This is a genomic window from Brevibacillus sp., assembly GCF_003521185.1.
GTDB lineage: Bacteria > Bacillota > Bacilli > Brevibacillales > Brevibacillaceae > Brevibacillus > Brevibacillus parabrevis.
In genome coordinates this window covers 1-42,156 of sequence record NZ_DOTK01000071.1, presented here as the reverse complement: position 1 = coordinate 42,156, position 42,156 = coordinate 1, and the positions used below count along the sequence as shown (strand labels likewise).

The window sequence follows — 42,156 nt, the reverse complement described above, 5'->3', positions numbered from 1 at the left end:
GTATTCAGTTTTGAAGGAACAAGCAAAAAAGCTGTATTCCCGATTACTTTTGCGAGTAATGGAGAATGCAGCTTTTTTGTATGAGAAAACCGTGTAGGTAATCTACACGGTTTTTTTGTTGTTTCTTTTTTTGTCCCAGTTCCCTCCTTTACGCTTGTAGCAGGATTGAGAGGAGGGAGAAAATGTCTGTGCATCCACTGCGGTTATTGGCTCTGTTGCTATTGGCATCATGCATGGGGATCGGTGCCTACACGATTTTGAAACCGCATGAAATAACCTTTATACAGTTGCGATCAACTGTAGAAAAAGAGAGTGGACAACTGCTGGAAGCAAAAGATGTGGAGCCGCTCACCTTGACATTGGGCGGACTTTTTCAAAAAACTTCTGATCCCATACCAGGGTTGATTCCATGGACAGAGGGCCAGCGGTTGATCGGGTTACCCTTTTCGCGCTCGGTAAAGGGCGGCCGTCCTTTGCTGCTGGGTGATTTGGAGTTGGTTGATCAGGCAGGAAAGGAGACTTCGCCGAAAGATGTAAGAACAGGGATGAGCATTCCTGTTGATAATGTGGCAGGTGTCTCGCCACACATTTCGACAGGAGAAAGAGTGCATGTCTATGCTTCTTTCGAAGACGAAGCAGGGGCGCACTCGGGTATTCTCCTGCAAAATATGCCGATTTTGGCTGTTCAGCGTGAAATGGAGGGAGATCAACCGAAGCTGCAAGCGGTCACCCTGTCTCTTGGAAGAGAGGAAGCCATTTTATTAACACACGCATTGCATTACGGCAAGATCAGGTTGGGACTGGCTGGAATCATGGACGATCAGCAGTCAGGAATAGGAGATGCAGGATTTGCAGCTGAGCTCATGCGAACAAAAAAACGATGGGCGTTGGAAAAGGGGGAACGTGAGTGAAAAGACGATTGCTGATTGTAGACGATGATCGCGAAGCAACTCGCTCTTTAATCAGTCAGCTTGCGTGCAGTCATCTGATCGAAGTATGCGGCGAAGCGTCCAGCGTAGAGGAAGCATGGGCAAAACTTCACGCGACCCGGCCAGAGCTTGTTCTACTGGGCGGAATTAAAGATACGGAAAGAGGCATATTGAGTCAGCAGTTTCGTCTCGCTTTCCCGCATTTGTCTTTTATCGCGGCGTGCACAGCAAGTGAGCTGATGTGGGAACCGTTTTTTCGCAATCTCGGTATTTGGGTGATTGCAAAACCGATACAACTGGGACAAGTAGAAGCTCTAGCGATGATGGCTCAGGGCCAGATCGCAGCAACTGCCGATTCCAGGCAACCACAACTGCAACACAATATTTTACCAGAGCATCACGATAACGTACGCGATCTGCCTGACTCCGAGTATTGGAAAGAATTGGGAGTATCCGAGCAAAATCCTCGCGTAAAGCCGAAGCATCTTATTACCGTGTACGGCCCAAAAGGTGGAGTGGGAAAAACGTTTATTTCCCGCGAATTGGCTATCTTCTTTTCCACACAAAAAAGGGAAGGCCAGCCTTTGAAAGTGTTGGCAGTTGATTTCAATCTCGATCTAGGGACATTTGCGACTACACTAAACCTCCCACGAACACCGAACTTGTATACGTGGGTACAAGACCTTGACCGCCAGCTTCATGCATACGCAGAGAGCAAAGGGCTCGACACATATTCCATCAAACCAGAGGAATGGCAAGAACTTGCCTCATCATTGCCGCTATTACCACAACAGATTGAACGGTATACCGTCGTTCATTCGGAGTCTGGCCTTGATGTGCTCACTTCCCCCAGAGATATACGCCAGAGCTTTGAAATCCGCGACTATCATTTGTATCTCATTTTGGAGACGCTCAAGCGCAGCAACTACGATGTCATCTTGATTGATACCGCTCCTGATACGACTGATGCTACCATTCAGGCGCTGTTTTTTGCCGAGCATGTCGTGATGGTGGGAAATCCGGTGGTAGACTCTATTGAAAATATTCAGCGCTTGTTAAAACTTCTCAGAGAAGCAGAGTATCCCGAAGAGCGCATTCAAGTGTGCATGAATCGTCTCCAGCGAAAAGAAATGTTTACGTTGGAGGAAATCAGAGCTTACTTTCAGCTTCACCCAAGCAAAAAAATCTTTTCGATCCCTGACGACAGCGAAGTCAAAAAGTCCATTAACACAGGAGTGCCAGTCATGCTGCAAACAGGGCGAAGTGCAGCCAGAGATGCGATTGAAACGTTGGGGAAAGCATTGTTTCCAGTTGATGAAGTAGCCAAAACACCTGCTGCAAAAGAGAAAAAGAATGAAAAAGCGTCACTTTTTCGCTGGCTGTGGGGATAGGAGGGCGAAATGTTCGATAAACGACAGTTGCTTGGCATATCCAATCACGTACAAAAAAGCCAAGAGTCGCGGCCGATGGGGCGTGATCATTCCAGTTCATCCGCTGCCTTTTTTGAAAAGCAATTAGAAAGTCCAGCTTCCCTAGAACGTTCACAAGAGCGTTGGATTGGCAGCGAGGCAGAGACATTTATTCGTACTCAAATCGTGGAGAAACACGGCAGGCGTCTATGGGAGGACAAACATTCGGCTACCTTCAAAGAAGAGCTGACAGCTGACATCAGAATGCTGTTGGAATCGCAAATGCCGCTGTCGTCCATTCAGTTGGAGACGGAGGTCAAACGCTTGCTGCATTCCTTGACGGGGTGGGGAGCACTTGATGAACTATTAGAGGACCAAGATATTACGGAGATTATGTTCCATCGCCATAATTACCTGGTAGTTGAGCGGAAAAGTACGGGACGACTGGAAAAAAACGATGCAATCCTGTTTCGAAGCGAAGAAGAAATGCTGCACTTGCTGGAGCAAATGGCTGCGACAATGGGGCGCGAGTTCAATGAAACAAAAGCAGAGCTGCATACACAGCTTCCTGACGGCTCGCGGGTGGCTGCCACGCACCGATCGATTACGCCGGATGGACACACGCTGACCATTCGCAAGCATCGAGAGCTGCTGAGCGAAAGCGACTATTTGCGGTACGGATCGATTTGTGAGCCGATGCTGTTGTTTTTGCAAAGAGCTGTCGGCCTGTCCAGAGCATCCGGGATTGTCAGCGGCGGAACCGGCTCAGGCAAAACGCATATGTTGAACCTTATTTCTCAATACGTTCCTGCTCATTTGAGCATCATTACGATCGAGGATGTTTTGGAGATGAGACTCCAGCATCCGTTTGTGAGAAGGTTGCTGGCAAAGCCGGCTAACTACGAAGGAAAAGGAGGATTCTCTATCAAGGATTGTGTTCGCTTGTCATTGCGCAAACGGCCGGATGTCATTATGGTAGGCGAGACGCGTGGCGGAGAAATTGTCGACATGCTATGGGCGATGAACACCGATCACCCGGGAAGCTGGAGCACAGCTCATGCAAATTCACCACGTGCCTTGGTTGATTCTACATTGCCGATTTTGTTTGGCAAGGCTGATGAAGTGTACAGTGCCCAAGAACGCAATCTGATGATTGGCTCGGCACTGGACTTGATCGTTCAGGTAAAGCGGTTTGACGAAGATGGGAGTCGCAAAGTGGTTGCGATAACAGAAGTTGTCGGAACAGGCCAATCCCATGAAGAGTGGATCAAAAAGGCCTGCAACGTAAAACAGGTTTTGCCGGACAGAGTGTATTTGCAAGATATTTTTGTATTCGAGCCGATGGGTGTACATGACGGAAAAGTCAAAGGACACTTCAAATGGACAGGTTATCGGCCGGAACGGATGATCAAGCGGTGGCTGGAAAAGGGGATGTCACGCGAAGAGATCGAGCAGGTATTTTTTACAACGCCAATATCCGTCTAGGAGGGACTGACGTTGGGAGACATCAGCCTGCCTGTCGCTACGGGAATCGGTGTAGCGATATTGTTGCTCGTGATTCCGCCGAAGCTTTACACGCGGGGAAGATCGGGCAAGCATGCGATTGTGGGCGTACTTCAGCAAGACAGAAAAACGGTATGGAATCGCTTAGAGGAGCGCCTGGCGAAATCACACTCGGGTTTGGGAGTGAACCAGTATGTGACCCTGTGCTTTTTCTTCGGGGCCGTGTCTTTTGTTTTTAGCAGCCAAATCTTGCAATCATGGTGGCTGGCCGCGCCTGCGTTGTTTGCTGGTATTTTGTTTACAGAGCGAGTGGTTAGTGTTTGGGGAGCAAAGCGTCGAGACAAATTTGAGGCTGGGAATATAAAAGCCATTCGCTTGATGGCAAGCTCATTGCGGACGTCGCCATCGTATTTGCACGCTTTTGAGCAGGTGGTTGCAAGTCCTTTTTTGGAAGGGAGCATTACAACAGAGTACAAGAGAATTGTGGAGCTGCTTCGCGCACAGGTGCCGCTTGAGCATGTCATGAATGACTTTTCCCAGCGAACAGGCTCGGCTGATGTCAACTATTTGGCTACTATCGTACAAATTCAGCGAGAAATGGGTGGAGACATGGCGAAGACACTTGATTTGGCGGCTTCGGCCATCTTGCGCCGCAGACAGTCATTTCGTCGGCAAAAAGCAGCCATGGCGCAAATTGTAGCGCAAGTGAACCTTTTGAGTGTAATGCCCTTTGTCTTTATCGTGGCACTTTTCGCAAACAATCCGCATCATTTTGATTCGCTGACAGCGACACTTGGCGGCCGTTTGCTCATGTGGGTGTGCCTGGCGAGTATTTTGTTGGGGGGAGAAGCCATTCGCTACATCGCGCACAAAAGCATACACAGAGGGGGATGAAGAAGTGTGCTTCTGATTGGGCTATTGCTTGGATTGGCAGTGTTCCTCTACGGACTCCCTGCTTGCGTAAGCAAGGGAGACTCCTTTTTTTCCACCTTGTTCAGTCGAATTGAAATTGAGCAACAGGCGGAGCTTGATCAAGCTTTTGAACGGCGACAAGCTCGCTGGGCTTTGGTACGCATGCTAGAGCGAAACGTCCCGCTTTTGCATCGATTATGCAGCTGGACAGGCATACAGCCTGTAAAAACGGAAGAAATCTTATTGAGGCTCCACATGCAAATGAGTTTGGCGGAGTTGGTAATCATGAGGCTGATCGGCGTATGCCTGGTCGCCTCTTCGCTTTTCAGCCTGCTATTGAAGCTGGCAGGAGGAGAGATGCTCGGAGTAAAAACGGGGTATCCATTGATCCTTAGCTTGGGGCTTTATTTGCTGCCTACATTGGCTCTTGATTGGGCAGACAAACGGGCCAAAGCCGAAATACGCGAGCAAGTGCCGATCTTTTTTGGCATTGTCCAATCGTTGGTTGAGGCAGGCATGCCATTGCAAATCGCGGTAAAACAGACAGCACGTCGTTTCAATGCCAGGCTTGGCAAGGAGCTTTCCTGGCTTGAGGTCGCAGAAAAGCGGCACGGATCGTGGAGAAAGGCGTTGGAAGAGCTGGCGTTTCGCTGGGAGGTCGATTCCTTGAGTACGATCGCTTTGGAGATGAACGAAGCAATAAGCAAAGGAGTCAGCATCTCGCACATGTTGTCTGTGCAAATTGAAGAACAGGTAAGGCAGCAGGAAGATGAAGCTGCCGCTCACATGAATCGTTTGAATATTCGCCTTCTCCCGCTTGTGATTGTGTTCATGGGCGTTCCTTTGCTATTTCTGGTAATCGGCCCAGCGCTTATGGGCATCGGAGAGCGTTTGTAAATATTTTTGCACCCCTGCACTGTCTTTTGGCAAAGTGAAGATACGATCTGAAAAAGGAGGGAAAGAGATGTCATTTGTCTCTGACTATTTGCGGCGCTTTTGGCGCGAGGAAGACGGTGTAACGATTGTGGAAATGGTCATCATCGTGGCGGTAATTCTCATCTTGATCATTCCGACGCTGGCTTCATTGGGGGAAGCGGAGGACGCCAAGCTGAAGGAACTGCAAGAAAAGATCAGCAAATGATCCATGTGATTTTAACAGGTTTGCTGGTTACGTCGGCTTGGTATGACTGGAAGTATCGAAGGATTCCTAATGCAGTCACGTTATCGGCAGTTGTGCTGGGGCTATGCTACCAGTGGCACATCGGCTCGCTATGGACAGCAACGATGGGCGTACTGGGAGCATTCGTGTTGACGGTTTTCCCTGTTGCTGCAAAAGGCATGGGGATGGGCGATCAAAAGCTGTTGATGGCTTTGGGTGCATGGACAAGCTGGATGGATGTGTACACGCTTTTTCTGCAATCGATGGGTATATGTCTGTTGAGTGTTTTATTTTTCCCGTGCAGTTGGTCCCGTCTTGCAAGGAACCTCCATGTGATGGCAGCGGGATGGAAGGCGCATCGGCAGCTCTGGCTTCCTGAAGTGGGGAGTTCAGGATTTTCGTTCCCGTATGCAGTGTTTTTGTTGTGCGCATTTTTGCTTCGCCAAGCCATGCGTATGCTGGGAGAAAGCTGATGAGAAACAAGTGCAAACAATGGTTGTGCGACGAACAAGGCAGTCAGTTGATTGAGTTTGTCTTGATCTTCCCTTTGGTTTGGTTATTGATCGTTTTTTCTTTCGATCAATTCACGATTTTGTACAATCGGCAAAAGGCTTTGGCAGCCGCGTACGAAGCAGGAAGAATCGCTGCTGTGCAACCGAATTTCGGCTTGGCCAAATACCACGCCAGAGAACGGGGAGCAGCCGAGCTTGATCAAGGGATGGAGGTTGCGGACAAAGAGGTTGTGCTTGAACTGGATGAAGGCGGCTGGAAAAAAGGGAACCATTTCAAATCAGAGGCGAAAATTACTTTTCGTCTGCTTGCTACCGGAGCTTTGTATGAGTTGTCCGAAAGCTATCACATGATGATAGAAAACGCGGAGGACAAAAAATGAACGGCTTGTGGCGGCGCATTGTGACAATCACAAGAGAAGAGAACGGAGCGACAATGATCACGATGCTCTTTTTTCTTTTTTGCTTGGGCGGTTTGTTGGCTCTGCTGTTGCTCTCGGAGCAGGCTGACTATTTGGAAATGAAAGTTCAACATACTGCTGATCTGATAACAAAAGGAGCACGAGCAGCAGGGATGTGGGAGTACGCCAATTCTGACGGCGCACCAGAAAAAAGATTATATGCAACCACAGAGGAAGCCGAACAGGAAAATGCCGAGGTAATAAGGGGCGCGCGTGAAGAGGCAGCTATTTTATGGAGAATGAACCAATCAGCATTGGCAAGCAGAGCAGAAGAGATTTCAGTTGTTCATCAAAAGGGAGAGCGCTCCCACTTGTACCGCCAAGGCATTTACCATCTGAAAATGGAGGTAGACCAGAGGATTCCTGCGTTTTGGGAGCAGCTCGATGTAAAAATAGAACGAGTGTCGCAGTCGGGAGTATATGACTAAAGGCGCGTTTTATGGCGACATCCCTGTTATTTTTGTCCCAATCACCCGTGGTAATTTAGGAGTATATTCCAAAAATGGGGATTGGAGTGAGGGGACAGTGCCGTCAAAAATCGTCGATCGGTACAAACGCATTCTTAACGGAGAGCAGAAACGTTTTTCCCCGTATGAATTTGAAGATGCGCAGTACCGCAAGCAGAAGGTCCAGTTAATCGTCCGTTACGCCATAGAAAATGTGAAGAAATGGACGCCAGAACAAGCTAGACGTGAGTTGAGCCTGGAAGATATCAAACAATTGAAGCTGCATTTGATACGAGAGTATATTGAGCCGCCGATCGAAGCCAAAGCGGAGGATGTGTATTATTTTGTCGAATTTGCCTATCCTTACTTGCCGCGGCTAACCGAAAAGCAACGTGCGCTTTGGGTCTATCAGGAGGTGCTATCAGGTATCCGGCGTCATTTTCCCCCGGCGTATTTTCAAAGTGTGAAAGGCGAGGAGCGGGCCAAAATATGCGTCGATTACATGTGCCAACATCTGTTGCAGCTTTCAGATTTGCGTGAACTCCCCAGGTTGTTTAGCAAGACAGAGCGGGCTTATTCGCTCTTGAAGCAATACAAATTGAAAATTCTCGTCGATACCTTGTACTTTTCTCCGTTTGATATGGTGACAGAGATGTATCCCGAGCTAAGTCATCCCTCCTACTGGGAAGAAGAGTAAAAATATTTGCAAACGCCCTCTGTCTTTTTTTACCGTAGAGATAGTTTCATTGGCTTATAAGCACATGAAACGGCCGTACTCTACAGGTGAGAGAAGGAGGCGTTGCGCATGGCAACAGTAGAGGCTCACCACAAGTGCTCTGCATCCGTAGAGCAGCTTCTGGGGCGACAGGTACGCTATCAGAAGCACAAGCCCGGCAGGCATCTTTCACTGGAAAGACTCTCGCTGGGAAGTTTCCGAATCGAGACGGTACATCGATTTGGGGACAGAGTTGTACTCAATGACGGGCTGATTGTGATGGAGAATGCTCCGGCCGTCATGGAGCGAGGAGGTAGAATCGCACTTCTTTTCGCTACAGGTGAAGAGCTTTATCTGAACGCAGAATAGTGCGGGATATCGCCTTGCACGGTTGCGTGCAGGGCGATCCAAATATTCACAATACTGTTACAAAATGTGACAAAAAAGATTTGACGAGTGACGAGAGATATTACAAAATGTCTATTATTATAATAATTTGTAAAAAAATAGGGGGGTATTTTAACGTGATGGCAAAGAGTGCAATCGAATTGGTCAACCGCTGCTATCAGGAGACAAACGGACTGAGTTTGGTGTCATTGGAAGAACTGAAAGAAGCTTTTATTAAGTATGTCTTTGGGGATTATCAGGAAGAGTTTACGGTTCACTACGATCTCGAAGAGTTTTATGAGCATTTGAATCAACTGCAATTGACCAACTGCCGCAGAGACTTTGATAAGGCGGTAGAGGAATGGTATATCGTCGAATACGGTAGCGGTTATAGCAACGCTAACTATCACGACATTTTGTTCACCTTGGTAAAAGAAGCGGTGGTTCAGTATCAATCACAAAATCGGACAGCACTCATTCGGGACGTAACCAAGCTTTTGACCATGCCAAGCGGATTTGTCGTCAGATGGAGGAGCGGGTTGCTGAAGGAGCGCTCATTGTCTCACTACTTTAAATACTTGATGAAGCTTGGGGTTCGAACTCAAGAAGACATCGAGACATTGGTAGATATGTGGCTGCTAGAATACCCGAATGCCTTTGACAAAAAACAGCAGGAGTTGTTTGCCAATCCTCCACGCAGAGGCAGGCCCAATAACGTAGAATTGGCACTGCTTATCGAGCTGGCTGCCAAAGTTAAGCCGGAAATGACTCAGCAAGAACGTGAGCGTTTGCGAAAAATTTACTACTACCATCGCAAGTCACTCACTGTCAGGGAAATGGTAGAGAAATTCGAGAAATACATCAGGGGAAAAAATAAATCAAACGATTCCCAGGTGGGATAGTCATGTTTCACCAAGTGAGCCGTTTCGTCTCCAGGTTCCGTGATTTGGAACAGCAGGATTTTACGAATACGACTGAGGAAGAACGGCAATGGAGGCTGCTCAAAGAAAAACTGACTTTACCCGATGTACCAGAACCATTAGAGACGGTCACTCGGAAATGTATTGCGGTAACAAGTTTATATCCGCAGGCAGGCGCCAGTTTTATCGCTGGCAACGTCGCTTACGCCTGGGCCGCAAAAGGAATACCCGTTACACTCTGCGAACTGCCCAACCATACTTCTTACTTTTACTTCGCTCTTGATTACGAACGCAGGGTTCGATCATTCAAGAATTTATCTCCGACATCATTGATCCTTATGCAAAATAATCAACTTCGCATCCAGATCGAAACTCCTTCTCATGTTCATCCAGAATCTTCTCAAATCGATATAGCCAGTTGGATACTCCGACTGAACAAAGAAAGCTCGATTGTATTCATAGATGTATCTTCTAATTGGAATAAAAACGAGGCAAAACAGATTTTTGAGCTGGCCGATGAAATTTGGGTTGTTTTAGACGCGGATATTGCTCGTCTCACTCGGTTATTTTTGATCGAATCAGTTCCAGGCTGGTGGCTATCTGGAAAAAACAAAGTGAAAATCATCGCCAACAAATGGAACGCGCAACTCGCCCGGACCACTGTGTTGAAAAAAGTAGAGGGTACTCTGTCCCTCTGGGGTACAAGTTCTTCGCAAGTAGACTATCAAGTTCCGCTCATTGATCAGGAAAAGGCTGCTGCGGCACATGTAAAAGCCAATTTTTTACTAGAGCTTTTCCCGGAGGAGGAAAGTGAGTTTCAATCCCTGATGCATGTTCATAAAGGAAGGATGCTATGAAAAAGCAAACCATGATTGTGATATGCCTGATTTCATTACTCCTGGCAGGCTCGTCATTTTATGCAGCGACACAGTATATTGACGCGCTGGCGACAGAAAAACTGTTTGCGCCAGTTGTTAAAGTAGCTGCGGGAAAAGAAATTGCCCCTTTTGAGCCGATTACGGAGAATGACGTGGTGCTCGTACAAGAAGAAGTCGATGAAATTTTACCTGAATCTGCGCGTGCGTTGAGTGATGTGATTGGAAAAAAGAGCACGCAAACCATTTATCAAGGTGAACAATTGCTAACGAACAAATTGACTGATTCACAGCTTTTGCCCGGGAAAGGTGAAGCCCGTTATGAGTTTCCGCTGCTTTCTATCCAACCTCTTACAGAACTGCGTAAGGGGGACCGTGTGAAAATCTGGGTCAAATACAAGAATTTCGCCGAATTACAGGATTACCCTGAACCGGCCCAATTCAAAAAGACCAATGATACTGCAGACCTCCTTTTCGAAAGCCAATTAGCCAGCGTGAGGGATAGCAATGGTTCCGAAATCTATACTTTGAAGCCGAACTTGCTTCCCTCTCCGGATCAGATGGACGCCGTATTTCATGGAGCGGGGAAAAAGACTCAGCCTGCCAATGAAAAAAGATACTACGACTATCGCGTACAGCCTACATCACTGCCTGCTTTTCTAGGATTTAATTTGACGGATCAAGAGTACGTGATCCTGAATGAAGCAATGACATACGGCATGCTTCAGGTTGGACATATTATGGTTTCAAAGGAGCAAGCATCATGAAAATATTAGTTTGTTATCCAATGAAGTCGTTAGCCAAAACGTACATGCCAACATCAAGCGAGTTATTGGTGGCTGAATCAGCAGAGGAATTTCCTCGCCTTGTTCGTCTTTATCAGCCAGATGCAACAGTGGTTTTTTCCGAAATGTTTACGAGTCCATCCTGGGAATGGCTTCCATCCGTGAGAACCATGCTTCCTGACGATTCCCTGCTAATCATCGTTCCGTTGTACCGGGATGAAGCAATCATTGCCAAAGTCTCGGAGGAGCTTGGACTTGAAAGGGTGTATCTCCTTTCTGCTCAGCTTTCACAGGAAGAGATTCGGGATAATATCAGCATGATTTTAGGTTTTATGAATGAAAGGCAGAAAAATGAGGATCAGGCAAGGTCAGGGCAAGTATTCGCTTTAATGAGTTTTGGGGCTTCTGGGATCACTACGTTTTGCATCAATTATCCGATTTTGCTAGCCAGACAAAACCCGACGAAAAGCATTGCTGTTCTGGACATGAATACCGAGAAGCCGGACTTAACCCGCTTTTTCAAGCTTCAACAGCATCAGCTGTCCTTGTTTCGACCAGACTTAATGGATCTGCAGACAGCGAAAAGGCGTAACTGGCGCACGGCTTGCAAGCAAAGCGTTCATTTGCCCAACTTGTACTACGCTCATGCCGCCAGCAGATGGAGGAGTGCTGAGGTAAGCAACATGATTGCGGCGTTTCGTGTGCAATTCGACTACATTTACGTTGATTGGGGCTATTGCTTTCCAGAGTCGGAAGCCATGCAGCGGCTGCTTTATACGGCTGATCGGAATCTGTTATTTGTACGCGCAGACCCTTTCAGTATTGAGAACGCCAAAGAGTGGCTGAAACAATGGCGAGAAAAAGAAGTGCATTGCGAGGTTTTGTTAAGTCATCAAGAGCCTGGTCAGCCATTTCGAATCGGGGAGGATATCCCGGTCTACGGCGTAGTTCCTCACATATCTTCAAGCAGGCTGATGCAATCCCAGCGGAGCCGCAGCGTGCTCATTGAAGAGCTGTTTCCTCCGAAATCGTACGTAAGCAGCCTCAAAGAACTGGCAAAGGCTGACCACATTGAAAAAAGTGCGGTGTACAACTGATGAGCGCGATCGAATTAAACAGGGGGACGCAGAGTCTGCACAGCATAGAGGATATTAAGCAAGCAGCCCGGGATTACTTAAATCATTTTGGCAAAACTCGTGAAGAGAAGCTGGAAATGCAGCATATTCTTTCTCTGGCCGAACAAGGAGATCGTGATAGCCATAACCATATTATTTTACGATTGCAGCATTATTTTGAAGAAGTAGTCAAACGGCCGATTGTTGAAGAAATTTTGCCGCATGTCAATGGATACGAAGGTCTTGTATTTGCAACTTACGGCTGGGGAATCTTGGATGCCGTTCTGCATCTGTCTCCGTGGGTCGAAGAGGTGCGAATATCTGCCAATCGAAAAGTCGCATATCTGGAGCAGGGGATCAAAAAATTTCTTTCCTACACGCCTACCTGGAAAGAAGTTGAGATGCTCCAACAAAAATTGACGAATGCCGCGGGGCTGTCATTTAACGAGAAAAAACCTCGTTTAAGCGGGTATCTCCAAGCTTTGCAAGCACGCCTGACCATGTTTACTTTTCCTTACTCCAGAGTGCCTACCATTCTTGTAAGACGCTTTACAACTCCTTCCTTCTCACTTGAGCAGCTACGCTTGCAGTCTCAACCCACCTTTGATGAACCTGTGCAATGGCTGCTCGAACAGCAAGTACGGGGGAGGGCAAACGTTCTCGTTATTGGTCCGATGGCTGCTGGAAAAACGACCTTGATGATGTGCATGTTGAAGCTGAAAGATCCGTCTACAGAGTACATCACTATTTTCGAAAGTGAGCATGAGATGCGGTTCGCTGATATATGGCCAGGAGAAGTAATTGAACTGCAAAACGTCGAGGAGATCGGCATTGATTTGGGTAGCTGCTTTAAAGACATGTATCGGTCCACAGCCAACACGATTTTAATTGGAGAAATACGAGAGCCGATAGAAGCCTACCACTTTGTTAATGCGGGAATTAGGGGCACAGATGCGACGATTGCAGCGATGCATGAACGTTTTCCTCATAAAGCTTTGCATGACTTGACTGACCTGGTGTATCAATACGGTGGTCGCAGTATCGAGTTGACGCAAGAGCGGATTAGCAGAGCCGTTAATTTTGTAAATTCACTGACCTACCGAAATAACGGCCATCGCTTCATTGATGCTATTCACGCCACTGATTGGAACGACACTTTCAATCGTGTAGAATCAATCCCTTTGGTCAGCCGCAATGTACATACGGGTGTCTACGAATGGACAGGAAGACAACTGAACCCTCATTTGGTCGAGTACATGTGCTGCGTAGGAAAAGCGGATTTGGGAGTATTGAAGGAACTACGTCTGACAGATATGGGCAGGATGCTATGACATATTTGCTGCTTGTGCCGATGGTCGTCTGCCTGTTTGTTGGATTTATGTTTATGGGCAACTATTTTTATCACACTTGGACTACTCCCCGGGTTTTATTCCCGCGTACGGTTGCAGTCTGGAGAGAAAAATTTATGCAACACGCAACCAGGCGGTTGTTGTATGAGCGGTATGACCGCTGGTGTCAAATCGGTGGGGGAACGCCAGAGGCTCATCTTGTACTTTCCTTGATTGGCAGTGTTGCAGGCTTTATGTCGGGTATTTTGTTGGGCAATCTGATTGTCTCTTTATCTTTGTTTCTCTTGTTTCTGTTGATGCCTACGCTGTTGCTGTACGCTCGCTATACAGTGCGAATCAATAAGAAAATAAAATCCTTTTGCCGATTTGTCGAGCTTTTTGCCCGCTATTACAACAGCCGTAAAAATATTGTTCTGACATTCCGGGAGATGATCGAAGAATGCCCCAAAGAACTGTTGCCGGAGTTACTCCTGCTGAATAACAATCTCGCAGATGGGGGCGATCCCATCTTGGCGATAGAACGTTTTGCACAAAGACTGAGTCATCCGTGGGCATTTGATTTTGCTATGTATATATCCAGTGGATTAGAAGGAGAGACAGAGGATATACAAATTCCGCTCAATCGATTGACGAATGAAATGTTCGTTCAACAGGACGAGAAGCACGAGCGGGACAGTGAAATTTACTCCATATGGATTAGTTTGATCATCGTTATTGCCATTTGTATCTGCCTGATTCCATACAACCAAAGCTTGCTGAAAGATTCGTACAGGCTCTATTTTTACACGCTTGATGGACAATCTATTTTAGCGCTTGCGGTAACAGTTTGGTCGTTCTCGATCCTGCTAGCATTCATATGGGGGAGGCGATACCGATAATGCAGTTGCTTGTCATGTAAACATGGTTGGGGTCAGGCTCCATTTTTATGTTCCTTGCAGCGTTTTTCGTTGGAAAGTATTTGGTGCAAGGCACAAAACCAGCGCTATTCATCTCTGCAAAGTGGTGGCGAAGGTGGGAGAGTACGGTAGCGTCCAAGGAAGACGATGACTGGGAGCAACTGTTGAATCGCGCGGGCAGGCCATTTGGCTGGGGAAAAGCAGAGTGGTTGTTTGCACAATTAGTATGCGGGAGCGCTGTCTGCATGATGGTGCTTGTATGGGTCATTGTCTGCCGCGTAGAGTCATTCCCCTTTTTATCGATTTGTATTGCTTCAGGTTGTGGCTACTTGTTCCCATATCTGGCGTTGAAAATGTGGGCGGGGAATCGCGAGGATATGCTGAGTACCGATATTGCACGATTCATCAACCGTTATGTGACGTTGCTGGAGAATCAGGTGCCTATCTACAATGCCATGGTGAAAGCCGCAAGACCTACCCGGAAGTTGAAAGAGTATATACCGACATTGTCCGAGTGGAATAAAGACCCTGATGAAGCGCTGGAAAACTTCAAACGCCGATTAGGGGTCGACGATGGAATTATACTCGTCTCAAGCATGCGCACTATTGAGCAACTAAGCGCCGGACAAGTCAGTGTGACGATGCAGCGAATGGAGTGGGCTGTTGATCAGCGCAGAATGTTTCGCCATCGCAAAAAAATCAAATCGCTCGGTATCGGCTACAGTGTTATCGTCTATCCGGCTTTTTACATGGGGCTGTTAGTCGCGATGTTTCCCTGGTACAAGCTGCTTACGGAAATTTTAAGCAAGTATTTGCTCTAGAGGGAGGCTAAATGTTTGACCAAGCTGCTGTCCATTATCATGTGCATCGTATTCACTTTGGGAATCATTGTGTCGAGCCTCTCGCAGATTAATTCAGCGGTCGTTCAAGACGGCGGATTGCGCGATCGAGCTGTCCAGTGGATCGATAAAGCGATACCTTGATCATTTCATTTCTAGAAGAGAAAAGGAGAGTGCAATTATGTCAAAAATGTTTTTTATCTTTCTTGCATGCGTGATGGTTTTGGGGATTGGCGTCAGCTCTTACGGAAACGAATTGTCGCCCGCTGCCAATGATTCTGCCGAAAGCATCAACCGTTCCATTACCTCGCTTAATTACGACACGCGAAATGAAAACATCAACTTCAAGATGCAAAACGGCACGGCATATACGTCCAACTGATGCTGCACCATCATGTCTTTCTCGTCATTATTGTCATGGTAGGGAGTCTGTGCGCGTTCATCTGGAATCTGCATCCAGAAGAGCAGCTACATGAGACACAACAGGAAAGGGTGTATCGAGCTACGACGTTTATCTTTCATTAAAAGAAAACGGTCGCCTCGGAAGAGATGGTTAAAACTAAAGTATTTCTCGTATGTATGATAACGCTGCTTTTCGTGATTTCCGGCGTGGGAGCGTATCATTTGTACGCAATGGAGAGAGCCATTGCGCGCAGTATTTATGCAGATGTGCTTGACGATATGCAGGATATCGGCTACCTCAATCAAGCGTTGGCCGACTATTATACCAATAAAATGGCTGGACTTGGCTGGGACGTTTCTATCGATGTGTTTGCGGGCAGTTGGCCGCGAGGGGAAGGAGAGCGGGCACGCAAAGAGAGAAAAGAGTCTGTCACACTCGCTATGAAAGTTACTCCGTCAAACGTGGCAAAGTGGTTGAATGCACTTGTAGAAGGAGATACAGCTTTTTCGTTTACAGGAAGCCGTCCCTCCGAATATTTTGACCCGGGGTGGTAGTCGCGTGAACAAAATGATCAGTATGTTGGTGTTGCTTGTTCTCGTCTTGCCTTTGACGATTGGAGTGCTTTTTACAGGGCCAGGCAATATCATGTCTGCTTGCCAACAGTTTTTCGGTGACTTGCTTGTGCAAGTGACGAGATTTGGTGCGACCTGATGGGACAGTTTGTTGCGGTTATTCTCAATATCATGCTGCTGTTGCTGGTGACGATTGGGTTGTTGCAGACTCATGTTGTCGTGCAGACGGAAAATGAATTGATGGAAGTCAGCGCTGTGGCGGTGAAGTACATTAGCAATCATGGAGGAAGCAATGAAGGAGCGCTTCAGGAAGAAGTGCGATCGATTATATCACGGGAGCTTGTGGAAAAGCGGTTCTCCTTGTCGGAACAGGAGATGTCTGTTCGTGTCACGCGCACTCATTCGGCCGATCCTGTCTTATGGAGCCATGCAGACGAGTTTTCTCTGGTCTTGACCATTCCATATCCTGGTTTTACGTCATGGATTCCCGGGCCTGCCGATACTTTACAGGTCACGCGTCAAGGGACGATTAACGTCATGGACTACGATTTGTAACGGGCTAGGGCACGTAGTCCAAGTGATAATCATCCACACAAAAAAAGCTAAAGAAGTTAATGAAAAAAGAAAATAACAACGTAGGAGGATAATTGTACGGGCATCAATCTTTTATCTATATCAGCAATCCTGCTTTTTTTGCTGATGGGTACATATGTTGTCGATGCGGATTTGGCCATGCAGAAAAAAACAGAGGTCAAAATGCTTTTGGAGTTGGCGAATCACCACGCAACGTTTGCTGTTGACCCGGTACTCAAGACAGAGGGCGTAATTGATCTTGTAGAAGAAGAGGCAATGCAGCGGTTTGATCGCAGGATGAGCGAAAATGGCGGTTATGCGCGGCAGCAAAAAACATATGTTCCAGGGGAGCAAGGCGTGACGAACGCTCCGATTCATTTTGTGCGTCATTACGTTGATTTTCGTAACTGGCGGCAGGACTTGCATCTGTTGCTGCAATACAACGGAGAAAGCCTCGTGCCAGTGAGTGCAACTCCCGGGGCTGTCCGGCAGAGCGGCGGGCAACTGCTGATCACGGTCCTGACCGAACGCGGAGATCGTTTGCAAATGGCTCCGAAAACGATGATTGGACCGTCGCATATCATGGTGGCTTATGTGGATGAAAAGCCATTCTTGCCAATGCTTCCAGGGCATGCTTTTCCCGTCGTTTCTGTCGAAGAAGTGAAGTTTTAGCAAAATTAAAGTTTTATTAAACCTGAAAAATAACCTCCGATTTTCAGTCTGCGTGCATTATACGAACATATTCACCAAACAAACGAAAGATTAGTCAGACTTATTTACAAATTGCGAATTTGTCTGGTACTATGTAAGAAAGTGCTTAGCCAGCTTGCGATTGTAAGGAGGTAGCACTCCAAACGTCCCGCATGGCCGGCCCGTTAAGCATAGTAAAAGCGGGGTTTTCCACTTGTTTGATAAGGATACCATTTATATCGTAGGTGACGCGCAATCTTCGTCCAACAATCCGATTACGCAGCAGTTCAGCGCCTTCTTTATTGGGCTTGTCGTTGACACTACCAACGACAAAATCGTAGATGCGGCTTGTTCGTCTACGGTGCAGCTGACGTCTGATTTTGCCCGATCCATTTTTATCGGTCATTCCATCTTTGCGTCGGAGGCGATTGGGGAAGAAATTCGCTATCGATATTTTGGATCTTCGCAAAAGACATTGATTGCTGCCTTCAAGGATGCACAGAAGAAGTACAAACAAGCTGTTTCCACGAGAAGTAAAGCAGAAGTCACCAAGTGAATTGAATACACACAAGCTGCTTTATTTATTCGTATGCACGGCATACACGTAAGTAAAACCCAGCAAATGCCATGATAATCGCGCATTTGCTGGGTTTTTTGCTTATACGGAAAGGAAAGACATTTTCCAACCGGGATGCGAACGACAGCTTTTTGCCCATCAACCTTTTTGCCGGATTTTGATTAAAGGAGGAGATTCCTTGCTATCTTTTGTCTTCCGCAGATTCATCTCCATGATCGTTACGTTGTGGCTCATTATTACCGTTACTTTTTTTCTGATGCATGCTGTGCCCGGATCTCCTTTTGAAAAAGAGGGAAAAGCGCTGAACGAGACCGTGGCGCAAAATCTCAACGCTTACTACAACCTGGATAAGCCGCTCTTTGTCCAATACGGTCTGTATTTGCAAAAGCTGGTGCAATTTGATTTGGGGCCATCTACTGCGAACAGTGCGGATACCGTCAACAAAATGATTGCTCGCGGTTTTCCGGTTTCGTTTCAACTCGGACTGATTGCTGTTCTCTTTGCGATTATTTCAGGAGTAGGGCTGGGCGTGATTGCCGCATTGCGCCACAACCGTTTGATCGATTACGCAGCGATGATCATTGCGGTTCTCGGGATATCCATACCGAGCTTCGTAGTTGCGCCTTTGCTGATCAAGTATTTGGCGGTGGAGTGGAAGCTTCTCCCGACAGCGACTTGGGGCAGCTGGCAGCACGTAGTTATGCCGGCACTGGCGCTGGCGTTTGGCCCGATTGCGATTATTGCCCGCCTGACGCGTACGAACATGCTGGAGGTATTGACGCAGGAGTATATCGAGACGGCCAAAGCAAAAGGATTAAAGCCTGCGACAATCGTGATCAAGCATGCATTGCGCAACGCCATTTTGCCTGTCGTCACCTTGCTGGGGGCGCTGATCGCCAATGTTTTGACGGGGAGCTTTGTCATTGAAAAAATCTTTGCCATTCCCGGCATGGGCAAGTATTTCGTGGCGGGCATCATCAACCGCGACTATTCCGTGATCATGGGAACTACTGTGTTCTACAGCGCCCTCTTGATTTTCTTGATGTTCGTCGTCGATGTTTTGTACGGCATTATTGATCCGCGAATCAAGCTGCATCGAAAGGAGAGCGAAGGATGATCGTTTCTGACGACTTGTTTATTCCAATGCGCAAAGACAACCTCAATTCGGAAGCGATTGTGCGACCTCAACTGACATTTTGGCAGGGAGCCTGGCAGAGACTGAAAGGGAACAAGCTTGCGTTGATGGGACTCGTCATCATTATTGTTCTCGGGGTTATGGCAACGATCGGTCCGATGATTTCAGGACATGAATACTCCAAGCAATCAATAATCATGAAAAATAAAGCGCCGTCTGGGACGTACTGGTTTGGTACGGACGATTTCGGGCGCGATGTGTTCACCCGCGTATGGTACGGGGCGCGCATTTCCTTGTTCGTTGGTTTCATGGCAGCACTGATCGACTTTTTTATCGGTGTCTTGTATGGCGGTATCGCTGGGTATATGGGAGGCCGGGTCGATAACATCATGATGCGCTTCGTCGATATCCTGTATGGATTGCCCTATTTGTTGGTCGTTATTTTGCTGATGGTCGTTATGGGACCTGGGCTTGGCACGATTATCATCGCTTTGAGCGCGACTGGCTGGATTGGGATGGCCCGTACCGTGCGCGGTCAGGTGCTTCAGATGAAAAACTCGGAGTACGTGCTGGCGGCAAAAACGATGGGAGCGAAGCCTTTTTACATCATTCGCAAACACCTTTTGCCGAATACAATAGGCATCATTATTGTCTATGTCACTTTGTCTGTTCCATCCGCGATCTTTGGGGAAGCGTTCCTCAGCTTTCTCGGCTTGGGCGTGCAGGCTCCGATGGCGAGTTGGGGCGTGATGGCCAATGACGGACTCTCGACGATTTTGTCAGGGCATTGGTGGAGGCTCTTTTTCCCGGCTTTCTTCATTTCATTGACGATGCTTGCGTTCAACGTGCTCGGTGATGGATTGCGCGATGCGTTCGATCCTAAGGCAAGGAGGTAGACGGCATGGACAAAACGGAAAAATTGCTGGAGGTAAGCGGTCTGCGTGTCACGTTCAAGACGCACGGCGGGGAAGTGAATGCGGTTCGTGATGTGAGCTTTTCCATGAACAAAGGGGAGACGCTTGCCATCGTCGGAGAGTCTGGCTGTGGCAAAAGCGTTACGGCCAAGAGCATCATGCGGCTGATTCCGGAGCATATCGGAAAAATTGCTGGTGGCAGCGTCATGTTCAAAGGCAAAGATTTGGCAAAGCTGCCGGAAAAAGAAATGCGCGAGATACGCGGAAAAGAAATCTCCATGATCTTTCAGGATGCGATGACCTCGCTCAATCCGACCATTTCCATCGGCGAGCAGATCATGGAAGGAATCATTCGCCATCAAAAAGTCGGCAAGAGCGAAGCGCGGCGGCAAGCTGTCGAGATTTTGACGCTGGTGGGGATCGCCAACCCGGAAAGCCGTCTGAAGCAGTACCTGCATCAATTCAGCGGCGGGATGCGCCAGCGGATCATGATTGCCATAGCGCTTGTCTGTAGACCTTCTATTCTCATTGCGGATGAGCCTACGACCGCGCTCGACGTGACCATCCAGGCGCAAATCATTGACCTGTTCAAAAGCATTCAGCAAAAAACAGGTGTATCTATCATCATCATTACGCATGATCTGGGCGTAGTCGCCAAAATCGCGGATCGAGTCAACGTCATGTACGCGGGAAAAGTGGTCGAGTCTGGACCTGTGCAAGATATTTTCTACAATCCACAGCATCCGTACACAAAAGGACTGCTTGCTTCCATGCCGCGGCTGGACGCGGATCGCTCCATACCGCTCAGCCCAATTCCAGGAACGCCGCCCGATTTGTTTGCGCCGCCGCTCGGTTGTGCGTTTGCTGCTCGTTGCGACTATGCGCTGGAAGTTTGCCGGAATTATCAGCCAGCCGAGTCGAATGTCCACGGCAAGCACTCGGTATCCTGTTGGCTGCAAGATCCGCGAGCGAAAAAAATGCTGGCCGCCATGCAGGCTCCTACAGGAACCTAACGAGCACAGCTACAGGCATGGGCGCATGGGCAAAAGAGTTGGTTATCTGGTGTAAAAGAGGGTGTCGTCTATCGGCGCTATCCTTTTACGACATATAAAAAAATCATAAGGGGGAAGAAACAGTGAAAAAACTATCGACTATTTTGCTTTCCGCTTCGCTTGCTGTTTCCATGTTCGTAACCGGGTGTAGTTCGGGTCAAGCGCCAGCGAACAATGAATCGGCACCACTGGCGACCAACAACCAGCAGACTCCTGCACCGGGAGATCAGGCAGCCAAGCTTTTGCTTTTGAACAACATCAAGGAGCCTACCTCGCTCGACCCGCCAGTCGGCTTTGACGAGCCATCCTACAACATTTTGAACAACTTGATGGAAGGTTTGACGCGACTGGATGAGAACCAGAAGCCTCAGCCTGCGGCAGCTTCCGAGTGGAAAGTTTCCGAGGATGGCAAGACATATACGTTCACCTTGCGCGATAACAAATGGAGCAACGGCGAGCCGGTAAAGGCGCAAGACTTTGAATACGCCTGGAAACGCATGCTCGACCCGGCGCTGGCATCTCCAGCTGCCTTCCTCGCTTTCATTATCGAAGGGGCCGAAGCGTACAACAGCGGAAAAGGTCCTGTAGACGGTGTGAAAGTAAAAGCGTTGGATGATAAGACACTGGAAGTTGTTTTGGCACAGCCAGCTTCCTGGACATTGCTTCTCGCTTCTAATCCGGCGTTCTTCCCGGTTCACAAGGCGACGGTGGAAAAAGATCCAAAATGGGCTGCCGAAGCGAGCACTTTTGTGGGCAACGGGCCGTTCAAGCTGACCGAGTGGAAGCATGACAGCGAATTGAAAATGATGAAAAGCGAGAACTACTGGGATGCGGCAAACGTAACGTTGCCGGGCGCTGTCTGGAAAATGATCGATGATGAAAATACCGAGTACCAAATGTTCACGAATGAAGAGCTGCACAGAACCACAACCGTTCCGGCGGATATGGCTGACCAGTTGTTCAAAGATGGCAAAGTATACGTAAAAGATGGCGCAGGCACAGAGTTCTACCGTTTCAACGTGACAAAAGAGCCGTTTGACAACGTCAACATTCGCAAAGCGTTCAGCTTGGCAATTGACCGTCAAACATTGGTAGACCTCGTGTTGATGCGCCAGCAAAAACCGGGAACCGGATTCGTTTCCTTCGGCTTGCCAGACGCCAACGGTTCGGGCGATTTCCGTCAAGTGGGCGGAGACTTGGTGAAGTTCGATGCCGCTGAAGCGAAAAAGCTGCTGGAGCAAGGCATGAAGGAAAAAGGCTATACTCAGCTGCCAGAAGTAACGCTCACTTACCGCAGCGGAACAGCCAACGAAAAAACAGCTCAAGCAGCGCAAGAAATGTGGAAGCAAAATCTGGGCGTAGATGTGAAGCTGCAAAAAGTAGAAGGAAAAGTTTTGACCGATATGCAAAAACAGCTGCAATATCAAATTGCCCGTTCCTCCTGGTTGCCTGACTTTGGAGATGCGATCAACTTCCTGGACATCTTCCAGTCGAAGAACGGCAGCAACCGCACTGGATGGGGCAATCCTGAATACGACAAGCTGATTGAAGGCGCGTACAAAGAGCCAGACGATGCCAAACGTTTGCAAATGCTGCACGACGCCGAGAAAATCTTGCTGAACGAAGCGCCAGTAGCGCCGCTGTACTTCTACAACACATCGCTGCTCACCAGCGACAAAGTCAGCGGAATCCAAAGCTCGTCGCTCAGCTATACCGATTTGCGAAAAGCAGTCGTGAAGTAAAACATGCTTGCCGGGAGAAGTCATTTCAGGCGGATGAAATGACTCTCCCCCTTTTTTGCCGAATGTTTTAATAATGCTATAATTTAGTTTGATTCAACGAAAAAAATAGATAAAGCAAGCATGCGTGCTAGAAAAGATGGAGGAAAACATGATTATTCAAGCCATCGAAGTGAAGAGAATCTCTGTACCTTTGAAAAAGCCTTTTAAAACAGCTTTGCGCACGGTGAACAGTCTGGAATCTGTCTTGGTGAAAATCACTTGCGACAACGGAATGGTAGGGTGGGGAGAGGCTTCTGCTACTGTCGTCATTACCGGCGACAGCATCGAAAGCATCGAATCTGCCATCATGAACACGATGAAGCCGCAATTGATCGGTCTGAATTTGCTTGCTTACGAACGAGTATTTCAAACTTTGCATCAATCGATGGTAGGGAATACAAGCGCGAAGGCAGCAGTTGATATTGCGCTGTACGATTTGATTTCCCAACGGGCGGGAATGCCGCTGTACCAGTTTCTCGGAGGCTATCGCGACCAGTTGGAAACGGACTATACTGTCAGCGTCAATTCGCCAAAAGAGATGGGCGAAGATGCGGCTGCTTATTTGAACCAAGGCTTTAACGTTTTGAAAATTAAGGTGGGCAAGGACAACATCGAGGATGATATTTTGCGTATCCAGGAGATTCGCAAATCCGTGGGCAATCAGGTGAAAATTCGTCTTGATGCCAACCAGGGATGGAATGTGAAAGAAGCGGTTCAATCCATTCGCAAAATGGAGGACATGGGGCTTGGCATCGAACTGATTGAACAGCCTGTAAAAGCTCACGATCTGGAAGGCTTGAAGCGGGTTACGGATTCGGTGGATACGCCGATCATGGCTGACGAAAGTGTATTTTCGCCGGCGCAGGCGTTGCAAGTTTTGCAAAACCGGGCAGCTGACATGATTAACATCAAGCTGATGAAGGCGGGCGGCATTTTCAAAGCGCAATTGATCAACCAATTGGCCGAAGAACACGGTATTCCATGCATGGTTGGCAGCATGATCGAATCGCGGTTGGCTGTTTCGGCGGCAGCGCATTTTGCAGCCAGCAAGAAAAATATTACCCGCTTTGACTTCGACGCACCGCTCATGCTTCTGCATGATGGCATCGATGGTGCTGTGACTTACGATGGCCGTGTGATGACGATGCCGGATGCGCCGGGGCTGGGCATTCGTTCGATCCGTTTGTGGGAAGGGGAAGAGTGAAAATGAAACCAGCAATCGTCTCCGTGTCCGTCGCAACTGTATGGACGAAGCCCGAATCTCCCCGTGACATCGACCAGGCGGCTCTCGTTGTTCCGGTTGATGCGCGCGGTTGGCTTGATTCGCTGACCGTTGAGGAAAAGCTCGGCTTTTATGACAACAACGCGATCCAGACGCAAGTTTTGTTCGGCACTCGCGTAGAAGTAGTGGAAGAGCAGGGCGATTGGGCGCACATTTTGATTCCTGACCAGACGACCAGCAAAAACGAAACGGGCTATCCCGGTTGGGTGCCGTCGCGCCAGCTCAGTCCGTGGTCTGCCGCCTTTGCTGTGCAGGATGGACAAAATTTGGCGATGGTTACAGCGGCGTTTACCCATTTGCATTCCACAGAGCAGGAGCCGGGGATCGAGCTTGCTTTCTTGACGAAGCTGCCGCTCGTAGAAGACGGTTCCGAGTGGGTGAAAGTAGCAGTGCCGAACGGCGAAGCTCTTTTGCCAAAAGCGGATGTCGCCATTGTGCGGGCAAACGAGCCGATCGAACTGACCGGAAATCGCGGCGAGGCCATTGTGGAGTCGGGCAAGCGCTTCCTCGATCTGCATTATTTGTGGGGCGGCATGTCGTCATATGGATATGACTGCTCCGGCTTTGCCTACAATATGCACCGCTCTGTCGGCATTCAAATTCCGCGCGATGCTTCTGATCAGGCCAGAGCCGGGGAATTGATTGAAAAAGCCGATTTGCTCCCGGGTGACCTGCTGTTTTTTGCCTATGAAGAAGGAAGAGGCAGAGTCCATCACGTCGGCATTTATATCGGCAACGGGGAAATGATCCATTCACCGGATTCGCGAAGCGCCATCGAGATCGTCAAGCTCGACAGCTACAAGCTGAAAAAGGAACATGCGATCTCCAGACGATACTGGTAAAAGGATAACGGGGAGGAGTAGCCAGATGGAAAGAAAAAAGCTGGTCCAGGTAAGAAACCTGACAAAAACCTTTGCGCTTGGCAAAGGGCTCTCACTGAAGGCGGCTGACGACGTCTCCTTTGACATTTACGAAGGGGAGACGTTTGGACTGGTAGGCGAATCTGGCTGCGGAAAATCAACGACTGGCCGTACGATTATCGGCTTGTATCAACCGACCTCCGGCGAGGTGCTGTTTGACGGGCTGAACGTACACAAAGCTTCTGCTGCCGATCGAGGCAAGATTACGAAAAACATTCAGATGATTTTTCAGGACCCGTACGCGTCGCTGAATCCGCGGATGAATATCGCCGAAATTATCGGAGAAGGTCTGCAATTGAACGGGCTTTACAAGGGGAAAGAGCGGATGAAGCGGGTCGTCGAGCTGCTGGAGATGGTGGGCCTGCAAAAGGAGCATGCGAACCGTTTTCCGCATGAGTTCAGCGGCGGGCAGCGCCAGCGGATCGGAATTGCCCGCGCACTTGCCGTCAATCCGAAGTTCGTTATCGCAGATGAGCCGATTTCGGCCCTCGATGTATCGGTTCAGGCACAGGTTGTGAATTTGATGAAAAATTTGCAGCGGGAGCAAAACTTGACGTATTTGTTTATCGCCCACGATCTTGCCATGGTTAAACATATCAGCGACAGGATCGGTGTGATGTACCTGGGCAACATGGTAGAAATGAGTACCAGCGAAAAGTTGTATGAGTCTCCCAAGCATCCGTATACGCAGGCGTTGCTGTCGGCTATTCCTGTTCCCGATCCAGACCTGGAGAAAAACCGCGAGCGGAAGATTATCGAAGGCGACGTGCCCAGTCCGATCAATCCGCCCAGCGGCTGTGTGTTCCGTACGCGTTGCCCTGTCGCGACAGAGGTTTGCGCCCAGAAAAAGCCTGTGTGGCAAGAAGTGGACACCAACCATTTTGCTGCCTGTCATCTTTATCAGTAAAGTACAGACTCCTTTTACACTATTCGACATGATTCTTCAGCCGTCCCGCATTCAGGGATGGCTTTTTTGTCGACCAGGCTCGCCTCTATATTAAGGAAGGTTTACAAACAACGCATAAAGGGGAGAACTGTTAATATTCTGTAAACTGGCAGGAATCAAACAAGTTTTGTCGAAATACGGTTACAGTAAACAACTTCGTAAACTCGCCTAACTTCATCGTGAACTCCCATTCCAGAGAAGTGAGGGTTGCATATGACTTTGAGTACCTCCTCATTCCATTCCACTCCCAGTCGTTGGCGGGAAGTAGAAACACAGCTGGGGATCGTGGTGCCCAGATCGCTTCGGTCTGACACGTCCGCCTTGCTGTTTTTGGAAAGCGTCGCTGCAACACCCATGTTGGACAAAGAAGAAGAGTTGGCTTGCCTGGTTCGCTATCAGAAGCATGGCGACATGGAGGCACGTGAAACGATTGTTCGCGCCTATTTGCGCTACGTTGTCAGTACAGCCTTGCGCCATTTGAGAAGAGGCATGCCGTTCCTGGACCTGATTCAGGAAGGTACGATTGGTTTGTTTACCGCCATAGACAAATTTGATGTGGGACGCGGCGTACGTCTCTATCATTACTCGCACTGGTGGATTTCCCAGGCGATCACCCGCGCAATCAATGACAAAGGTGCGTTGATTCGCATTCCTGTCCACATGCATGAGCAAATTCGCCAGTATCAAAAGCAAGTGTTGCATCTGATTCACGCGTTGAACCGGACGCCGGATCGACACGAAATTGCCGGACTGCTCGACATTCCACTGGAAAAGGTCGATGCAATCGAGCAGGCGTTGATGATGAAAATGGAGTCGATTGATGCCGAACTGGACAGCGAAAAATGGCTGGCGGAGCATGAGGACGAGTGTCTGAGCTACGCTGAAATCATGGACGATGGATTGTCCTCGCTGGATGACTGGATTGAAAAGGTGGACTTGCGTTCCCAGATGCATGCAGCGCTGGAGCGGCTTAGCCCGCGGGCACAAGAGATTATCTCCATGCGCTACGGTCTGTATGATGACCATGTGTACACGCTGGAGGAAGTAGGCAAAATGTTTGGCCTGACCCGCGAACGAATCCGCCAGATTGAAGCGACGACGATTGACCGATTGCGAACGCAAAAAGCGTCGAAAGTTCTGAAAGACTATCTGACTTGATGTCATTACCGACCCCTTCTACTACTGGAAGGGGTTTTGCTTTTGCGATCGTCTGCAAGTGTTCGTTTAGCCAGTGGAAAGCGCGTACGTCTGGCTTCTTGTGGTAAACTGATAAAGACCATTTGAACATTGGATGCAAGAAGGAGGATCGCCAGATGAGCGATTATTTGATAAGAGCAACCGGATTTGACGGACACGTACGTGCTTTTGCTGCACGGACGACAGATATTGTGGAAGAAGTGCGCCGCCGCCACGATATGTGGAACACGGCAACGGCAGCGACAGGACGTACTTTGACCGTCTCTCTGATGATGGGAGCCATGTTAAAAGGAAACGAGAGCCTCTCTGTCAAAATAAAAGGGGGAGGTCCGATTGGGCAGATCGTCGCTGAGGCCAATGCCGATGGCGAAGGGATTGCCTACGCTACCAACCCGCAAGTGCACTTCGAGCTGAATGAAAAAGGCAAGCTGGATGTAGCGCGTGCCGTTGGAACGGAAGGCTTTGTGTACGTGACAAAAGATTTGGGACTGAAAGAGCCTTATCAAGGCAGCTCGCCGATTGTCTCAGGTGAAATCGGGGAAGATCTCACTTACTATTTTGTCGTGTCCGAGCAAACGCCGTCAGCGGTAGGCGTAGGTGTGCTGGTAAACCCGGATGACCGCTCCGTCTTGGCGGCTGGCGGCTTTATTCTTCAGCTTTTGCCGAACACGCCTGAAGAGGTCGTGGCAAAAATCGAAGAACGCTTGGGACAGCTGCCGCAAGTTTCCCGCATGATTGGCGAGGGCTTGTCGCCGGAGGAAATTTTGGCCCGCGTATTGGACGAGCCTAAGTATCTGAGCCGCACAGACATTGTATTCCACTGCAAGTGCAACGAGGACAAGGTGGTTCAGGCTCTGATCAGCATGGGACGCGAAGAGATGGAGAGTCTTCTTGAAGAGCAGGGCGAAGCGGAAGTTCACTGTCATTTTTGCAATGAACGTTATCACTATGACAGAGCCGCGTTAGAGAACATCATGAAAGACATGTAAGGACAATCGCGCGGCGTCAACTAAGGGAGAGGATGGCATGACCAATGTAAAAGGGTTGTGGGCATTCATTGGGGCGCTCGTGTTGCTGTTGCTTGCCGTGACCTGGGCCTGGTTCCAGTCGTCAGGCAAGCTGCAACCTGCGGCTATCGTCGGAGATGTGAAAATCAGTGAAGCCGAGTATGTATCGGCGCTCAAACAGAAGTTCGGGGAGCAGGTTCTGAACGATCTCATCAATCGGGAGGTCGTTTTTCAGGAGGCGAAGCGCTTGGGTGTCAGCGCCGATCCGAAACAGGTTGAGCAGGAACTGGAACAAATTCGCGACAGCTATGGCAGCCGTACGGACAGCGAGTTTCAGCAAGCGCTGCAAAAGCAGGCTGGAACGAGCCTTGATGCGGTGAAGCGGGAGATTACTTATCAAATTCTGCTGCAAACATTGGCTACCAAAGATATCTCGGTTAGTGACGACGAAGTGATGAAAGTATATGAAAGCCGGGCAGATCGGTATACGCGCCCGATGCAGGTGCGACTGTATCAAATTGCCGTTGCATCCCAAAAAGAAGCGGAGCAGGTAGCGGCCGAATTAAAGCAGGGGGCCAATTTCCAGACTCTCGCCAAGGAACGCTCGATCGACCAAAAAACGGCGACCACAGGCGGAGATTTGGGGTGGGTATCCCTGCGCGACCCGAAGCTGCCTGATGAAGCGTGGAGCGAAATAGAAAGCTTGAAGGCAAAAGACAATAGCCGAGCGGTCAAAACCGGGGATCAATACGTCATCTATCACCTGGAGCAGAAGCGGGATGCGACACAGAGAACTTTTGCCGAGGTAAAAGAGGAATTGCGCCGGGAAATTGCCTTTGCGCAAGTGGAATCTCTCGATGTGGTTTTGGAGCGGATGCGCGAGTCCGTAGGTGTTCAGATTTCTGGGCAAATGCCTCATTGACCAAATGGGCGACCGTTGATATAATTATGACAATAAATCCTAGCGTTTTACTCGGCTTATTAATATAAGGGGGCAGGACATATGCGCGTGGCTAATTCCATTACTGATTTGATTGGATTTACTCCGCTTGTGAAGCTGAATCGTGTTGTCACCGAAGATATCGCAGATGTTTACTTGAAGCTTGAGTTTTTCAACCCGGGAAGCAGCGTGAAAGATCGGATCGCGCTTGCGATGATTGAGGCAGCCGAAGCGGATGGCAGCCTGAAGCCAGGGGATACGATTATTGAACCGACGAGCGGAAATACAGGAATCGGCCTGGCGATGGTCGCTGCTGCAAAAGGCTATCGCGCCATTCTGGTCATGCCGGAGACGATGAGTATCGAGCGCCGCAACTTGCTGCGCGCGTATGGTGCGGAACTGGTGCTCACTCCAGGTGCCGAAGGAATGGGCGGAGCGATTCGCAAAGCGGAAGAGCTTGCAAAAGAAGACAGCACCTACTTTATTCCGCAACAATTCAAAAACAAAGCCAACCCTGCTGTGCACCGCGATACGACAGCGCGTGAGCTGTTGGAGCAGGCAAAGGAAATTGGCGGCGTTGATGCTTTTATTTCCGGGATCGGAACAGGCGGAACGATCACAGGTGTCGGTCAAGTCTTGCGCGAGCACTACCCAGACGTGCGGATCGTTGCCGTAGAGCCGGCAGCATCCCCAGTATTGTCCGGCGGCAAGCCAGGACCGCACAAAATTCAAGGAATCGGAGCAGGCTTTGTTCCGGAAATTCTTGATACGCAAATTTACGACGAAATCATCAAGGTAGAGAACGAGGAAGCTTTTGAAACAGCTCGCCAAGTAGCTCGCAAGGAAGGCATTCTCGGCGGCATTTCTTCGGGGGCAGCGATCCATGCGGCTTTGCAAGTAGCTGCCAAGCTGGGCAAAGGCAAAAAAGTCATCGCTATCATCCCATCCAACGGCGAACGCTACCTGTCTACTCCTCTGTACCAATTCGAGGATTGATTGGCAAAAAATACGGGAGGCCACGGTATGCCATTTTGGCTGCGTGGTCTTTTCTTTTTGCCTGGGACGACTATATAATGAACGGATAAATAGTGAAAAAACCGGAGCGTGAAGCGAAATTGATGTTCCCTACCTTTGCCCAGTGCCAGTCGTACGCATTGACATATCCTTTTGTTCCTCTTACTCTTCGCGGTAAATGGTCTTCCGAAATCGATCCTTGGCAGGTGCTGACTGCCTTGCAGCCGTCCATGCAGGATGCTGTTCTTTTGGAAAGCGGCCGAGTGGGAAGGTACACGTTTTTGGCTTATCAGCCTGTAGCTACCTTGCGCAGTCAGCGAGGGGAAACGATCGCTGTTTACCCCGATGGTCAGGTAGAAAATGTGGAAGCGGACCAACCGCTTGATGCATTGCGAAAATTGCTTGCCCGCTATCGCACGCCAGTCGTTCCAGATATGCCTGATTTTTCCGGTGGCGCAGTGGGGTATCTCAGCTATGATATGAATCGCTTTTTTGAGCCTACGCTCCCCGAGATCGCAACGGACGACTTACAGTTGCCAGACCTGTATGTTATGATAATGCAAGACCTTGTTGTCTTTGATCATCAGACGCGAGAGATCGTCTGTCTGACTCATTTGTCTGCAAAAGAGTTGAGCGAAGAGACTTATCGCCGAGCGGAGGAACGCCTTGCAAAAAGGCTGAATTCACTGGAAAATCTTGTGGTGAAGACGGATGCCGAAGACTGGGAGCAATTGCGCAAAAGACCGCTGGTTCATGAGACGCCAGCAGCGGTGTCTTTTGCCAAAGATCAGTTCGAGGATGCCGTCCGTCGGGTTCAGGAGTATATCGCCCAAGGCGACGTTTTCCAGGTGAACCTGTCTGTGCGGCAAAGCAAACCAATGCAGGTGACGGCGCCGGATGTGTATCAGGTGCTGCGCAAGCTGAATCCGTCTCCTTACATGGGCTACCTCAGCTTCCCGGAGTTTCAGCTGGTCAGCGCTTCCCCTGAGCTGTTGGTGAAGGTAAAGGGCGGGGAAGTTCATACACGCCCGATCGCAGGGACGCGTCCGCGCGGGCAAACCGATGAGCAGGATGAGGCATTGGCGCGTGAGCTGATCGACAACGAAAAGGAGCGCGCAGAGCACGTGATGCTGGTCGATTTGGAACGCAATGACCTGGGCCGCGTCTGTCGTTTTGGCAGCGTGGAGGTCAGCGAGTTCATGGTCGTGGAGAAATACTCGCACGTGATGCATATCGTCTCCCATGTAAAAGGAGAGCTGGCCCAGGGCAAAGATGCTTTCGATGCGGTAGCGGCCACTTTTCCGGGCGGAACGATTACCGGAGCGCCAAAAGTTCGGACGATGGAAATCATCGAGGAGCTGGAGCCGGTCAAACGTGGCGTGTACACAGGATCAATCGGCTGGTTTGGCTTTAACGGCGATGTAGAGGTCAATATTGCCATCCGGACGATGGTCGTCAAGGATGGAATGGCTCATGTGCAGGCAGGAGCAGGCATTGTGATCGACTCTGTCCCCGAGGCGGAGTACGCCGAGTCTTTGAAAAAGGCAGAAGCGTTGTGGAAGGCCCTAGAGATTAGCGAGCAGAGAACGATGAGTTGAGAGGAGATGAGAGTAAGATGATTTTAATGATCGATAACTATGATTCCTTTACGTACAACCTGGTGCAGTACGTAGGTGAGCTTGGCGAAGAGCTGCAAGTGTACCGCAACGACAAAATCACGCTGGAAGAAATCGAGCGGCTGGCTCCCGATTACTTGATGATCTCGCCTGGCCCGTGCACGCCAAACGAAGCGGGGATCAGCATGGAGGCCATTCGCCACTTTGCGGGGAAAATCCCGATTTTGGGAGTGTGCCTGGGACACCAGTCGATTGGACAAGTGTTTGGAGCAAAAGTCATTCGCGCCGAACGGTTGATGCACGGCAAAACGTCTGAGGTCATTCACGACGGGCAGACGATTTTTCAGGGCATTCCTTCCCCTTTTACAGCGGCACGTTATCACTCCTTGATTGTGGAGGAAGCGTCCATCCCGAGTGAGCTGGAAATTACGGCGCGAACCGCTGAAGGCGAGATCATGGCATTGCGCCATCGGGAATATCCGATTGAGGGCGTGCAGTTCCACCCCGAATCGATTATTACCGAGCACGGCAAACAGCTACTGCAAAACTTCCTCACCACCTACGCCCGACATACGACAGGATCATGAATGCATACACGACAAAAATCGCCTGATTTCAGGCGGTTTTTTCATTTACAGACTCTTTATACAGCGTTTACTCTCTCTCGACATTCGGCTTGTACAATGAAGCGAAAGATGGCGAAAAAGGAGAGAGTGAAATGGATGTAAATCGTCGACAGTTTTTGACTTATCTAGGAGCAGGTACAGCAGCACTGGCATCGATGGCAACCGGAATCCCTGCCTTGGCAGCAGGGAGTACCTTGTCTGGAAAAACAGCCGATCATCTGTTTGGCCTCGAAACAAAAAACCACCATTTCAACCCGAAGTTCAAGGAAATCCATCCGACAACGAAAGACGACGTCGTCCTGCCAGAGGGATTCAAGTACGATGTGATCGCTTCCTATGGAGACAAGATCAACGCGGCTGGCGACACTTTTGGCTTCAACAATGACTTCACCTGTTTTCTGCCCATCGAGGGCAAATCAGACCATGGACTGCTTTGGGTAAATCACGAATATTTAGGTGAGTTGGAATATTATGTGAACGGATACGATTACTTGAAAGCGGACGCAGAAGACAACAAGCGCACTCCCGAGCAAATCAAAAAGTATTTGTACGCGCTGGGCGGCTCTGTCATCGAAATCAAAAAGGAACAAGGCAAGTGGAAGCTGGTTGCGGACTCCAAGTACGGCCGTCGTGTCAGCGGGCTGACCAAACACGTACTGACAGGGCCGGCAGCTTCGATCGCCAAAGAAGTAACCGGGACGTTTGCCAACTGCTCTGGCGGCGTGACACTGTGGAATACAGTTCTTTCCTGTGAGGAAAACTACATGGACGTCGTAGGCGATTGCAAGCTGCCTGAGGCAAACCATTATGGCTGGGTTATTGAAGTAGATCCGTTTGATCCGAAGTCGACTCCGAAAAAGCATACAGCGCTCGGCCGCTTCTCCCACGAGAATACTGCCATGGTGCTGGCGCCATCAGGTCAACTGGTCGTATACATGGGCGATGATGCCAAAGACCAGTACGTGTACAAATACGTTTCCAAAGCGAAGTTCGATCCGAAGGCGGGGAAAGGCAATTCCCGGCTGCTGGAGGAAGGGACGCTTTATGTCGCCAACTTTGGCAAAGGCAAATGGGTCGCGCTGGATTTGGCCACCAATGACGCTTTGAAAAAAGCCGTGAATGCGGAAGGCAAGCTGCTGTTTGCTTCCCAGGCTGACGTTTTGGTCAATTGCCGCGAAGCTTCCAAAGCGGTTGGAGCTACTCCGATGGATCGCCCTGAAGATCTGGAAGTCCATCCGATTGACGGTTCCGTGTTCATCGCCCTGACGAACAACGACAAGCATGGCAACTTCTACGGGCAAATCGTGCGTTTGTTCGAAAAAGACAACAACCATGCAGGCGGCGAGTTCACGTTTGAGATTTTTGCCGCAGGCGGTCCGCAAAGCGGTTTTGCTGCGCCGGACAACATGGCGTTTGACAGCGCAGGCAACCTGTGGGTCGTTACGGACATCTCTTCTTCCTCCATGAACAGCGGGATTTACAAATCGTTTGGGAACAACGGGGTATTTTTCATTCCGACTACGGGCAACAACAAAGGACAGGCTGCACAGTTTGCCTCTGCTCCGGTAGGCGCGGAAATGACAGGGCCTTGGTTTACGCCTGATGAAACAACGCTGTTTTTGTCGGTACAGCATCCGGGCGAAAACCTCAAGGACTACAGCCAGCCAACCAGCCATTGGCCAAAAGGCGGAAATGCAGCAGCTTTGCCGAGCGTGATTGCCATTACTGGTTTCTAGGACAAGGAGTGTAGCGCACCATGCTATCGAGCATCGGGATTCCTGGACTGATCTTGATTTTGATCATCGCACTGATCGTTTTCGGGCCGAGCAAGCTGCCGGAGATCGGTCGCGCTTTTGGTCGTACGCTGACGGAGTTTAAAACGGCTGCCAGAGATTTGACCAAGGACGACGATGAAGGCAAAGACAAAGGCGCGGTCGGAGAAGAAGCGGTAAAACGAAGCAACTAATTCCGGCGTGGGAAAAGGCGGTGCGTTCATTTGGCGCACTGCCTTTTTGCAGCGCAGCGCGTAAGGAGGAGAGCTTGTGAATCAGGAGATGCCTGTTTTGGAGCATCTGAGTGATCTGCGCCGCAGACTGCTGATCGTGGCTGCGACACTGGTCATCGGCATGATCATCTGTTTTTTGTTTGTCGATCACATTTACCTGGCGTTGTCGAATCATTCCGGCGAAAAACTGGCTATCCTCGGCCCGGGTGATATTTTGTCAATCTATGTAAAGTTGTCTGCGGTTGGCGCGGTAGCTGTCACAATTCCTGTGGCTGCCTATCAGACGTGGCGATTCGTCGTTCCGGCATTGGAGGAGCGGGAGAGAAAAGTGGCGCTGATGTACATCCCGGCGCTGTTTCTGTTGTTCTTGTTCGGGCTGTCTTTTGCCTACTTTGTCTTGTTTCCGATGATGTACCAATTCGTGCTGGGGCTGTCAAACGGGAATTTTGAACTGGTGATTACGGCAAATGACTACTTTAGCTTTATGTTGAATTTGTGCCTGCCGTTTGGACTTTTGTTTGAGCTGCCTGTCGTCGTGCTGTTTTTGAGCCATCTGGGCATTTTGAATCCGCATCGATTGGCCAAAATGCGCAAGCCTGCCTACCTGGTGCTGGCGATCATTTCGATTACGATTACTCCGCCCGACTTTTTGTCCGATATTATGGTGATTGTTCCATTGATCGTTTTGTACGAAATCTCGATCACAATCTCGCGCTTTGTTCATGGCAAGCGTGCTTCCGAATCTGCGCTCTCCCCGGAAAATATGGTATGATGCTCTCGACAATAGTATCGGGAGAGTGCGCAGATGCACATTTATGCAAACGGGACAATTTGTCCGGCTCATGAGGCGAGTGTATCGATTTTGGATCACGGTTTTTTGTATGGCATCGGTCTGTTTGAAACGTTGCGCGTATACGATGGCAAACTGTTTCTGTGGGACGACCATTTTGCCCGGCTGAGTTCCGGGCTTTTGGCGTTGCAAATCAAGCTTGTCTGGTCAAAAGAAGAGCTGGCGGATGCCATCAGGCAAACCGTCGAAGCGAACGGACTGAGGGACGCGTATGTACGTCTCAGCGTCACGGCGGGGCCGGAAGGGGTAGGCTTGGTAGCTGGCGGCTACGAGCGCCCATCTTTGTTTGTATTTGCCAAGCCGGTTGCCGCGCTTGAGGTGCCGCCCAAGCCGAAGCGTCTCCAGACGTTGGCATTGCCGCGCCAGACGGCGGAGGGGCACCAGCGGTTTAAATCGCACAACTACCTCAACAACGCATTGGCTCGCCAGGAGCTGGGGGCGCGCACGGATACGGAAGGGCTGTTTTTGACGCACGACGGTTTTCTCGCGGAAGGCATCGTCAGCAATCTTTTCTGGGTCAGGGACGGGCATCTGTTCACCCCTTCTCTGGATACGGGCATTCTCGATGGGGTGACTCGCCGCCATGTTTTGCGCTTGGCCGAGCAATTGGCGATCCCGACAGCAGAAGGACGGTATCGGCTGGAAGACCTGCTTGCGGCGGATGAAGTATTTACGACCAACTCTGTGCAGGAAATCGTGCCTGTGCTGGAGGTGGACGGGACTTTCGTTCCAGCGGTCTACGGGAAATACACGAACGAACTGCACCTCGCCTACCGTCAGTCTGTAGCGACCTTCATGTAAATTATGGTATGCTACTAATCAACATGCGAAGACGGAAAAAGGGAGTAGGTCCATGAAGTACAATCCATTTCGAATCCATGCGGCAACCGTCGACGAAATGATTGCGGAGCTTGCCGATCGGGGCGTTTTTGGCCATTTGGCTGAACAGTTGGCTGAGTGGCGAGCAGGTTTGATGATCCATGTGGAAAACATGAGCAGCGAGCTTGCCGAACAAGTGCGGCAGAACATGCTCGCGACCGGGGCCGAGGCGGTTGTGTCTGGGCAACCGGGTACGATTGAGCGAAAACGGATGCTTTTGCTCGCGGGCCACAAGCAGTTGGAGCAGGCCCTGCAACAGCTGGAAAAAAGCGCTGGCGAGTCTGGCGCGGTGGCGGCAGAGGTACGGGAGATTTTGGCGCTGCCGTCTCGCCTTCGAGCCAGACAAAAGCTGGACTGCGGACAGTACACACTTCCGCTTGGCGAGCGCACATTGGTGATGGGGATTTTGAATGTAACGCCCGACTCCTTTTCCGACGGCGGCCGTTTTGTGGATGTGGAGCAAGCTTTGTCGCAGGCGCGCGCCATGGTGGAGGCAGGGGCGGATGTCATTGACATCGGCGGCGAATCGACACGCCCGGGAGCGATGCCTGTAGAAGAGGCTGAGGAGCTGGATCGGGTGCTGCCTGTCATTCGGCTTTTGACAAAGGAGCTGTCGGTTCCTCTTTCGATTGATACATACAAGGCGGCGGTGGCGGAGCGCGCACTGGACGCTGGGGCGCATATCATCAACGACGTTTGGGGAGCAAAGCGCGATCCGCGCATGGCCGAAGTAGCTGCGAAGAGCGGCGTGCCAATCATTTTGATGCACAACCGCCCTGACACCGACTACCAGCACTTTTTCTCCGATTATGTCAGAGATTTGCGAGAATCCGTACAGATTGCCTTGCGCGCGGGTGTGCGTGAGGAACAGATTATTCTCGATCCGGGGATCGGCTTTGTCAAAACGGTCGAGCAAAACCTCGAAACCATGCGCAGACTCGATGATCTGGTTGCTCTCGGCTATCCGGTTCTGCTCGCGACCTCGCGCAAGCGGATGATCGGGCATGTCCTCGACTTGCCAGTAGAGGAACGGGTAGAGGGCACGGCAGCGACTGTTGCCCTGGGCGTAGCCAAAGGCTGCCATATGGTTCGGGTGCACGATGTAAAAGAGATGAAACGGGTCACCAAGATGATGGATGCGATGATGAAGGGGGGCATTTAATGATGGACAAAATTTATTTTAATGGCATGTCGTTTTATGGCTATCATGGTGTCTTTGGCGCAGAAGCCGAGCTGGGTCAGCGTTTTTATGTCGATTTGGAGCTTCTTGTCGACTTGTCGCAGGCAGGGGCAAGCGATGATCTGCAGCATACCGTCAATTACGCCGATATTTTTACTTGTGTGCAAAAAATTGTCGAGGGCGAACGGTTCAATCTGGTTGAAAAGCTGACTGCTGTAATTGCCGAGCAACTTTTGACGACTTTTCCGTTGCAAGAAGCCAAAGTAAAGGTGACCAAGCCCAATCCTCCGATCAACGGCCACTATGAGTCGGTTGCCATTGAAATGACGCGTAGAAGAGAGGATTTTGCTTCATGAGTGTGGTAGCGTATCTGGGGCTTGGATCAAACCAGGGCCATCGTGCGGAAAATTTGCGTCAGGCGATCCAGAAGCTGAACGAACAGCCGGGAATCCGGGTTTTGCGCGTATCCGCTGTTTATGAGACAGAGCCGTTCGGCTACGTCGAGCAAGAGGCGTTTTTGAATATGGCTGTGGCGATAGAGACAGCCCTTTCTCCCGAGCAGCTATTGGATGCGGCTTTGTCGGTAGAGCGCGTTCTGGGTCGCGTTCGAACCATTCGTTGGGGGCCGCGTACGATTGATATTGACCTCCTTTTGTATGGCACCTCCAGTGTGTCGCTGGAGCATCTGGTTATCCCGCACCCTGGTTTGAGCGAGCGCGCTTTTGTGCTGGTTCCGTTGCGAGACATTTGGGAGGGCGATGCTTTGCCTGGTTACAGCCAGACCATTGACCATTATCTTTCCTTATTGGCAGAAGATCACAAGGGGGTACGAGAGTGGGGAGCAATCAACTGGGAAATCGGATCAGATCCTTTCGGAAGTTAAAAGGGTATACACAGCAGTCCCTTTCGGAAAAGCTGGGAGTGTCGCTGTCGTTCGTCGGATCGCTGGAGCGGGGGACTCGCACGCCGACAGAACCTGTACTGCGCAAGATCGCCAGCACTTTACAGGTCGACTATGAAGAATTATGTGCTATAAAATAAAGGATAGGCAGTTTGGATGAGTCTCACCTCTCCAAGACCCCGCATATCGGGAATAGGAGGTCGAAATAGATGAAAATCGGAAATATTGAACTGAAAAATAACGTGGTTCTCGCCCCGATGGCAGGTGTTTGCAACCCTGCTTTTCGTTTGATTGCGAAAGAATTTGGGACAGGACTTGTCTGTGCGGAGATGGTCAGCGACAAAGGCATCGTGCACGGCAATAAAAAGACCATCGACATGCTGTATGTCGACGAACGCGAGAAACCGCTGAGCTTGCAGATTTTTGGCGGTGACAAGGAAACGCTCGTTCCAGCGGCGAAGTATGTAGATCAACATACGAACGCAGACATTATCGACATCAACATGGGGTGTCCTGTTCCGAAAATTACGAGCTGTGATGCAGGTGCTCGCCTGTTGCTCGACCCGGACAAAATTTACGAGGTAGTATCGGCTGTTGTCGATGCTGTCGAAAAGCCGGTTACGGTCAAAATGCGACTGGGCTGGGATGAAGAGCACTTGTATGTCCTGGAAAACGCCAAGGCGGTTGAGCGTGCAGGCGGCAAAGCCATCGCCGTCCACGGTCGGACTCGCGTGCAAATGTACAAGGGTCAGGCGGACTGGAGCTGGATCGGACGAGTGAAGGAAGCTGTTTCCATCCCGGTTATCGGCAACGGTGATGTGGCGACACCAGAGGACGCTCGCCGCATGCTCGATACGACGGGTTGCGACGGCGTCATGATCGGACGCGCTGCACTCGGCAATCCGTGGATGCTGTACCGAACCATCCAGTACCTGACGACAGGAGAACTGGTTGCGGAGCCGTCCGTGCGTGAAAAAATCGACATCTGTTTGTTGCACGCGGAGCGTTTGATTGCATTGAAGGGGCCGCGAGTAGGTGTGCTGGAAATGCGCAAACACGCAGCATGGTATTTGAAGGGGCTGCGCGGTTCGACCCATACGAAAAACCTGGTAAACTCTGTGGAGACGGAAGAAGAGCTTCGTCGGGTTTTGACTGACTATGTCGACTGGGTGGAGAACTATGATGGAGACCTTGAAGAGCCTTTGGAATCGACTCGTGACGAGGCGGTCAGTTACTAAACTGGTTGTTTATTCCAGACATTGACAAGGGTTCCTTCATATCCTATAATACTCCGTAATATTGGGAGCCAAGCTGCCAGTCAACTCTGGCAGCTTTATCTTTGAACCCTCAAAGTTGGTTGTGTTCTGCTGTATATTGTATAGAACAACTACATATAATCCTTTGTACTTTACCCAGTACAAATGGAATCATTTTTTAATAACGGGGGAATTGAACCATGTCTGAAAAAGAAGTTTTCCTGACACCAGAAGGTTTAACAAAGCTGGAGCAAGAGCTTGAAGATTTGAAAACGGTTAAACGAAAAGAAGTAGCAGCAAGGATTAAAGAAGCGATCAGCTTTGGAGATATCAGTGAGAACTCTGAATACGAAGAAGCAAAGAATGAGCAGGCGTTCATTGAGGGCCGCATTCTGACGCTGGAAAAAATGCTGCGCAAGGCTACGATCATCACGAATGATGACGTGGACACAGGCGTAGTAAGCGTAGGTTCCAGAGTAAAGCTGAAAGACCTGGAGTTTGGCGACATCGTCGACTACACGATTGTAGGTTCGGCTGAATCCGACCCGATGAACAACAAGATTTCCAACGAATCTCCTGTAGGTCAAGCGCTTTTGGGCAAATCCAAAGGTGCTGTGGTAGACGTGAACGTACCAGCAGGCGTGATCCAGTACGAGATTCTCGATATTAACCTGTAAGCAGTTTATCCATGGCGTACCTTATGTGAGGTACGCCGTATCACTATTTTAGTGCCCTGTACAATACTGTTAAATCAGGCATTTTTTAGAGGAGTGAACAAAAATGGCAAACGAGCAAGACCTACAGCAGGAAGATCAGCAACAGGAAGGGCTGCACGAGCTTCTTCAAGTGCGCCACGACAAAATGAATCAAATTCGCGAGTGGGGCTTCGATCCATTTGGGAAAAAGTTCGAGCAAACCCACCACGCTGCTGATATTGTGAAGGCATTTGGCGACAAGACCAAGGAAGAACTGGAAGCCGAAGAAAACGTCGTTACAATCGCCGGTCGCCTGATGGCAAAACGCGCGATGGGTAAGGCGAGCTTCGCCCAGCTTTTGGACCGTTCCGGCCAAATTCAAATCTACGTGCGCCAGGACACGATTGGCGAAGAAGCGCACAAAGTGTTCGACATCAGCGATATTGGCGATTTGATCGGAATCCGTGGTGTTGTTTTCAAAACAAAAACAGGCGAGCTTAGTGTGAAAGCCAAAGATTTCACGTACCTGTCCAAGTCGCTTCGTCCACTCCCTGAGAAATACCATGGTTTAAAAGATATCGAGACGCGCTACCGCAAGCGCTATGTCGACTTGATCGTAAATCCGGAAGTGCGCGATACGTTTATTACGCGCAGCCGCATTTTGACTTCCATGCGCCGTTATTTGGACAGCCTTGGCTATCTGGAAGTGGAGACGCCAACTCTTCACGCGATTGCCGGCGGTGCTTCTGCGCGTCCGTTCATTACGCACCACAATGCGTTGGACATGCAGTTGTACATGCGTATTGCGATTGAGCTGCATTTGAAACGACTGATCGTGGGCGGACTGGAAAAAGTGTATGAAATCGGCCGTGTATATCGGAACGAGGGTATTTCTACACGACACAACCCAGAGTTCACCATGATTGAATTGTACGAGGCGTATGCCGACTACCAGGATATCATGACCCTGACAGAAGAGCTGATCGCGCACATTGCGCAAGAAGTATTGGGCACGACCAAAATTGAATACCAAGGCAACGAGATTGATCTGACGCCAAAATGGCGCCGTGTGCACATGGTTGATCTGATCAAGGAAAATCTCGGCGTAGATTTCTGGAAGGAAATGAGCGACGACGAAGCGCGTGCACTGGCAAAAGAGCACGGAGTAGCTGTCGAGCCGCATCATACTTTTGGACACGTTGTGAATGAGTTCTTTGAACAAAAGCTGGAGCATACGCTGATTCAGCCTACGTTTGTGTATGGTCACCCTGTAGCGATTTCCCCATTGGCGAAAAAGAACGATGAGGACCCTCGCTTTACAGACCGTTTTGAGCTGTTTATCGTCGCGCGTGAGCATGCCAATGCGTTTACAGAGTTGAATGATCCGATCGATCAGCGCGAGCGTTTTGAAGCTCAGCTTCTGGAAAAAGCGGCAGGCAACGACGAAGCGCATGAAATGGATGACGATTTCATCGAAGCGCTGGAGTACGGCATGCCGCCAACAGGTGGTTTGGGTATCGGAATCGACCGTTTGGTTATGCTTTTGACCAATTCTCCTTCTATTCGCGATGTATTGCTGTTCCCGCATATGCGTGCGCGTGATTAATCGAGAATCGAGAGTAGTACAAAGCCGTTTGAATTTTGTTCAAACGGCTTTTATTTTTTACTTGCATTTAAAAAAGTATAGTGGTAAAGTAGTCAATGTTCTTCTTTTTCCTACATAATCGATTACGGCCTGAACAAAAAAAGCACTTGCTTTTGTTGCGAGGTATGTGGTAGATTAGTGAAGTCGCCGTTAAACAACTTTAAAAAAGTGGTTGACACGACTTGGACAACCTGATAAGATGAAATGGTTGTTGCGAAAATGCTCTTTGAAAACTGAACAGCGAAAGCGTTGATGAGTCTATCATTAAATGATTTGCCAGCTTTGAACCAG

Annotated in this window: 50 protein-coding genes; 49 read left to right on the top strand and 1 reads right to left on the bottom strand. The window is 49.6% G+C overall.

The window, feature by feature from the left end:
* The first annotated feature begins 182 nt into the window (after positions 1 to 182).
* From cpaB to lysS, 49 genes are all read left to right on the top strand, one after another.
* Positions 183 to 911, top strand: a complete 729-nt coding sequence (gene cpaB, locus DEP07_RS21605; protein WP_287102996.1) for a Flp pilus assembly protein CpaB — start codon at positions 183 to 185, stop codon at positions 909 to 911.
* Positions 908 to 2,320 carry an AAA family ATPase gene (locus DEP07_RS21600; RefSeq protein ID WP_287102995.1) on the top strand — a complete coding sequence of 471 codons (1,413 nt, stop codon included), beginning with the start codon at positions 908 to 910 and terminating at the stop codon, positions 2,318 to 2,320. Before cpaB ends, DEP07_RS21600 begins: the two co-directional genes overlap by 4 nt.
* A 9-nt stretch (positions 2,321 to 2,329) precedes the next feature.
* Entirely contained in the window at positions 2,330 to 3,823 is a 1,494-nt protein-coding gene (locus DEP07_RS21595; protein WP_280649328.1) for a CpaF family protein, read from the top strand.
* Between the two features lie 12 nt (positions 3,824 to 3,835).
* Entirely contained in the window at positions 3,836 to 4,735 is a 900-nt protein-coding gene (locus tag DEP07_RS21590; protein ID WP_173598169.1) for a type II secretion system F family protein, read from the top strand.
* Positions 4,736 to 5,008: 273 nt separating this feature from the next.
* Positions 5,009 to 5,650 (top strand): type II secretion system F family protein, encoded by a 642-nt coding sequence (locus tag DEP07_RS21585; RefSeq protein WP_281869330.1) that lies wholly within the window; start codon positions 5,009 to 5,011, stop codon positions 5,648 to 5,650.
* 67 nt (positions 5,651 to 5,717) lie between these two features.
* Positions 5,718 to 5,894, top strand: coding sequence for a Flp family type IVb pilin (locus DEP07_RS21580; protein WP_063227516.1), 177 nt, complete (start codon positions 5,718 to 5,720; stop codon positions 5,892 to 5,894).
* Positions 5,891 to 6,385 (top strand): A24 family peptidase, encoded by a 495-nt coding sequence (locus tag DEP07_RS21575; RefSeq protein ID WP_173598167.1) that lies wholly within the window; start codon positions 5,891 to 5,893, stop codon positions 6,383 to 6,385. The genes DEP07_RS21580 and DEP07_RS21575 overlap by 4 nt, the downstream gene beginning before the upstream one ends.
* On the top strand, positions 6,385 to 6,804 hold the full coding sequence (locus DEP07_RS21570; protein WP_217023420.1) for a TadE/TadG family type IV pilus assembly protein: 420 nt from the start codon (positions 6,385 to 6,387) through the stop codon (positions 6,802 to 6,804). Before DEP07_RS21575 ends, DEP07_RS21570 begins: the two co-directional genes overlap by 1 nt.
* Positions 6,801 to 7,310, top strand: a complete 510-nt coding sequence (locus tag DEP07_RS21565; RefSeq protein WP_122966754.1) for a hypothetical protein — start codon at positions 6,801 to 6,803, stop codon at positions 7,308 to 7,310. Before DEP07_RS21570 ends, DEP07_RS21565 begins: the two co-directional genes overlap by 4 nt.
* A gap of 97 nt (positions 7,311 to 7,407) precedes the next feature.
* Entirely contained in the window at positions 7,408 to 8,025 is a 618-nt protein-coding gene (locus DEP07_RS21560; RefSeq protein WP_122966753.1) for a hypothetical protein, read from the top strand.
* Positions 8,026 to 8,133: 108 nt separating this feature from the next.
* On the top strand, positions 8,134 to 8,412 hold the full coding sequence (locus DEP07_RS21555; protein ID WP_122966752.1) for a hypothetical protein: 279 nt from the start codon (positions 8,134 to 8,136) through the stop codon (positions 8,410 to 8,412).
* A 158-nt stretch (positions 8,413 to 8,570) separates the two neighbouring features.
* The gene (locus DEP07_RS21550; protein WP_233454195.1) at positions 8,571 to 9,332 is read left to right on the top strand and encodes a hypothetical protein; all 762 of its coding nucleotides are present in this window, start codon (positions 8,571 to 8,573) and stop codon (positions 9,330 to 9,332) included.
* A 2-nt stretch (positions 9,333 to 9,334) separates the two neighbouring features.
* Positions 9,335 to 10,207, top strand: a complete 873-nt coding sequence (locus DEP07_RS21545) for a hypothetical protein (RefSeq protein ID WP_122966751.1) — start codon at positions 9,335 to 9,337, stop codon at positions 10,205 to 10,207.
* Positions 10,204 to 10,992, top strand: coding sequence for an SAF domain-containing protein (locus tag DEP07_RS21540; protein ID WP_122966750.1), 789 nt, complete (start codon positions 10,204 to 10,206; stop codon positions 10,990 to 10,992). The genes DEP07_RS21545 and DEP07_RS21540 overlap by 4 nt, the downstream gene beginning before the upstream one ends.
* On the top strand, positions 10,989 to 12,107 hold the full coding sequence (locus DEP07_RS21535) for a hypothetical protein (protein ID WP_122966749.1): 1,119 nt from the start codon (positions 10,989 to 10,991) through the stop codon (positions 12,105 to 12,107). The genes DEP07_RS21540 and DEP07_RS21535 overlap by 4 nt, the downstream gene beginning before the upstream one ends.
* Positions 12,107 to 13,456 carry an ATPase, T2SS/T4P/T4SS family gene (locus DEP07_RS21530; protein ID WP_122966748.1) on the top strand — a complete coding sequence of 450 codons (1,350 nt, stop codon included), beginning with the start codon at positions 12,107 to 12,109 and terminating at the stop codon, positions 13,454 to 13,456. Before DEP07_RS21535 ends, DEP07_RS21530 begins: the two co-directional genes overlap by 1 nt.
* Positions 13,453 to 14,352 carry a hypothetical protein gene (locus DEP07_RS21525; RefSeq protein WP_122966747.1) on the top strand — a complete coding sequence of 300 codons (900 nt, stop codon included), beginning with the start codon at positions 13,453 to 13,455 and terminating at the stop codon, positions 14,350 to 14,352. Before DEP07_RS21530 ends, DEP07_RS21525 begins: the two co-directional genes overlap by 4 nt.
* A gap of 83 nt (positions 14,353 to 14,435) precedes the next feature.
* Complete coding sequence (locus DEP07_RS21520) at positions 14,436 to 15,191, top strand: type II secretion system F family protein (RefSeq protein ID WP_287102994.1); 756 nt, start codon at positions 14,436 to 14,438, stop codon at positions 15,189 to 15,191.
* A 15-nt stretch (positions 15,192 to 15,206) separates the two neighbouring features.
* A complete protein-coding gene (locus DEP07_RS21515; protein WP_167470396.1) occupies positions 15,207 to 15,353 on the top strand; it encodes a hypothetical protein in 147 nt (48 codons plus the stop codon).
* Positions 15,354 to 15,390: 37 nt separating this feature from the next.
* Complete coding sequence (locus DEP07_RS21510; RefSeq protein WP_005831465.1) at positions 15,391 to 15,591, top strand: hypothetical protein; 201 nt, start codon at positions 15,391 to 15,393, stop codon at positions 15,589 to 15,591.
* Positions 15,592 to 15,842: 251 nt separating this feature from the next.
* On the top strand, positions 15,843 to 16,166 hold the full coding sequence (locus DEP07_RS21505) for a hypothetical protein (protein WP_281869335.1): 324 nt from the start codon (positions 15,843 to 15,845) through the stop codon (positions 16,164 to 16,166).
* A 4-nt stretch (positions 16,167 to 16,170) separates the two neighbouring features.
* On the top strand, positions 16,171 to 16,323 hold the full coding sequence (locus tag DEP07_RS21500; protein WP_274874678.1) for a hypothetical protein: 153 nt from the start codon (positions 16,171 to 16,173) through the stop codon (positions 16,321 to 16,323).
* Positions 16,323 to 16,739 (top strand): hypothetical protein, encoded by a 417-nt coding sequence (locus DEP07_RS21495; RefSeq protein WP_287102993.1) that lies wholly within the window; start codon positions 16,323 to 16,325, stop codon positions 16,737 to 16,739. Before DEP07_RS21500 ends, DEP07_RS21495 begins: the two co-directional genes overlap by 1 nt.
* Before the next feature lie 177 nt (positions 16,740 to 16,916).
* Positions 16,917 to 17,429 carry a hypothetical protein gene (locus tag DEP07_RS21490; protein WP_287102992.1) on the top strand — a complete coding sequence of 171 codons (513 nt, stop codon included), beginning with the start codon at positions 16,917 to 16,919 and terminating at the stop codon, positions 17,427 to 17,429.
* A 232-nt stretch (positions 17,430 to 17,661) separates the two neighbouring features.
* Positions 17,662 to 18,003, top strand: coding sequence for a DUF3870 domain-containing protein (locus tag DEP07_RS21485; protein ID WP_063227500.1), 342 nt, complete (start codon positions 17,662 to 17,664; stop codon positions 18,001 to 18,003).
* Positions 18,004 to 18,202: 199 nt separating this feature from the next.
* Positions 18,203 to 19,141 (top strand): ABC transporter permease, encoded by a 939-nt coding sequence (locus DEP07_RS21480; protein ID WP_063227499.1) that lies wholly within the window; start codon positions 18,203 to 18,205, stop codon positions 19,139 to 19,141.
* A gap of 26 nt (positions 19,142 to 19,167) precedes the next feature.
* Positions 19,168 to 20,055 carry an ABC transporter permease gene (locus tag DEP07_RS21475; RefSeq protein ID WP_370641100.1) on the top strand — a complete coding sequence of 296 codons (888 nt, stop codon included), beginning with the start codon at positions 19,168 to 19,170 and terminating at the stop codon, positions 20,053 to 20,055.
* Positions 20,056 to 20,060: 5 nt separating this feature from the next.
* On the top strand, positions 20,061 to 21,086 hold the full coding sequence (locus tag DEP07_RS21470) for an ABC transporter ATP-binding protein (RefSeq protein WP_122966741.1): 1,026 nt from the start codon (positions 20,061 to 20,063) through the stop codon (positions 21,084 to 21,086).
* A gap of 122 nt (positions 21,087 to 21,208) precedes the next feature.
* Positions 21,209 to 22,867 (top strand): peptide ABC transporter substrate-binding protein, encoded by a 1,659-nt coding sequence (locus tag DEP07_RS21465; RefSeq protein ID WP_287102991.1) that lies wholly within the window; start codon positions 21,209 to 21,211, stop codon positions 22,865 to 22,867.
* Positions 22,868 to 23,015: 148 nt separating this feature from the next.
* Positions 23,016 to 24,110, top strand: coding sequence for a dipeptide epimerase (locus DEP07_RS21460; protein WP_122966739.1), 1,095 nt, complete (start codon positions 23,016 to 23,018; stop codon positions 24,108 to 24,110).
* Between the two features lie 2 nt (positions 24,111 to 24,112).
* Positions 24,113 to 25,030 (top strand): C40 family peptidase, encoded by a 918-nt coding sequence (locus DEP07_RS21455; protein ID WP_287102990.1) that lies wholly within the window; start codon positions 24,113 to 24,115, stop codon positions 25,028 to 25,030.
* 25 nt (positions 25,031 to 25,055) lie between these two features.
* Positions 25,056 to 26,015, top strand: a complete 960-nt coding sequence (locus tag DEP07_RS21450; protein WP_122966737.1) for an ABC transporter ATP-binding protein — start codon at positions 25,056 to 25,058, stop codon at positions 26,013 to 26,015.
* Positions 26,016 to 26,267: 252 nt separating this feature from the next.
* Positions 26,268 to 27,212 carry a sigma-70 family RNA polymerase sigma factor gene (locus DEP07_RS21445; protein WP_122966736.1) on the top strand — a complete coding sequence of 315 codons (945 nt, stop codon included), beginning with the start codon at positions 26,268 to 26,270 and terminating at the stop codon, positions 27,210 to 27,212.
* A gap of 155 nt (positions 27,213 to 27,367) precedes the next feature.
* A complete protein-coding gene (hslO, locus tag DEP07_RS21440; protein ID WP_122966735.1) occupies positions 27,368 to 28,240 on the top strand; it encodes an Hsp33 family molecular chaperone HslO in 873 nt (290 codons plus the stop codon).
* A 37-nt stretch (positions 28,241 to 28,277) separates the two neighbouring features.
* A complete protein-coding gene (locus tag DEP07_RS21435) occupies positions 28,278 to 29,180 on the top strand; it encodes a peptidyl-prolyl cis-trans isomerase (RefSeq protein WP_280649333.1) in 903 nt (300 codons plus the stop codon).
* An 81-nt stretch (positions 29,181 to 29,261) separates the two neighbouring features.
* Complete coding sequence (gene cysK / locus DEP07_RS21430; RefSeq protein WP_122966733.1) at positions 29,262 to 30,194, top strand: cysteine synthase A; 933 nt, start codon at positions 29,262 to 29,264, stop codon at positions 30,192 to 30,194.
* A 122-nt stretch (positions 30,195 to 30,316) separates the two neighbouring features.
* Positions 30,317 to 31,810: an anthranilate synthase component I family protein gene (locus tag DEP07_RS21425; RefSeq protein ID WP_280649336.1), complete on the top strand. Its 1,494-nt coding sequence runs from the start codon at positions 30,317 to 30,319 to the stop codon at positions 31,808 to 31,810.
* Between the two features lie 17 nt (positions 31,811 to 31,827).
* Complete coding sequence (gene pabA / locus DEP07_RS21420) at positions 31,828 to 32,415, top strand: aminodeoxychorismate/anthranilate synthase component II (RefSeq protein WP_280649334.1); 588 nt, start codon at positions 31,828 to 31,830, stop codon at positions 32,413 to 32,415.
* A gap of 131 nt (positions 32,416 to 32,546) precedes the next feature.
* On the top strand, positions 32,547 to 34,190 hold the full coding sequence (locus tag DEP07_RS21415; RefSeq protein ID WP_173599985.1) for a PhoX family protein: 1,644 nt from the start codon (positions 32,547 to 32,549) through the stop codon (positions 34,188 to 34,190).
* A 20-nt stretch (positions 34,191 to 34,210) separates the two neighbouring features.
* A complete protein-coding gene (gene tatA, locus DEP07_RS21410) occupies positions 34,211 to 34,420 on the top strand; it encodes a twin-arginine translocase TatA/TatE family subunit (RefSeq protein WP_173598161.1) in 210 nt (69 codons plus the stop codon).
* 76 nt (positions 34,421 to 34,496) lie between these two features.
* Positions 34,497 to 35,231: a twin-arginine translocase subunit TatC gene (gene tatC, locus DEP07_RS21405; RefSeq protein ID WP_122966729.1), complete on the top strand. Its 735-nt coding sequence runs from the start codon at positions 34,497 to 34,499 to the stop codon at positions 35,229 to 35,231.
* Between the two features lie 33 nt (positions 35,232 to 35,264).
* Positions 35,265 to 36,110: an aminodeoxychorismate lyase gene (gene pabC, locus DEP07_RS21400; RefSeq protein WP_122966728.1), complete on the top strand. Its 846-nt coding sequence runs from the start codon at positions 35,265 to 35,267 to the stop codon at positions 36,108 to 36,110.
* Positions 36,111 to 36,162: 52 nt separating this feature from the next.
* Positions 36,163 to 37,350: a dihydropteroate synthase gene (gene folP / locus DEP07_RS21395; RefSeq protein ID WP_254223495.1), complete on the top strand. Its 1,188-nt coding sequence runs from the start codon at positions 36,163 to 36,165 to the stop codon at positions 37,348 to 37,350.
* Between the two features lie 2 nt (positions 37,351 to 37,352).
* Positions 37,353 to 37,724, top strand: a complete 372-nt coding sequence (folB, locus tag DEP07_RS21390) for a dihydroneopterin aldolase (protein WP_063227483.1) — start codon at positions 37,353 to 37,355, stop codon at positions 37,722 to 37,724.
* Positions 37,721 to 38,251, top strand: a complete 531-nt coding sequence (gene folK, locus DEP07_RS21385; RefSeq protein WP_287102989.1) for a 2-amino-4-hydroxy-6-hydroxymethyldihydropteridine diphosphokinase — start codon at positions 37,721 to 37,723, stop codon at positions 38,249 to 38,251. Before folB ends, folK begins: the two co-directional genes overlap by 4 nt.
* Positions 38,203 to 38,409: a helix-turn-helix domain-containing protein gene (locus DEP07_RS21380; RefSeq protein ID WP_083955635.1), complete on the top strand. Its 207-nt coding sequence runs from the start codon at positions 38,203 to 38,205 to the stop codon at positions 38,407 to 38,409. Before folK ends, DEP07_RS21380 begins: the two co-directional genes overlap by 49 nt.
* A 69-nt stretch (positions 38,410 to 38,478) precedes the next feature.
* Positions 38,479 to 39,507: a tRNA dihydrouridine synthase DusB gene (dusB, locus tag DEP07_RS21375; protein WP_122966726.1), complete on the top strand. Its 1,029-nt coding sequence runs from the start codon at positions 38,479 to 38,481 to the stop codon at positions 39,505 to 39,507.
* Between the two features lie 218 nt (positions 39,508 to 39,725).
* Positions 39,726 to 40,202: a transcription elongation factor GreA gene (gene greA, locus DEP07_RS21370; RefSeq protein WP_063227480.1), complete on the top strand. Its 477-nt coding sequence runs from the start codon at positions 39,726 to 39,728 to the stop codon at positions 40,200 to 40,202.
* A 103-nt stretch (positions 40,203 to 40,305) separates the two neighbouring features.
* The gene (lysS, locus tag DEP07_RS21365) at positions 40,306 to 41,826 is read left to right on the top strand and encodes a lysine--tRNA ligase (RefSeq protein WP_173599989.1); all 1,521 of its coding nucleotides are present in this window, start codon (positions 40,306 to 40,308) and stop codon (positions 41,824 to 41,826) included.
* Between the two features lie 122 nt (positions 41,827 to 41,948).
* Here the strand turns inward: lysS and DEP07_RS21360 are convergent.
* Positions 41,949 to 42,156, bottom strand: a 208-nt coding sequence (locus DEP07_RS21360; protein ID WP_287102988.1) for a hypothetical protein, incomplete at its 5' end; no start/stop codon positions are given.

Bases quoted from the DNA above. Each gene is read 5' to 3' on its own strand.
- DEP07_RS21530 (WP_122966748.1), top strand. From the start codon at position 12,107: ATGAGCGCGATCGAATTAAACAGGGGGACGCAGAGTCTGCACAGCATA.
- greA (WP_063227480.1), top strand. From the start codon at position 39,726: ATGTCTGAAAAAGAAGTTTTCCTGACACCAGAAGGTTTAACAAAGCTG.
- pabC (WP_122966728.1), top strand. From the start codon at position 35,265: ATGCACATTTATGCAAACGGGACAATTTGTCCGGCTCATGAGGCGAGT.
- folP (WP_254223495.1), top strand. From the start codon at position 36,163: ATGAAGTACAATCCATTTCGAATCCATGCGGCAACCGTCGACGAAATG.
- DEP07_RS21550 (WP_233454195.1), top strand. From the start codon at position 8,571: ATGGCAAAGAGTGCAATCGAATTGGTCAACCGCTGCTATCAGGAGACA.
- DEP07_RS21535 (WP_122966749.1), top strand. From the start codon at position 10,989: ATGAAAATATTAGTTTGTTATCCAATGAAGTCGTTAGCCAAAACGTAC.
- DEP07_RS21505 (WP_281869335.1), top strand. From the start codon at position 15,843: ATGGAGAGAGCCATTGCGCGCAGTATTTATGCAGATGTGCTTGACGAT.
- folB (WP_063227483.1), top strand. From the start codon at position 37,353: ATGGACAAAATTTATTTTAATGGCATGTCGTTTTATGGCTATCATGGT.
- DEP07_RS21565 (WP_122966754.1), top strand. From the start codon at position 6,801: ATGAACGGCTTGTGGCGGCGCATTGTGACAATCACAAGAGAAGAGAAC.
- cpaB (WP_287102996.1), top strand. From the start codon at position 183: ATGTCTGTGCATCCACTGCGGTTATTGGCTCTGTTGCTATTGGCATCA.
- DEP07_RS21425 (WP_280649336.1), top strand. From the start codon at position 30,317: ATGTTCCCTACCTTTGCCCAGTGCCAGTCGTACGCATTGACATATCCT.
- DEP07_RS21450 (WP_122966737.1), top strand. From the start codon at position 25,056: ATGGAAAGAAAAAAGCTGGTCCAGGTAAGAAACCTGACAAAAACCTTT.
- DEP07_RS21445 (WP_122966736.1), top strand. From the start codon at position 26,268: ATGACTTTGAGTACCTCCTCATTCCATTCCACTCCCAGTCGTTGGCGG.
- hslO (WP_122966735.1), top strand. From the start codon at position 27,368: ATGAGCGATTATTTGATAAGAGCAACCGGATTTGACGGACACGTACGT.
- DEP07_RS21455 (WP_287102990.1), top strand. From the start codon at position 24,113: ATGAAACCAGCAATCGTCTCCGTGTCCGTCGCAACTGTATGGACGAAG.
- DEP07_RS21595 (WP_280649328.1), top strand. From the start codon at position 2,330: ATGTTCGATAAACGACAGTTGCTTGGCATATCCAATCACGTACAAAAA.
- cysK (WP_122966733.1), top strand. From the start codon at position 29,262: ATGCGCGTGGCTAATTCCATTACTGATTTGATTGGATTTACTCCGCTT.
- DEP07_RS21490 (WP_287102992.1), top strand. From the start codon at position 16,917: ATGCAGAAAAAAACAGAGGTCAAAATGCTTTTGGAGTTGGCGAATCAC.
- DEP07_RS21545 (WP_122966751.1), top strand. From the start codon at position 9,335: ATGTTTCACCAAGTGAGCCGTTTCGTCTCCAGGTTCCGTGATTTGGAA.
- DEP07_RS21570 (WP_217023420.1), top strand. From the start codon at position 6,385: ATGAGAAACAAGTGCAAACAATGGTTGTGCGACGAACAAGGCAGTCAG.
- DEP07_RS21525 (WP_122966747.1), top strand. From the start codon at position 13,453: ATGACATATTTGCTGCTTGTGCCGATGGTCGTCTGCCTGTTTGTTGGA.
- tatA (WP_173598161.1), top strand. From the start codon at position 34,211: ATGCTATCGAGCATCGGGATTCCTGGACTGATCTTGATTTTGATCATC.
- DEP07_RS21555 (WP_122966752.1), top strand. From the start codon at position 8,134: ATGGCAACAGTAGAGGCTCACCACAAGTGCTCTGCATCCGTAGAGCAG.
- DEP07_RS21495 (WP_287102993.1), top strand. From the start codon at position 16,323: ATGGGACAGTTTGTTGCGGTTATTCTCAATATCATGCTGCTGTTGCTG.
- DEP07_RS21585 (WP_281869330.1), top strand. From the start codon at position 5,009: ATGCAAATGAGTTTGGCGGAGTTGGTAATCATGAGGCTGATCGGCGTA.
- DEP07_RS21510 (WP_005831465.1), top strand. From the start codon at position 15,391: ATGTCAAAAATGTTTTTTATCTTTCTTGCATGCGTGATGGTTTTGGGG.
- DEP07_RS21580 (WP_063227516.1), top strand. From the start codon at position 5,718: ATGTCATTTGTCTCTGACTATTTGCGGCGCTTTTGGCGCGAGGAAGAC.
- pabA (WP_280649334.1), top strand. From the start codon at position 31,828: ATGATTTTAATGATCGATAACTATGATTCCTTTACGTACAACCTGGTG.
- DEP07_RS21435 (WP_280649333.1), top strand. From the start codon at position 28,278: ATGACCAATGTAAAAGGGTTGTGGGCATTCATTGGGGCGCTCGTGTTG.
- folK (WP_287102989.1), top strand. From the start codon at position 37,721: ATGAGTGTGGTAGCGTATCTGGGGCTTGGATCAAACCAGGGCCATCGT.
- DEP07_RS21470 (WP_122966741.1), top strand. From the start codon at position 20,061: ATGGACAAAACGGAAAAATTGCTGGAGGTAAGCGGTCTGCGTGTCACG.
- lysS (WP_173599989.1), top strand. From the start codon at position 40,306: ATGGCAAACGAGCAAGACCTACAGCAGGAAGATCAGCAACAGGAAGGG.
- DEP07_RS21540 (WP_122966750.1), top strand. From the start codon at position 10,204: ATGAAAAAGCAAACCATGATTGTGATATGCCTGATTTCATTACTCCTG.
- DEP07_RS21475 (WP_370641100.1), top strand. From the start codon at position 19,168: ATGCGCAAAGACAACCTCAATTCGGAAGCGATTGTGCGACCTCAACTG.
- DEP07_RS21415 (WP_173599985.1), top strand. From the start codon at position 32,547: ATGGATGTAAATCGTCGACAGTTTTTGACTTATCTAGGAGCAGGTACA.
- DEP07_RS21575 (WP_173598167.1), top strand. From the start codon at position 5,891: ATGATCCATGTGATTTTAACAGGTTTGCTGGTTACGTCGGCTTGGTAT.
- dusB (WP_122966726.1), top strand. From the start codon at position 38,479: ATGAAAATCGGAAATATTGAACTGAAAAATAACGTGGTTCTCGCCCCG.
- DEP07_RS21460 (WP_122966739.1), top strand. From the start codon at position 23,016: ATGATTATTCAAGCCATCGAAGTGAAGAGAATCTCTGTACCTTTGAAA.